53 protein-coding genes are annotated in these 45865 nt (G+C 65.3%); 42 read left to right on the forward strand and 11 right to left on the reverse strand.

Annotation, left to right across the window (positions count from 1 at the left end; all coding sequences use genetic code 11):
* The first annotated feature begins 387 nt into the window (after positions 1–387).
* The 28 genes from rpsJ to Q0P60_RS18955 all read left to right on the forward strand — a co-directional run bounded on the left by rpsJ (position 388) and on the right by Q0P60_RS18955 (position 15399).
* Positions 388–699: a 30S ribosomal protein S10 gene (gene rpsJ / locus Q0P60_RS18820; protein WP_005408208.1), complete on the forward strand. Its 312-nt coding sequence runs from the start codon at positions 388–390 to the stop codon at positions 697–699.
* A gap of 11 nt (positions 700–710) precedes the next feature.
* Positions 711–1361: a 50S ribosomal protein L3 gene (gene rplC, locus Q0P60_RS18825; RefSeq protein ID WP_004145336.1), complete on the forward strand. Its 651-nt coding sequence runs from the start codon at positions 711–713 to the stop codon at positions 1359–1361.
* A 12-nt stretch (positions 1362–1373) separates the two neighbouring features.
* Positions 1374–1979, forward strand: a complete 606-nt coding sequence (gene rplD, locus Q0P60_RS18830; RefSeq protein WP_005415412.1) for a 50S ribosomal protein L4 — start codon at positions 1374–1376, stop codon at positions 1977–1979.
* A complete protein-coding gene (gene rplW / locus Q0P60_RS18835) occupies positions 1976–2275 on the forward strand; it encodes a 50S ribosomal protein L23 (RefSeq protein ID WP_004145338.1) in 300 nt (99 codons plus the stop codon). The genes rplD and rplW overlap by 4 nt, the downstream gene beginning before the upstream one ends.
* 10 nt (positions 2276–2285) lie before the next feature.
* Positions 2286–3113, forward strand: coding sequence for a 50S ribosomal protein L2 (rplB, locus tag Q0P60_RS18840; protein ID WP_004145339.1), 828 nt, complete (start codon positions 2286–2288; stop codon positions 3111–3113).
* A gap of 6 nt (positions 3114–3119) precedes the next feature.
* Positions 3120–3389: a 30S ribosomal protein S19 gene (rpsS, locus tag Q0P60_RS18845; protein WP_004154485.1), complete on the forward strand. Its 270-nt coding sequence runs from the start codon at positions 3120–3122 to the stop codon at positions 3387–3389.
* A 12-nt stretch (positions 3390–3401) separates the two neighbouring features.
* Positions 3402–3737, forward strand: a complete 336-nt coding sequence (gene rplV / locus Q0P60_RS18850; protein ID WP_004145348.1) for a 50S ribosomal protein L22 — start codon at positions 3402–3404, stop codon at positions 3735–3737.
* Positions 3738–3755: 18 nt separating this feature from the next.
* Entirely contained in the window at positions 3756–4490 is a 735-nt protein-coding gene (rpsC, locus tag Q0P60_RS18855) for a 30S ribosomal protein S3 (protein WP_004145350.1), read from the forward strand.
* 5 nt (positions 4491–4495) lie between these two features.
* Positions 4496–4909, forward strand: a complete 414-nt coding sequence (rplP, locus tag Q0P60_RS18860) for a 50S ribosomal protein L16 (protein ID WP_004154486.1) — start codon at positions 4496–4498, stop codon at positions 4907–4909.
* A complete protein-coding gene (gene rpmC, locus Q0P60_RS18865) occupies positions 4909–5094 on the forward strand; it encodes a 50S ribosomal protein L29 (RefSeq protein WP_004154487.1) in 186 nt (61 codons plus the stop codon). Before rplP ends, rpmC begins: the two co-directional genes overlap by 1 nt.
* A gap of 11 nt (positions 5095–5105) precedes the next feature.
* Positions 5106–5375 (forward strand): 30S ribosomal protein S17, encoded by a 270-nt coding sequence (gene rpsQ / locus Q0P60_RS18870; RefSeq protein WP_053519744.1) that lies wholly within the window; start codon positions 5106–5108, stop codon positions 5373–5375.
* Positions 5376–5387: 12 nt separating this feature from the next.
* A complete protein-coding gene (gene rplN / locus Q0P60_RS18875; RefSeq protein ID WP_010483978.1) occupies positions 5388–5756 on the forward strand; it encodes a 50S ribosomal protein L14 in 369 nt (122 codons plus the stop codon).
* A 16-nt stretch (positions 5757–5772) separates the two neighbouring features.
* Positions 5773–6090, forward strand: a complete 318-nt coding sequence (gene rplX / locus Q0P60_RS18880) for a 50S ribosomal protein L24 (RefSeq protein ID WP_004154490.1) — start codon at positions 5773–5775, stop codon at positions 6088–6090.
* Positions 6091–6101: 11 nt separating this feature from the next.
* Complete coding sequence (rplE, locus tag Q0P60_RS18885) at positions 6102–6644, forward strand: 50S ribosomal protein L5 (protein WP_079220757.1); 543 nt, start codon at positions 6102–6104, stop codon at positions 6642–6644.
* Positions 6645–6662: 18 nt separating this feature from the next.
* Positions 6663–6968, forward strand: coding sequence for a 30S ribosomal protein S14 (gene rpsN / locus Q0P60_RS18890; RefSeq protein ID WP_294997052.1), 306 nt, complete (start codon positions 6663–6665; stop codon positions 6966–6968).
* A gap of 259 nt (positions 6969–7227) precedes the next feature.
* On the forward strand, positions 7228–7626 hold the full coding sequence (gene rpsH, locus Q0P60_RS18895) for a 30S ribosomal protein S8 (protein WP_294997054.1): 399 nt from the start codon (positions 7228–7230) through the stop codon (positions 7624–7626).
* A gap of 18 nt (positions 7627–7644) precedes the next feature.
* The gene (rplF, locus tag Q0P60_RS18900) at positions 7645–8169 is read left to right on the forward strand and encodes a 50S ribosomal protein L6 (RefSeq protein ID WP_294997056.1); all 525 of its coding nucleotides are present in this window, start codon (positions 7645–7647) and stop codon (positions 8167–8169) included.
* A gap of 26 nt (positions 8170–8195) precedes the next feature.
* Positions 8196–8555, forward strand: a complete 360-nt coding sequence (gene rplR / locus Q0P60_RS18905; RefSeq protein WP_024957318.1) for a 50S ribosomal protein L18 — start codon at positions 8196–8198, stop codon at positions 8553–8555.
* 161 nt (positions 8556–8716) lie between these two features.
* On the forward strand, positions 8717–9259 hold the full coding sequence (gene rpsE / locus Q0P60_RS18910; protein WP_004145411.1) for a 30S ribosomal protein S5: 543 nt from the start codon (positions 8717–8719) through the stop codon (positions 9257–9259).
* The gene (gene rpmD, locus Q0P60_RS18915; protein WP_004145412.1) at positions 9252–9443 is read left to right on the forward strand and encodes a 50S ribosomal protein L30; all 192 of its coding nucleotides are present in this window, start codon (positions 9252–9254) and stop codon (positions 9441–9443) included. The genes rpsE and rpmD overlap by 8 nt, the downstream gene beginning before the upstream one ends.
* Before the next feature lie 6 nt (positions 9444–9449).
* On the forward strand, positions 9450–9893 hold the full coding sequence (gene rplO, locus Q0P60_RS18920; protein WP_004154498.1) for a 50S ribosomal protein L15: 444 nt from the start codon (positions 9450–9452) through the stop codon (positions 9891–9893).
* Between the two features lie 7 nt (positions 9894–9900).
* Positions 9901–11268 carry a preprotein translocase subunit SecY gene (gene secY / locus Q0P60_RS18925; protein WP_005415420.1) on the forward strand — a complete coding sequence of 456 codons (1368 nt, stop codon included), beginning with the start codon at positions 9901–9903 and terminating at the stop codon, positions 11266–11268.
* 347 nt (positions 11269–11615) lie between these two features.
* The gene (gene rpsM, locus Q0P60_RS18930) at positions 11616–11972 is read left to right on the forward strand and encodes a 30S ribosomal protein S13 (protein WP_004154500.1); all 357 of its coding nucleotides are present in this window, start codon (positions 11616–11618) and stop codon (positions 11970–11972) included.
* 13 nt (positions 11973–11985) lie between these two features.
* Positions 11986–12375: a 30S ribosomal protein S11 gene (gene rpsK, locus Q0P60_RS18935; RefSeq protein WP_004145443.1), complete on the forward strand. Its 390-nt coding sequence runs from the start codon at positions 11986–11988 to the stop codon at positions 12373–12375.
* A gap of 15 nt (positions 12376–12390) precedes the next feature.
* Complete coding sequence (rpsD, locus tag Q0P60_RS18940) at positions 12391–13020, forward strand: 30S ribosomal protein S4 (protein WP_004145446.1); 630 nt, start codon at positions 12391–12393, stop codon at positions 13018–13020.
* Between the two features lie 55 nt (positions 13021–13075).
* The gene (gene rpoA / locus Q0P60_RS18945) at positions 13076–14074 is read left to right on the forward strand and encodes a DNA-directed RNA polymerase subunit alpha (protein ID WP_005408216.1); all 999 of its coding nucleotides are present in this window, start codon (positions 13076–13078) and stop codon (positions 14072–14074) included.
* A 194-nt stretch (positions 14075–14268) separates the two neighbouring features.
* Positions 14269–14652 (forward strand): 50S ribosomal protein L17, encoded by a 384-nt coding sequence (gene rplQ, locus Q0P60_RS18950; protein ID WP_005408217.1) that lies wholly within the window; start codon positions 14269–14271, stop codon positions 14650–14652.
* A gap of 240 nt (positions 14653–14892) precedes the next feature.
* Positions 14893–15399, forward strand: coding sequence for a disulfide bond formation protein B (locus tag Q0P60_RS18955; RefSeq protein WP_294997060.1), 507 nt, complete (start codon positions 14893–14895; stop codon positions 15397–15399).
* A gap of 55 nt (positions 15400–15454) precedes the next feature.
* Here Q0P60_RS18955 and Q0P60_RS18960 read toward each other — a convergent pair whose 3' ends face one another.
* Positions 15455–17581 carry a TonB-dependent receptor gene (locus tag Q0P60_RS18960; protein WP_294997062.1) on the reverse strand — a complete coding sequence of 709 codons (2127 nt, stop codon included), beginning with the start codon at positions 17579–17581 and terminating at the stop codon, positions 15455–15457.
* A 220-nt stretch (positions 17582–17801) separates the two neighbouring features.
* Here Q0P60_RS18960 and Q0P60_RS18965 point away from each other — a divergent pair, with 220 nt between their 5' ends.
* Positions 17802–19193, forward strand: a complete 1392-nt coding sequence (locus Q0P60_RS18965) for a 3-deoxy-7-phosphoheptulonate synthase class II (protein ID WP_294997063.1) — start codon at positions 17802–17804, stop codon at positions 19191–19193.
* A 624-nt stretch (positions 19194–19817) separates the two neighbouring features.
* Positions 19818–20957: a mechanosensitive ion channel family protein gene (locus Q0P60_RS18970; protein ID WP_294997065.1), complete on the forward strand. Its 1140-nt coding sequence runs from the start codon at positions 19818–19820 to the stop codon at positions 20955–20957.
* A 62-nt stretch (positions 20958–21019) separates the two neighbouring features.
* Here Q0P60_RS18970 and Q0P60_RS18975 read toward each other — a convergent pair whose 3' ends face one another.
* The 3 genes from Q0P60_RS18975 to typA are packed head-to-tail and all read right to left on the reverse strand — an operon-like array spanning position 21020 to position 25009.
* Complete coding sequence (locus Q0P60_RS18975; RefSeq protein ID WP_294997067.1) at positions 21020–22642, reverse strand: amidase; 1623 nt, start codon at positions 22640–22642, stop codon at positions 21020–21022.
* A gap of 41 nt (positions 22643–22683) precedes the next feature.
* The gene (locus Q0P60_RS18980; protein ID WP_005415426.1) at positions 22684–23151 is read right to left on the reverse strand and encodes a DUF2127 domain-containing protein; all 468 of its coding nucleotides are present in this window, start codon (positions 23149–23151) and stop codon (positions 22684–22686) included.
* Positions 23152–23161: 10 nt separating this feature from the next.
* A complete protein-coding gene (typA, locus tag Q0P60_RS18985) occupies positions 23162–25009 on the reverse strand; it encodes a translational GTPase TypA (protein ID WP_294997069.1) in 1848 nt (615 codons plus the stop codon).
* Between the two features lie 272 nt (positions 25010–25281).
* Between typA and Q0P60_RS18990 the strand changes: the two genes are divergently transcribed.
* From Q0P60_RS18990 to Q0P60_RS19000, 3 genes are all read left to right on the forward strand, one after another.
* Positions 25282–25773, forward strand: coding sequence for a peptidylprolyl isomerase (locus tag Q0P60_RS18990; RefSeq protein WP_053520333.1), 492 nt, complete (start codon positions 25282–25284; stop codon positions 25771–25773).
* A gap of 118 nt (positions 25774–25891) precedes the next feature.
* A complete protein-coding gene (locus Q0P60_RS18995; protein ID WP_004153634.1) occupies positions 25892–26878 on the forward strand; it encodes a malate dehydrogenase in 987 nt (328 codons plus the stop codon).
* Between the two features lie 123 nt (positions 26879–27001).
* Positions 27002–27616 carry an RluA family pseudouridine synthase gene (locus tag Q0P60_RS19000; RefSeq protein WP_294997072.1) on the forward strand — a complete coding sequence of 205 codons (615 nt, stop codon included), beginning with the start codon at positions 27002–27004 and terminating at the stop codon, positions 27614–27616.
* A gap of 159 nt (positions 27617–27775) precedes the next feature.
* Here the strand turns inward: Q0P60_RS19000 and Q0P60_RS19005 are convergent, their stop codons facing one another.
* On the reverse strand, positions 27776–29323 hold the full coding sequence (locus tag Q0P60_RS19005; protein WP_294997074.1) for an MFS transporter: 1548 nt from the start codon (positions 29321–29323) through the stop codon (positions 27776–27778).
* Positions 29324–29473: 150 nt separating this feature from the next.
* On the opposite strand from Q0P60_RS19005, the gene Q0P60_RS19010 reads away from it, so the two are divergent.
* The 4 genes from Q0P60_RS19010 to Q0P60_RS19025 all read left to right on the forward strand — a co-directional run bounded on the left by Q0P60_RS19010 (position 29474) and on the right by Q0P60_RS19025 (position 34394).
* Positions 29474–30379 carry a LysR family transcriptional regulator gene (locus tag Q0P60_RS19010; protein ID WP_294997076.1) on the forward strand — a complete coding sequence of 302 codons (906 nt, stop codon included), beginning with the start codon at positions 29474–29476 and terminating at the stop codon, positions 30377–30379.
* 222 nt (positions 30380–30601) lie between these two features.
* Positions 30602–32482, forward strand: coding sequence for a propionate--CoA ligase (gene prpE, locus Q0P60_RS19015; protein ID WP_294997078.1), 1881 nt, complete (start codon positions 30602–30604; stop codon positions 32480–32482).
* Positions 32483–32788: 306 nt separating this feature from the next.
* Positions 32789–33292, forward strand: coding sequence for a hypothetical protein (locus Q0P60_RS19020; protein WP_294997080.1), 504 nt, complete (start codon positions 32789–32791; stop codon positions 33290–33292).
* A gap of 46 nt (positions 33293–33338) precedes the next feature.
* Positions 33339–34394 (forward strand): suppressor of fused domain protein, encoded by a 1056-nt coding sequence (locus Q0P60_RS19025; RefSeq protein WP_294997082.1) that lies wholly within the window; start codon positions 33339–33341, stop codon positions 34392–34394.
* 48 nt (positions 34395–34442) lie between these two features.
* On the opposite strand, the gene Q0P60_RS19030 is transcribed toward Q0P60_RS19025, so the two are convergent.
* From Q0P60_RS19030 to Q0P60_RS19050, 5 genes are all read right to left on the reverse strand, one after another.
* Positions 34443–35054, reverse strand: a complete 612-nt coding sequence (locus Q0P60_RS19030) for a glutathione S-transferase N-terminal domain-containing protein (RefSeq protein ID WP_294997083.1) — start codon at positions 35052–35054, stop codon at positions 34443–34445.
* A gap of 84 nt (positions 35055–35138) precedes the next feature.
* Complete coding sequence (locus Q0P60_RS19035; RefSeq protein WP_004154513.1) at positions 35139–35597, reverse strand: cell wall hydrolase; 459 nt, start codon at positions 35595–35597, stop codon at positions 35139–35141.
* Positions 35598–35894: 297 nt separating this feature from the next.
* On the reverse strand, positions 35895–37925 hold the full coding sequence (locus Q0P60_RS19040) for an NADPH-dependent 2,4-dienoyl-CoA reductase (protein ID WP_294997086.1): 2031 nt from the start codon (positions 37923–37925) through the stop codon (positions 35895–35897).
* Positions 37926–38030: 105 nt separating this feature from the next.
* A complete protein-coding gene (locus Q0P60_RS19045; RefSeq protein ID WP_294997088.1) occupies positions 38031–38660 on the reverse strand; it encodes a hypothetical protein in 630 nt (209 codons plus the stop codon).
* Between the two features lie 186 nt (positions 38661–38846).
* On the reverse strand, positions 38847–39866 hold the full coding sequence (locus tag Q0P60_RS19050) for a zinc-binding alcohol dehydrogenase family protein (RefSeq protein ID WP_294997090.1): 1020 nt from the start codon (positions 39864–39866) through the stop codon (positions 38847–38849).
* A gap of 357 nt (positions 39867–40223) precedes the next feature.
* Here Q0P60_RS19050 and Q0P60_RS19055 point away from each other — a divergent pair, with 357 nt between their 5' ends.
* The 4 genes from Q0P60_RS19055 (at position 40224) to Q0P60_RS19070 (ending at position 43298) form a co-directional block, all read left to right on the forward strand.
* Complete coding sequence (locus tag Q0P60_RS19055; protein ID WP_294997091.1) at positions 40224–41324, forward strand: OmpA family protein; 1101 nt, start codon at positions 40224–40226, stop codon at positions 41322–41324.
* Positions 41325–41540: 216 nt separating this feature from the next.
* Positions 41541–42047 (forward strand): hypothetical protein, encoded by a 507-nt coding sequence (locus tag Q0P60_RS19060; protein ID WP_008267393.1) that lies wholly within the window; start codon positions 41541–41543, stop codon positions 42045–42047.
* A 20-nt stretch (positions 42048–42067) separates the two neighbouring features.
* A complete protein-coding gene (locus tag Q0P60_RS19065) occupies positions 42068–42877 on the forward strand; it encodes a pseudouridine synthase (RefSeq protein WP_294997094.1) in 810 nt (269 codons plus the stop codon).
* Positions 42878–42962: 85 nt separating this feature from the next.
* Positions 42963–43298, forward strand: a complete 336-nt coding sequence (locus Q0P60_RS19070; RefSeq protein WP_294997096.1) for a hypothetical protein — start codon at positions 42963–42965, stop codon at positions 43296–43298.
* A gap of 117 nt (positions 43299–43415) precedes the next feature.
* Here the strand turns inward: Q0P60_RS19070 and kbl are convergent, their stop codons facing one another.
* Positions 43416–44624, reverse strand: a complete 1209-nt coding sequence (gene kbl / locus Q0P60_RS19075; protein WP_294997098.1) for a glycine C-acetyltransferase — start codon at positions 44622–44624, stop codon at positions 43416–43418.
* Positions 44625–44821: 197 nt separating this feature from the next.
* Here kbl and Q0P60_RS19080 point away from each other — a divergent pair, with 197 nt between their 5' ends.
* On the forward strand, positions 44822–45514 hold the full coding sequence (locus Q0P60_RS19080; RefSeq protein WP_294997100.1) for a TorF family putative porin: 693 nt from the start codon (positions 44822–44824) through the stop codon (positions 45512–45514).
* The last annotated feature ends 351 nt before the right edge of the window (positions 45515–45865 follow it).

A 45865-nucleotide genomic window follows, 5' to 3' on the forward strand; every position in this document is an offset into this window, starting at 1 on the left:
CCGCGAAGGCGGCCGTACCGTCGGCGCCGGCGTGGTCTCGAAGATCATCGAGTAATCTGCTAGTATCTGCGCCCCGATGTTGCCTGGGTAGGGCATCGGGGCGTATCAAATGGGAAAGCAGGCACAGGATGTGCCTTGTGTTCCCCGGACCAGGAAGGGTCAATGCCATTCAGGCGGCGTCAACAGGCGACTGTTGACAGCTGCCTTGCGTGCCATTATGCTTCTACGTCTGGGCAGGCCGGGAAACTGGTCTGCCTACGTTTTTGAGGTCTACGGATTGACCTTGGCGGCCTGCAGGAGTGCGGGCCGTCCGTATTCAGGAATTTCATGGGACAAAGCAACCCAGAGGCTTTGTCTGTCGCTCTTTTAACGAAGGAACCTACCGCCATGGCGGACCAAAAGATCCGGATCCGGCTGAAAGCGTTCGATCATCGTCTGATCGACCGTTCGGCCAGCGAGATCGTTGAAACGGCAAAGCGGACCGGCGCGCAAGTGCGTGGCCCGATCCCGCTGCCGACCAAGATCGAGCGTTACACCGTTCTCGTCTCCCCGCACGTCGACAAGGACGCGCGTGACCAGTACGAGACCCGCACGCACAAGCGCGTGCTCGATATCGTTGACCCGAATGACAAGACCGTGGACGCGCTGATGAAGCTCGAACTGGCTGCCGGCGTCGACGTTCAGATCAAGCTGACCTGAGGACTACGACCATGACGAAGAAGTATTCGTTGGGCTTCGTGGGCCGCAAGGCTGGCATGAGCCGCGTGTTCACCGAAGATGGCCGTTCCATCCCGGTGACCCTGATCGAAGCAACCCCGAACCGCATCGCGCAGATCAAGACCGTCGAAACCGACGGCTACAGCGCCGTGCAGGTGACCGTCGGCGCGCGTCGCGCTGCCCTGGTCAACAAGCCGGAAGCCGGCCACTTCGCCAAGGCGAAGGTGGAAGCGGGTCGTGGCCTGTGGGAATTCCGCGTTGAAGACGCGCAGCTCGGCGATTTCGCCGTTGGCGGCGAAGTCAAGGCGGACATCTTCGAAGTCGGCCAGATCGTCGACGTCCAGGGTGTCACCAAGGGTAAGGGCTTCCAGGGCACCATCAAGCGCCACAACTTCCGTATGGGCGATGCAACCCACGGTAACTCGCTGTCGCATCGCGCGCCGGGTTCGCTGGGTCAGCGCCAGACCCCGGGTCGCGTTTTCCCGGGCAAGAAGATGTCGGGCCATATGGGCGCGGTGCAGCAGAGCACCCAGAACCTGGAAGTGGTCAAGGTCGACGTCGAGCGCGGTCTGATCGCGGTTCGCGGCGCCGTTCCGGGCGCGGCGGGTGGCGATGTGATCGTCCGTCCGGCGAGCAAGGCATAAGGAGAGATGACGATGGAACTCGTTATCACGGGTAGCAACAACAAGGTCTCGGTCTCCGAAGCCGTGTTCGGTCGCGATTTCAGCGAAGATCTGGTCCACCAGGTCGTCGTTGCTTACCGCAACGCCGGTCGCGCCGGCACCAAGGCACAGAAGACTCGCTCCGAAGTGGCTGGTACCACCAAGAAGTCGAAGAAGCAGAAGGGCGGCGGCGCGCGTCATGGCGCACTGACGGCTCCGATCTTCGTCGGCGGCGGTGTCACCTTCGCGGCCAAGCCGCGCAGCTTCGAGCAGAAGGTCAATCGTAAGCAGTACCGTGCCGCCATGTGCGCGATCCTGTCCGAGCTGAACCGTCAGGGCCGTCTGACCATCGTGGAGGCCTTCGATGTCGAAGCCACCAGCACGAAGGGTCTGATCGCCAAGCTGGCCGGCCTGGAAGTGGGCAAGCGCCCGCTGATCGTCACCGAAGAAGCGTCCGAGCACCTGTACCTGTCCGCCCGCAATCTGCCGTACGTGCAGGTGCGTGACGTCCAGGGCCTGGACCCGGTCTCGCTGGTGGGTGCCGACACGGTCGTCATCACCGCTGACGCGGTCAAGAAGGTCGAGGAGTGGCTGGCATGAACAGCAACGAAAAAATCTTCAGCGTGCTGCGTGCCCCGCGTGTCTCCGAAAAGACCGCGCGCCTGCAGGAACTCTCCAATCAGTATGTCTTCGAAGTTTCGAACGAAGCCACCAAGGCCGATGTAAAGGCCGCGGTTGAGCAGCTGTTCGACGTCAAGGTCGAAGCCGTCAACGTGGTCAACGTCAAGGGCAAGAACAAGTCCTTCCGTAACCGTGCTGGCCGCCGCGGCGATTGGCGCAAGGCGTACGTTCGCCTGGCCGACGGCCAGTCGATCGATGTAACGGCCAAGGCCTGAGGTACATCCCATGCCATTGATGAAATTCAAGCCCACCTCCCCCGGCCGCCGTTCGGCCGTGCGCGTGGTCACCCCCGACCTGCACAAGGGTGCTCCGCACGCCGCGCTGGTCGAGTCGCAGAGCCGCTCGGGTGGTCGTAACCACCATGGCCGCATCACCGTGCGTCACGTCGGTGGTGGTGCCAAGCAGCACTACCGCATCATCGACTTCAAGCGCAACAAGCTGGGCATCCCGGCGCGCGTGGAACGCATCGAATACGATCCGAACCGCACCGCCCACATCGCCCTGCTGTGCTACGTCGACGGTGAGCGTCGCTACATCATCGCCCCGAAGGGCCTGAAGGCTGGTGATCAGGTGATCGCTGGTTCGGACGCCCCGATCAAGGCTGGCAACACCCTGCCGCTGCGCAACATCCCGGTCGGAACCACCATCCACTGCATCGAACTGAAGCCGGGCAAGGGCGCTCAGATCGCTCGCGCCGCTGGTGCGGCCGTGCAGCTGGTGGCCCGTGAAGGCATCTACGCCACCCTGCGCCTGCGCTCGGGTGAAATGCGTAAGGTTCCGGTCGAGTGCTGCGCCACCATCGGCGAAGTCGGCAACGACGAGCACAGCCTGGAAAAGCTGGGCAAGGCCGGTGCCAAGCGCTGGCGCGGCGTCCGCCCGACCGTTCGTGGTGCTGCCATGAACCCGGTTGACCACCCGCACGGTGGTGGTGAGGCGAAGGCCGGCCAGGGTAACCCGCACCCGGTCACCCCGTGGGGTGTCCCGACCAAGGGTTACAAGACGCGCCATAACAAGCGCACTCAGCAGTTCATCGTCCGCGATCGTAGGGGCTAATCGACCATGGCACGTTCACTCAAGAAGGGCCCGTTCGTCGATCACCACCTCGTCAAGAAGGTGGAGGCCGCTGCGGGCAGCAAGAAGCCGATCAAGACCTGGTCGCGCCGTTCGATGATCCTGCCTGACATGGTAGGCGTCACCATTGCCGTGCATAACGGCAAGAACCACATCCCGGTTCTCGTCAACGAGAACATGGTCGGCCACAAGCTCGGCGAATTTGCCATCACCCGGACCTTCAAGGGTCACGGTGGTGACAAGAAGTCGGGCAAGTAAGGAGAGATGACAATGGAAGCGAAAGCCATCCTGCGCACTGCGCGCATCTCCCCGCAGAAGGCTCGTCTGGTCGCTGACCAGGTGCGCGGTCTGCCGGCCGAGCGTGCGGTCAACCTGCTGAAGTTTTCGGACAAGAAGGCTGCCCACCTGATCAAGAAGGTGGTGGAGTCGGCAATTGCCAACGCCGAGAACAACCAGGGCGCCGACGTCGACGAGCTGAAGGTTCAGACCATCATGGTTGATGAAGGTCCGACCCTGAAGCGTTTCATGGCGCGGGCGAAAGGCCGCGGTACCCGCATCCTCAAGCGCACCAGCCACATCACTGTGGTTGTGGGCGCCGCCAAGTAAGCGGATAAGGAAAAGACCATGGGTCATAAAGTTCATCCGATTGGTATCCGCCTCGGCATTTCCAAGGACTGGAACTCCAAGTGGTACGCCAACAAGGCCGAGTTCGCTGGTTACCTGGCAGCCGACCTGAAAGTGCGCGAAATGCTGCGCAAGAAGCTGGCTCAGGCCGGCATCAGCAAGATCCTGATCGAGCGTCCGGCCAAGACCGCTCGCGTGACGATCCACACCGCCCGTCCGGGCGTGGTGATCGGCAAGCGCGGTGAGGACATCGAGAAGCTGCGCAAGGAAGTGAGCGAGATGATGGGCGTCCCGGCGCACATCAACGTCACCGAAGTGCGCAAGCCGGAACTGGACGCGCAGCTCGTTGCCGAGTCGATCGCCCAGCAGCTGGAGCGTCGCATCATGTTCCGCCGCGCCATGAAGCGCTCGGTCGGCAACGCGATGCGCCTGGGTGCCCTGGGCATCAAGGTCAACGTTGGTGGCCGCCTCAACGGTGCTGAAATCGCCCGTTCGGAGTGGTACCGCGAAGGCCGCGTGCCGCTGCACACCCTGCGTGCCGACATCGACTATGGCTTCGCTGAAGCCAAGACGACCTACGGCATCATCGGCATCAAGGTCTGGATCTACAAGGGCGAGGTCTTTGATTTCTCCCAGGTTGGCCAGGAAAAGCAGGACGACACCCCGTCGCGCAACGATCGTCACGATCGCGGCGACCGCGGTGACCGTCAGCGCCCGGCCCGTGAAGCGAGGTAACGACAATGTTGCAACCCAAGCGAACCAAGTACCGCAAGGTGCACAAGGGCCGTAACGACGGCCTGAGCTGGAGCGCCAACGCTGTCAGCTTCGGCGAATACGGCCTGAAGGCCACCGCCCACGGTCAGCTGACCGCGCGTCAGATCGAAGCGGCTCGCCGCTCGATCAGCCGCTACGTCAAGCGCGGCGGCAAGATGTGGATCCGTGTGTTCCCCGACAAGCCCATCACCAAGAAGCCCATCGAAGTTCGAATGGGTTCGGGTAAGGGCAACGTGGAATACTGGGTGGCCCAGATCCAGCCCGGCCGCATGATCTATGAAATCGAGGGTGTTTCCGAGGAAGTGGCACGCGAGGCGTTCCGCCTGGCCGCCGCGAAGCTCTCGGTCACCACCACTTTCGTGACCCGGACGGTGCGCTGATGGATATCAAAACTCTCCGTGAAAAGTCGGCTGACGAACTCAAGGCCCACCTGATCGACCTGCGTAAGGAACAGTTCTCTGTCCGTATGCAGCAGGTCACCGGCCAGCTGCCGAAGACCCACGACATCCGCCGGGTCCGTCGCGAGATTGCTCGCGTCAAGACCCTGCTCGGCAGCACGAAGTAAGGATGGCCGCTATGAGCGACAATACTGAAAACAAGACGCTGCGCACGGTCGAAGGCCGTGTCGTCAGCAACAAGATGGACAAGACGGTTACCGTCCTGGTTGAGCGTCAGGTCAAGCACGCGCTGTACGGCAAGTACATCAAGCGCTCGACCAAGCTGCACGCCCACGATGCCGACAACGCCTGCAAGGAAGGCGATGTCGTCCGCGTGACCGAGATTGCTCCGATGTCCAAGACCAAGAACTGGCGCGTGGTGGAAGTCATCACGCGTGCGGCTGAATAAGGAGTCTGAATCATGATCCAGATGCAGAGCTACCTTGACGTCGCGGACAATTCGGGTGCCAAGCAGGTGATGTGCTTCAAGGTGCTGGGTGGTTCCAAGCGCCGTTACGCCGGCATCGGCGACATCATCAAGGTCACCGTGAAGGATGCAATTCCGCGCGGCAAGGTCAAGAAGGGTGAAGTGTATGACGCCGTCGTGGTGCGTACCCGCAAGGGTGTGCGTCGCGCCGATGGCTCGCTGATCCGCTTCGACGGCAACGCTGCCGTCCTGCTGAACAACAAGCAGGAGCCGATCGGTACCCGTATCTTCGGGCCGGTGACCCGTGAACTTCGTTCGGAGAAGTTCATGAAGATCGTCTCGCTCGCTCCCGAAGTGCTGTGAGCGACAGGAGATAATCATGGCTAACCGTATCAAGAAGGGCGACCAGGTTGTCGTCAACGCTGGCAAGGACAAGGGCAAGCAGGGCGAAGTCGTCCGCGTCGACGGCGACCGTGTGGTCGTCGCCAACGTGAACATCGTCAAGCGCCACACCAAGCCGAACCCGCAGGCAGGTGTTGCCGGCGGCGTGGTCGAGCGCGAAGCTTCGATCCATATCTCCAACGTGAATGTGCTGAACCCGGCTTCGGGCAAGGGCGAACGCGTTGGCTTCAAGGTGCTGGAGGATGGACGCAAACTGCGTGTGTTCCGCTCCAGCGGTGAGGCGCTCGACGCCTGAGGAATGAGAAGATGAGTTCCCGTCTCGAAAAGTTCTACAAGGAAGAAGTGGTGCCGGCGCTGATGAAGCAGTTCGGCTACACCAATCCGATGGAAGTGCCGAAGCTGGTCAAGGTCACCCTGAACATGGGTGTCGGCGAAGCGGCCACCAACAAGAAGATCCTGGAAAACGCCGTCGGCGACATGACCAAGATTTCCGGCCAGAAGCCGGTTGTCACCAAGTCGCGTGTGTCGGTTGCGTCGTTCAAGATCCGTGATGGTTGGCCGATCGGCTGCAAGACCACGCTGCGTCGCCACAAGATGTACGAGTTCCTGGACCGCCTGATCAACATCTCGCTGCCGCGCGTGCGCGACTTCCGTGGTGTTTCCGGTCGTTCCTTCGACGGTCGCGGCAACTTCAACATGGGTGTGAAGGAGCAGATCATCTTCCCGGAAATCGACTTCGACGCCGTCGACGCGATCCGCGGTATGGATATCGCCATCACCACCACTGCGAAGACCGACGCGGAAGCGAAGGCGCTGCTGGCAGCGTTCAAGTTCCCGTTCCGTAACTGATCCGTCGAGGAAACCGAAATGGCAAAGACCTCCATGGTCAACCGCGACATCAAGCGGGAAAAGCTGGCCAAGAAGTACGCTGAGAAGCGTGCTGCTCTGAAGAAGATCGTGTCCTCGGTGGATGCGAGCTACGAAGAGAAGATCGAAGCCGCTACCAAGCTGGCCAAGCTGCCGCGCGATTCGTCGCCGAGCCGCCAGCGCAACCGCTGCGAGCTGTCCGGCCGTCCGCGTGGCGTTTACAGCAAGTTCGGCCTCGGCCGCAACAAGCTGCGTGAAGCCACCATGCGTGGCGACGTCCCGGGCCTGCGCAAGGCCAGCTGGTAATCCCAGCCGGTCCTGCGATCAGGAGCCCTTCCGGGGGCTCCTGAACCGGGGAGGGCAGGCGTTCAGCTTTCCCTCTGCGAAAAAACCCGAAGAGCCCGGCGCAAGTCGGGCTCTTTTGGCGTATACTCCCGCGTCTTGCCCTGCGCAAACGGGGTAGTAGGAGTGGGCCCGTGGCCCGCTGCATCAAGGGACCTGGCCCGTTTCCAGGAGACAACAGATTTTCGCGAAAGCGGATATCGGTGCACTCAAAGGTACTCATATGAGCATGACTGATCCCATCGCCGACCTGCTGGTCCGCATCAAGAATGCGGCCGCGGTTGGCAAGCAGACGGTGAAAGCCCCGTCGTCCAAGATCAAGGTTGCGATCGCCCAGGTCCTGAAGGACGAGGGTTACATCACCGACCTGCGCGTGACCCCGCTGGAAAACAACAAGTCCGAGCTGGAAATCGTGCTGAAGTATTTCGAAGGCAAGCCGGTCATCGCGACCCTGAAGCGCTTCTCGCGTTCGGGCCTGCGCCAGTACCGCGGCAAGAGCGAGCTGCCGAAGGTCATGAACGGCCTGGGTATCTCCATCATTTCCACCTCCAAGGGCATCATGACTGATGCGCAGGCGCGCCAGCTGGGCGTCGGCGGCGAAGTCCTGTGCTTCGTGGCCTAAGGCGAAAGGAGTAGAACTATGTCCCGCGTAGCCAAGAAGCCGATCGACCTGGGTAAGGTTGAACTGAACGTCCAGTCGGACAGCGTCATCGCCAAGGGCCCGAAGGGCACCCTGTCGCTGGCCAAGCCGGCCGGTATTGCCATCAACGTCGACAACGGCGTTGCCACCCTGAGCGCCGAGAGCGCCGAGCTGGTCGCACTGACCGGTACCGTGCGTGCGATCCTGGCCAACATGGTCAAGGGCGTGTCCGAAGGCTTCGAGCGCAAGCTGGAGCTGGTCGGCGTGGGTTACCGCGCTGCCATGCAGGGCAAGGACCTGAGCCTGTCGCTGGGCTTCTCGCACCCGGTCGTGTTCGTGGCGCCGGAAGGCATCACCATCACCACCCCGACCCAGACCGAGATCCTGGTCCAGGGCGCTGACAAGCAGGTCGTCGGTGAAGTCGCCGCCAAGATCCGTGCGTTCCGCAAGCCGGAACCGTACAAGGGCAAGGGCGTGAAGTACTCCGACGAAGTCATCATCCGTAAGGAAGCCAAGAAGGCCTAATTAGGTCCTTCCGCTTTCAAGGGAAAATCAAAATGAACAAGAACATCGCCCGCCTGCGTCGCGCCAAGTCGACCCGCGCCCACATCCGTGAGCTCGGCGTCGCCCGCCTGTCGGTGCTGCGCACCGGCCAGCACCTGTACGCCCAGGTCTTCACCGCCGACGGTTCCAAGGTGCTGGCTGCTGCCAACACCACCCAGACCGACGTCATGGAAGGCCTGAAGAACGGCAAGAACGCCGATGCCGCTGCCAAGGTTGGCCGCATCGTCGCCGAGCGCGCCAAGGCCGCCGGCGTCGAGAAGGTTGCCTTCGATCGTTCGGGCTACCGCTACCACGGCCGCATCAAGGCCCTGGCAGAAGCCGCCCGCGAAGCCGGCCTGCAGTTCTAAGGGATAAGGGCAGGGGACCCTGGGTCTCCTGCCCGCCTGCTCGCCAGCCTGAGTGAGGCTGGACGGCGCCGCTCTTCTGCAGCGGCCCACCGGAACAATGCGTCACTCCACAACCATAAGCGGCCTCGAGCCGTACATACCCAAACTACCAAGGAATCAAAATGGCAGAAGAGCGTCAGCAGCGGGGTCGCGATCGCGACCGTAACCGCGAAGAGAAAGTCGACGACGGCATGATCGAAAAGCTGGTCGCGGTCAACCGCGTCAGCAAGACCGTCAAGGGTGGCCGCCAGTTCACCTTCACCGCCCTGACCGTGGTCGGCGACGGCGAAGGCAAGGTCGGTTTCGGCTATGGCAAGGCCCGCGAAGTGCCGGTCGCCATCCAGAAGTCGATGGAACAGGCTCGCAAGAACCTGGTCAGCGTTGACCTGAACAACGGCACCCTGTGGCACACCATCAAGGATGGTCACGGCGCAGCCCGCGTGTTCATGCAGCCGGCTTCGGAAGGTACTGGCGTCATCGCCGGCGGTGCCATGCGCGCCGTGCTGGAAGCCGTTGGCGTGAAGAACGTGCTGGCCAAGGCCACCGGTTCGCGCAACCCGATCAACCTGGTGCGTGCCACCGTGAAGGGCCTGTCTGCTGCGCAGTCGCCGGCTCGCATCGCGGCCAAGCGCGGCAAGAAGGTGGAGGAACTCAACCATGGCTAATGAGTCCAACAAGACTGTGAAGGTGCGCCTGGTGCGCGGCCTGCGTGGTGCTCAGTCGCGTCACCGCCTGTCGGTGCGTGCTCTGGGTCTGAACAAGCTCAACGATGTGCGTGAACTGAAGGACAGCCCGCAGGTTCGCGGCCTGATCAACACCGTTCACTACCTCGTCAAGGTTGAGGAGTAATCGATCATGACTCTGCGTCTCAATGAACTGAGCCCGGCACCGGGCGCCCGCACCGAGCGCACCCGCGTCGGTCGCGGTATCGGCTCGGGCCTGGGCAAGACTGCCGGCCGCGGCCACAAGGGTTCGTTCGCCCGTAAGGGTGGCGGCAAGATCAAGGCTGGCTTCGAAGGCGGCCAGACCCCCATGCAGCGTCGTCTGCCGAAGATCGGCTTCCGTTCGCCGATCGCCAAGGACACCGCTGAAGTGCTGCTGTACGCGCTGGACAAGCTGCCGGCCGGTGAGATCGACTTCGCCGCCCTGCGTGCTGCCAAGCTGGTGCCGAGCACTGCAAAGAAGGCCAAGGTCGTCGTCAAGGGCGAAGTGACCAAGGCGTTCACCCTGAAGGGTATTGCTGCCACGGCTGGTGCCAAGGCCGCGATCGAAGCTGCCGGCGGCAGCGTAACGGAGTAAGAAAATCATGGCGCAAGCTGGCATCGGTAACCTCGCGGGCGGAATGGGCAAGTTCACTGAACTTCGCCAACGTTTGCTGTTCGTCGTCGGGGCTTTGATCGTCTATCGCATCGGCTGCTACGTGCCGGTGCCGGGCGTCAATCCCGATGCCATGCTTGCCATGATGCAACAGCAGGGCGGCGGCATCGTGGACATGTTCAACATGTTCTCGGGCGGCGCCCTGCACCGTTTCAGCATCTTCGCGCTGAACGTGATGCCGTACATTTCGGCATCGATCGTGATGCAGCTGGCCGTGCACATCTTCCCCGCCCTGAAGGCGATGCAGAAGGAAGGTGAGTCCGGCCGCCGCAAGATCACCCAGTATTCGCGCATCGGCGCCGTGCTGCTGGCAGTGGTGCAGGGCGGTTCGATCGCGCTGGCCCTGCAGGGCCAGGTCTCGCCGTCGGGCGCTCCGGTCGTGTACGCGCCGGGCATGGGCTTCGTGCTCACCGCCGTGGTCGCGCTGACCGCCGGCACCATGTTCCTGATGTGGGTCGGTGAGCAGGTCACCGAGCGCGGCATCGGCAACGGCGTGTCGCTGATCATCTTCGCCGGTATCGTGGCCGGCCTGCCGGGTGCGGTCATCCACACCTTCGACGCCTACCGCGACGGTAACATCCAGTTCATCCAGCTGCTGCTGATCGCCATCGTCGTGCTCGCCTTCACCTTCTTCGTGGTGTTCGTCGAGCGTGGCCAGCGCCGGATCACGGTCAACTACGCGCGCCGCCAGGGCGGTCGCAACGCGTACATGAACCAGACCTCGTTCCTGCCGCTGAAGCTCAACATGGCCGGCGTCATCCCGGCGATCTTCGCCTCGAGCCTGCTGGCCTTCCCGGCTACCCTGGCCATGTGGTCCGGCCAGGCCGCGAACCAGAGCAGCTTCGGCCAGGTCCTGCAGAAGGTCGCCAACGCACTGGGCCCGGGCGAGCCGCTGCACATGATCGTGTTCGCTGCGCTGATCACCGGTTTCGCGTTCTTCTATACCGCGCTGGTGTTCAACTCGCAGGAAACCGCCGACAACCTGAAGAAGTCGGGCGCGCTGATTCCGGGCATCCGTCCGGGCAAGGCCACCGCCGACTACATCGACGGCGTGCTGACCCGCCTGACCGCAGCCGGTTCGGCGTACCTGGTGATCGTCTGCCTGCTGCCGGAACTGATGCGCACGCAGCTGAACGCCTCGTTCTACTTCGGCGGTACTTCGCTGCTGATCGTGGTGGTGGTGGTGATGGACTTCATCGCCCAGGTGCAGGCGCACCTGATGTCCCACCAGTACGAGAGCCTGTTGAAGAAGGCCAACCTGAAGGGCGGCAACCGCGGCGGCTTTGCCCGCGGCTGACAGGCCTGTTATACTTTCGTCTTCCTGACGTGATGGTCCCTCCGCTTCGCGGACTTCGGCCACACAAACGAAGGGCGGCCCCCGCAGCGGTTCCGGGTGGGGGTGTGGTGAGGTGGTCCCGCGCTGGAGTAGCGCGGGCGGCCCCGGGGGAAACCCCAGGTCCAACCCCATCCGGCGCCGGAGCCTGGGCACACTCCCCAGGCCGGGTTCATGAAACCAATGGTTTCACGGGCTTCCATGTAAACCGGAACCTTGTTAGTATCGCTAGTTCACTTTTTTGATCCATCCTGCCGGATTGGCGTGCCCGAGGCGCGCTGTCGGCCATCACTCAGCTGGAGAACCGCGTCATGGCGCGTATTGCAGGCGTCAACCTGCCAGCCCAGAAGCACGTCTGGGTCGGGTTGCAAAGCATTTACGGCATCGGCCGTACCCGTTCGAAGAAGGTCTGCGAAGTCGCAGGCGTTGCTTCGACCACCAAGATCCGCGATCTGTCGGAGCCGGAAATCGAGCGCCTGCGCGCCGAAGTCGGCAAGTACATCGTGGAAGGCGATCTGCGCCGTGAGATCGGCATCGCGATCAAGCGCCTGATGGACCTGGGCTGCTACCGCGGCCTGCGTCACCGTCGTGGCCTCCCGCTGCGTGGCCAGCGCACCCGTACCAACGCCCGCACCCGCAAGGGTCCGCGCAAGGCGATCAAGAAGTAAGGGACCCTGAGAAATGGCTAAGCCCGCTGCTAAGACCAAGAAGAAGATCAAGCGCGTCGTCACCGACGGCGTTGCCCACGTCCACGCTTCGTTCAACAACACCATCGTCACCATCACCGACCGCCAGGGCAACGCTCTGTCGTGGGCAACCTCCGGTGGCGCTGGCTTCCGCGGTTCGCGCAAGTCGACCCCGTTCGCTGCCCAGGTGGCTGCTGAAAAGGCCGGTCGTGCTGCGCTGGACTACGGCGTGAAGTCGCTGGAAGTCCGCATCAAGGGCCCGGGTCCGGGCCGTGAGTCGGCCGTGCGTTCGTTGAACAACGTCGGCTACAAGATCACCAACATCATCGACGTGACGCCCATCCCGCACAACGGGTGCCGTCCGCCGAAGAAGCGTCGCGTCTAAAGGGAGCGATAAGAAATGGCTCGTTATATCGGTCCTACCTGTAAGCTCGCCCGTCGCGAAGGCGCCGACCTGTCCCTGAAGAGCCCGGCGCGTGCGCTGGACTCCAAGTGCAAGCTGGAGCAGAAGCCCGGCCAGCACGGCGCCACTGCCCGCAAGGGCAAGCTGTCCGACTACGCCACCCAGCTGCGTGAAAAGCAGAAGGTCAAGCGTATCTACGGCCTGCTGGAGCGTCAGTTCCGCAACTACTACAAGAAGGCCTCGACCAAGAAGGGCAACACCGGCGAGAACCTGCTGCAGCTGCTGGAAACCCGCCTGGACAACGTCGTCTACCGCATGGGCTTCGCCGTGACCCGTCCGGCTGCCCGTCAGCTGGTGTCGCACCGCGGCGTCACCGTGAATGGCAAGTCGGTCAACCTGGCTTCGTACCAGGTCAAGGCTGGCGACGCCATCGCCCTGTCTGAAAAGGCTGCCAAGCAGCTGCGCGTCCAGGAAGCCCTGACCGTCGCCGCCCAGCATGACCTGAGCCCGTCGTGGGTTGAAGTGGATTCCGGCAAGTTCACCGGCATCTTCAAGGCTGTTCCGGATCGTTCGGATCTGCCTGCGGACATCAACGAAGCGCTGATCGTCGAGCTGTATTCGAAGTAATTCACATTGGAGAGCCCCCGGCGACGGCCGGGGGTTCACTAGGAGAACCCGCAACATGACGGTTACCGCCAACCAGGTTCTGCGTCCTCGCGGTCCGCAGATCGAACGCCTTACCGACACCCGTGCAAAGGTCGTTATCGAACCTTTGGAGCGGGGTTACGGGCATACGCTGGGCAACGCCCTGCGTCGCGTGCTGCTGTCGTCCATCCCGGGCTTCGCCATCACGGAAGTCGAAATCGACGGCGTGTTGCATGAGTACACCACGGTCGAAGGTCTGCAGGAGGACGTGCTCGAAGTCCTGCTGAACCTGAAGGACGTGGCCATCCGTATGCACTCCGGCGACAGCGCCACCCTGTCCCTGTCCAAGCAGGGCCCGGGCGTTGTCACCGCTGCCGACATCAAGGTCGACCACAATGTGGAGATCCTGAACGGCGACCATGTGATCTGCCACCTGACCAAGGACACGGCGATCAACATGCGTCTGAAGATCGAGCGTGGTTTCGGCTACCAGCCGGCTGCCGCGCGTCGTCGTCCGGACGAAGAAACCCGTGCCATCGGCCGCCTGGTCCTGGATGCCTCGTTCTCGCCGGTCCGCCGCGTCGCCTATGCCGTGGAAGCGGCTCGCGTCGAACAGCGCACCGACCTGGACAAGCTGGTCATCGATATCGAGACCAACGGCACCATCGATGCCGAGGAAGCCGTGCGCACCGCCGCCGACATCCTCAGCGATCAGCTGTCGGTGTTCGGTGACTTCACCCACCGCGACCGCGGTGCGGCCAAGCCGGCCAACAACGGCGTGGATCCGGTGCTGCTGCGCCCGATCGACGATCTGGAGCTGACCGTGCGTTCGGCCAACTGTCTGAAGGCTGAAAGCATCTACTACATCGGCGATCTGATCCAGAAGACCGAAGTGGAGCTGCTGAAGACCCCGAACCTGGGCAAGAAGTCGCTCACCGAAATCAAGGAAGTGCTGGCCCAGCGTGGCCTGTCGCTTGGCATGAAGCTGGAGAACTGGCCGCCGGCCGGCGTCGCCAGCCACGGCATGCTGGGCTGATAAAGCCCCCTGCTGTACCTGGAGGCTCCACCGGCAACGGTGGAGCCTTCAACCGGTTGTAAGGCCACGACGAACCCAAGGTTCGCGGGCGGGTCGTCCAGGATGGGCGGCCAGGACCATCCGCAGTCCGTGCAGCAACGCCAGGAAGGCGACAACGATCCACACAGCCTCACCATTAACCAAGGAATATCACCATGCGTCACCAGAAGTCTGGCCGTAAGTTCAGCCGCACCAGCGCCCACCGCGAAGCGATGTTCAAGAACATGGCTGCCTCGCTGTTCAAGCACGAGCTGATCAAGACCACCCTGCCGAAGGCCAAGGAACTGCGCCGCGTTGCCGAGCCGCTGATCACCCTGGCCAAGGTCGACTCCGTCGCCAACCGCCGCCTGGCCTTCGCCCGCCTGCGCGACAACGAAGCCGTGGGCAACCTGTTCACCATCCTGGGCCCGCGCTACGCGAACCGTCCGGGCGGCTACCTGCGCCTGCTGAAGTGCGGCTTCCGCGCCGGCGACAACGCGCCGATGGCCTACGTCGAGCTGGTTGACCGTCCGGTCGTGGCCGAGGAAGTGGCCGAGTAATCGGACCGCTCCAACGCGACACAGCGAAAGCCCGGCATCTGCCGGGCTTTTGCGTTTCCGGGGTCGGATCCCTTTCCGCAGGACAGGGCTCTGACCCCATGCAGGCAGTATCGCGGGTCAGAGCCCTTTGCGTGCGCAGAGGGATCTGACCCGCATTGTTCCGACAGGCGTCACCTGTGGCGGTTCGAATGGCGCGCACTCTCGGTTACGCTTGGCGCCTGATCCATTCGAGCGTTGACGATGAATCCACTGCGTTGGTCGTTCCGCGCCCAGTTCCTGCTGGGCTTCCTGATCTGCGCGGGCCTGCTCGGCTACGCCATCTTCCTGCAGTTGAAGATGGGCCTGGAACCGTGCCCGTTGTGCATCTTCCAGCGCCTGGCCTTCGCCGCGCTCGGCCTGCTGTTCCTGATCGGTGCGCTGCACGGGCCGTCCAACCGCCCGGGGCGTGCGACCTACGGCGTGCTGGCCTTCATTGCAGCGGCCGTGGGCGTCGGCATTGCCGCACGCCATGTCTACGTGCAGATGCTGCCGCCGGAGATGGGCGCGACCTGCGGCCCGCCGCTGAGCTTCCTGCGCGAGACCATGGGGCCGCTGGAGGTGTTCCGCACCGTGCTGACCGGCACCGGCAACTGCGGCAACATCGATTGGACCTTCCTCGGCCTGACCATGCCGATGTGGTCGGGCGTGTGGTTCGTTGTGCTGGCGCTGTGGGCGCTGGCGGTATCGCTGCGCCGGGTCAAGCGCTGAGAGCGAAACGGGGTCGGATCCCTTTGCATCGCAAAGGGATCCGACCCCTGTCTTCTCAGAAATCCTGCTGCAGGCTCAGGTAGGCGCCGCGGCGCGGTCCCCACTGCGGGGCGAATACGCCGACGCCGCCGCCATCGCGCAGCGGGTAGCTGCGGTCCAGGGCATTGATCAGCGCCAGCTGCACATGCAGCGGATGACCGCTGTCGGCATTGAAGTCATGCCCGGCGCTCAGGTTCATCTGCAGGTAGGACGGCAGCTCGCCGCCATTGGGCACGCCTTCGATGTCCGAACGCAGGCCGCTGCCGAACACGTAGTTGGCACCGATCCGGTTGTGGCCGGCGAAGGCATAGCTGAAGCCGCCGGATGAGGTCAGCTTCTGGTCGTGGTCGAGATGGATCCAATGGTCGGCCACGTAGGCCAGCGCATCAGGATCCAGGTTGTACTGGCCGGTGATGACCTGGGTGCCGATCGCCTTGTTGTACGCCGCGTTGAAGTAGGCGCTGAAGGGCCCGTTGCTGTAGTCGGCACTGAACTCCAGGCCACGGATGTGGCCGCGGCGATAGTTGAAGGTCGAGTAGATGTAGGCGGCGCCGAACTGGCCTTCATCCTGCAGCCGTGCGACGCGGCGGTCGTAGGCATCCAGGCCCAGGGTCAGGTGTTCGCCCAGCTGCTGGGAGACGCCGATGTCGTAGTAGTCGCTGCGCTCGGCCAGTGGCGTGTTGTTGCCACCACTGGGCTGCTGGTTGCTGGTGCCGTCATACAGGGCGATGTCGCTGCTGGCGATCAGCTCGCTGGCCGGTGGCGTGAAGTAGCGCGAGTAGCCCGCATGCACGGTGGTGCTTGCGCTGGCATTCCAGACCACGCCGAGGCGCGGACTGAGCTGGCCCTCGCTGCGGCCGAAGGCCTTGTAGCGGTCACCGCGCAGGCCGTAGTTCACGGTCCAGTCGTCGCCGATCTTCCATTCGTCCTGCACGTACAGCGCCAGCGTACTGGCGTGGAAGGCGCTGCGATCGGGGATCAGCAGTGGCGTGGTGCTGGACTGCTGGCCATTCCCATCGACCGGGAACACCCAGCTGTTGGTGCTGGCCCGTGCATTCTCATAGTTGCCGTACAGGCCATAGCGCAGTGTGTGGTCGCTGCCCAGCGGCGTGGAGAAGTCGGCCTGCAGCGTGTTGGCGCGGTTGCTGCGCTGTACCTGCGAGGCAACCCCGCTGAACACCAGGTCGCCCACCACGTCGGGGTTGAACGCCACATCGCTGTAGCGCTGCCCGGCCGACAGCTGGTAGGCGGTCGCGCCCAGCGTGCCCTGCAGTACCAGCATGCCGAAACGGGTGGTCTCGCGCTGGGTCTCATCCAGCTGGCTGGAGTCGAAAGTGGTGGTATCCAGATAGCCGAACTGCGGCGTCTGGCCCGGGTTGACCGGAATCTGGAAGCGGTTGTTGGCGAAGCCGGCGAACACGCTCAGGCGGGTGTTCTCGTTGACCAGGTAAGTGAGGTCGGCGAACGCCTTGCCCTGATGGGTATCGTCATGCAGCGGCCTGCGCGAGGCGGTGGGGTTTTCCAGGCCGACCTCGTTCTGGTCGTAGTTGCCGGTCAGGAACCAGCTCCAGCGTCCCTGGTTGCCCCACCACGAGGCATTCGGATTGACCTTGCCGAACGAGCCTGCGGTCAGCCCGGCACTGCCGCCGTTGCCAAGCTCGGCGCCGCTGCGGGTGGTGATGTCGACCACCGCCGCGGTGCGCTCGCCGAACTGCGCCGGCAGCGCACCGTCCATCAGGCGGATGCTCTTGATCGTGCGCGCGTCCAGGGTCTGGCCGAAGCCGGAGATCGATTCCGGCAGCAGCACGCCATTGATGCGGTACTGCAGGTTGGCGTGGTCGCCGCGCACATGCACGCCGCCATAGGAATCCTGGACCACGCCCGGGGCCTGCAGCAGCACCTGGCTGAGGGGCGCCGACGCACCCAGGGGCTGCTTCTGGATGTCCTCCGCGGTGATCTGGTACTGGCTGCTGCCGATGTCCGGCGACAGTGCATTGCGGGCCTGGTCGAGCTGGGCACTGACGGTGACCGTGTCCAGCTCCTTGACCGCTGGCCGGGCATCGTCGGCGGCCGCTGCAGAGGCGGGGAGGCTGGCCAGGGCCAGGGCGAGGGTGATGCCGGTAGCGAGGGGCGAGGGCTTCATCGTGGGAGAGGTGATGGCGAGGCGTGGAAGGGGCCGGTCCATGACATGCGAGTGTTACTCCGTAACAAATCATGCGCCTGTCCCAAGCGGCTGACCATGCTGGATCTGGCCGCTCGCGAGGGCCTTTCCCTGCCGTTCAGGCGGCTGCCCCGGCCCGGTTGGGCCTTTGCCTCGGCGGCCGGCTCTGCGACCATGACGGCCCCCCTCCCGGAAGTCTGCAATGAGCCTGTCCGCCGTTCCGCCCGTCCCCGATCCCGCTGCGACCACCGCTGGTGCCGCCTGGTCGCCGGAGAGCTGGCGTGGCAAGACCGCGCTGCAGATGCCGACCTATCCCGATCCGGTAGCGCTGGACGCGGCCCTGCACGAGCTCAAGCGGCTGCCACCGCTGGTCACCTCGTGGGAGATCCTGGCGCTGAAGCAGCAGTTGGCCGAGGCCCAGGAAGGCAAGCGCTTCCTGCTGCAGGGTGGCGACTGCGCGGAGAATTTCAGCGACTGCGAGTCGGGCACCATCTCCAACCGGTTGAAGGTGTTGCTGCAGATGAGCCTGGTGCTGGTCCACGGCCTGCGCCAGCCGGTGATCCGTGTCGGTCGTTTCGCCGGCCAGTACGCCAAGCCGCGCTCGGCCGATACCGAGACCCGCGACGGCGTGACCCTGCCCAGCTACCGCGGTGATGTGATCAACGCGCCGGCATTCACCGAGGCCGCGCGCCTGCCGGATCCGAAGCGGATGCTGCAGGCCCACGCGCATTCGGCGATGACGATGAACTTCGTGCGTGCGCTGATCGATGGTGGTTTCGCCGACCTTCACCACCCCGAATACTGGAACCTGGAATGGGTGCGGCATTCGCCGCTGGCCGCCGAGTACCAGAAGATGGTGGCGTCGATCGGCGATGCGGTGCATTTCATGGAGACCCTGGCCGGGGCCCGCGTGCACAACCTCAACCGCATCGATTTCTATACCTCGCACGAAGCGCTGCTGCTGCCCTATGAGCAGGCGCTGACCCGGCAGGTGCCGCGCCAGCAGGGGTGGTTGAACCTGAGCACGCATTACCCGTGGATCGGCATGCGCACCGCGGCACTCGATGGCGCGCACGTGGAATACCTGCGCGGCGTGCGCAACCCGATCGCGATCAAGGTCGGGCCGTCGGTGACGCCGGATCAGCTGCTGCGCCTGATCGACGTGCTCAACCCGCATGACGAACCGGGCCGGTTGAGCTTCATCCACCGCATGGGCGCGGCGCAGATCGCGGAGAAGCTGCCGCCGCTGCTGGATGCAGTCAAGCGCGATGGCCGCCGCGTGCTGTGGGTCTGCGATGCGATGCATGGCAATACCGAGAGCACCGCCAACGGCTTCAAGACGCGCCGCTTCGACAACGTCCGCGGCGAAGTGGAGATGTCGTTCGACCTGCATGCGGCCGCCGGCACGCGCCTGGGCGGCGTGCACCTGGAGCTGACCGGGGAGGATGTGACCGAATGCACCGGTGGCGCGCGCGAATTGACCGAGCGCGACCTGGAGCGTGCCTACCGCTCCACGGTGGATCCGCGATTGAACTACGAGCAGTCGCTGGAGATCGCGATGGCGATCGTGCGCAAGCAGGAGCAGGTTCGGTAAGGGGGTTGCGGCAGGGCTTGCAGCCCTGCACCTGCCGACGCAACGGCAACGGCCGAAGCAACGGCAACAGCATGCATTCCGTGGGATGGCGGGGTGCGGGGATGCCGCAAGTACGTCCCTGTAGGCTTGGCAGCCGCATCCATGCGGCTGACACCCCGCACTCCGACACCATCCCACCTCTGACAGATCTCCGCGGCTGTTGGTAGGTGTCGACCTTGGTCGACACGGTAGATCCACGCCATGCGTGGATGCTTTGGGATTCCAATTCGAAATATTCGATGCCGATGGAGATTCATCCACGCATGGCGTGGATCTACTGCAGATCGCAGAAATCTGTCGAAGGCGGGGTGGGGCCGGTTGCGGGGGCGTGAGCCGCATGGATGCGGCGACCGAGCTTACATGGACGTACTTGCAGCGCCCCCCGCAACCGGCCCCATCCCGCCATCCGACAGGAAACCCGCTTCTGCTTCGGCTGTTGAGGTTGCCGGCCAGCGGCCGGCACTACCGCAGGTGCAGGGCTGCCAGCCCTGCCGACCAACGCCCTTCTTACGAATGGCTGACGTGACACTCATGCGCCATGCGCGAGGCTGTCCGCTTGCTGTTCGAGTGGAGGAGGTGGCAGCGGTGCATTGGCAAAGCGCACAGGCGTATGTGTGGCCGTTGGGAGTGGCGCTGCTGTTGGGGGGCATCGGCGCATGGTTGATCCTGTGGATCCATCATCGGCTGAAAGGGCGTGATCGCCGTCGTGCGCGCATTGGTCGTGTGCTCGGCTTGCCGATGGCAAGCGCATGGCCGCTGCTGCTGTTGATCCCGGCATTGCAGGCCACGCCGCTGCAGGACCCGTTGCTGGGTCACCTGCAGCACGTGCTGCACATCGCGCTGACCGCCTGCTTCATCTGGTTGCTGGTGCGGGCGGTGGCGGCCGCTGAGCGCGCGATCCTGCGCAGCCATCCCATCGATGTCTCCGACAACCTGGAAGCGCGCCGCATCCAGACCCAGACGCGGGTGCTCAGCCGCGTGTTGATGGGCGGCATCATCGTGCTCGGCGCGTCGATGGTGTTGCTGACCTTCCCGATGGTGCAGAAGATCGGCACGGCCCTGCTCGCGTCGGCCGGCCTGATCGGGCTGGTGGCCGGTATCGCGGCCAAGCCGGTGTTCGGCAACCTGATCGCCGGCCTGCAGATCGCGGTGACGCAGCCGATCCGGCTGGATGACGTGGTGATCGTCGAGGGCGAGTGGGGCCGCATCGAGGAGATCGGCAGCAGCTATGTGGTGGTGCGCATCTGGGACGAGCGGCGGATGGTGGTGCCGCTGACCTGGTTCATCGAGAACCCGTTCCAGAACTGGACGCGGCGCAGCGCGGACCTGCTGGGTACGGCGTTCCTGTGGCTCGACTACCGCGCCCCGATCGCGGCGATCCGTGCCGAGCTGGAGCGGATCTGCCGCGGCCAAGCGCTGTGGGACGGCCGGGTCTGCGTGACCCAGGTGACCGAAACCAGCGAGCGTGCGATCCAGGTGCGCCTGCTGGTCAGTGCACGCAGCTCCGGCGATGCCTTCGACCTGCGTTGCCTGGTACGCGAACGCATGCTTGATTTCCTTGCACGCGAACATCCGCAGTCGCTGCCGCAGGTACGTGCGCGGCTGCAGCACGATGACGAGCTTGATATGCCGCGCGCGCCACGCGCGCGCGCCGCCGATGTGCGTTCGCCTGGCGCGGAGGACGGCGAGGCCGCGATCGTGCGGGAGGCGCCCCAGGACCGGTAGTGCCGGCCGCTGGCCGGCAACGCCGAATACCGGATCGCCGGCCAGCGGCCGGCACTACCGGATCAGGGTTCGCCGGCGTCGATCAGCGCATCGGTATCGAAGTGGGGTGGCCGTCGTGCGCGGGTGCGCTGCTCGTAGGCGTAGGCCATCTCGATCAGCTTCGGCTCGCTCCACGCGGTGCCCATGAACAGCAGGCCGACCGGCAGGCCGTCGATCTGCCCCATCGGCACGCTGAGGCTGGGATAGCCCGCCACCGCGGCGGCACTGTAGCTCTCGCCGGGGAAGTCGTCGCCTTCGCTGCGGATCGGCCACGCCACGCCGGTGGTCGGTGCGACCAGGGCATCGAGCTGGTGGGCGGCGAGGGCGGCATCGATGCCTTCCGGACCGGCCAGCCGGCGCGCATCGCTGCGGGCGCGGATGTAGGCCGGGTCGGCCAGGCCGGCAGTGGCATCGGCCTCCACCAGCAGCTCCTGGCCGAACAGGCCCAGCTCCTGCCGGGCATGCGCCTGGTTGAAGGCGATCAGGTCGGCCAGGCTGCGCAGCGGCGCGCGGTGGGTGCTGAAGTAGCGCTCCAGCCCGGCCTTGAATTCGTAGAGCAGCAGGGTGCGTTCGGCCTCGGCCCAGGCGCCCTGGTTGGGCAGCTCCACCGGCACCACGACGGCGCCGGCGCGGCGCAGTTCGGTGGCGGCCTGTGCGATCAGCGGCGGCATGCCGCGGTACTTCAGCAGGGGCGTCTGCAGCAGGCCGATGCGCTTGCCGCGCAGGCCCTGCGGGTCCAGCCGCGCGGTGTAGTCGTAGACCGCGCGGCCGGGCATGGTCGCGGTGGCCGGATCGGCATCGTCGCGGCCGGCGATCGCGGTGAGCACGACGGCGGCGTCGGCCACGCTGCGCGCCATCGGCCCGGCGGTGTCCTGGCTGAAGGAGATCGGGATGATGCCTTCGCGGCTGACCAGGCCAACGGTCGGCTTCAGGCCGACCACGCCATTGATCGCCGCCGGGCAGACGATGCTGCCGTCGGTTTCGGTGCCGATCGCCACGCTGGCCAGGTTGGCAGCCACCGCCACCGCGCTGCCGCTGCTGGAGCCGCACGGCGAATGGCTCAGGCGATAGGGATTGCGGGTCTGGCCGCCGCGCGCGCTCCAGCCGGAAATCGAATCATTGCCACGGAAGTTGGCCCACTCGCTCAGATTGGTCTTGCCCAGCACCACGGCGCCGGCTTCGCGCAGCCGCCGCACCAGGTAGGCGTCATCCGGGCGGAAACCCTGCAGCGCCAGCGAGCCGGCGCTGGTGGCCATCGGTGCGGCGTTGATGTTGTCCTTCAGCAGCAGTGGAATGCCATGCAGCGGTCCGCGCAGGCGTCCATCGCGGCGCTCGCGGTCGCGCTCGGCGGCCTCTTTCAGCGCATCGGGATTGAGTTCGATCACCGCGCGCAGGCGTGGCCCGGCGCGGTCCAGGCTGGCGATGCGCTGCAGGTAGGCCTGGGTCAGGGTGGTGCTGTCCAGCTCACCGGTGGTCATCCGCGCCTGCAGGTCGGCGATATCGGTTTCGGCGTACGGGAACGGCACGTTGCGGCTCACAGGTTCGGCCGCGTGCGCACTGGGCGTGGCCGGGCTGCAGCCAGCCGAAAGCAGCGCAGGCAGCGCGGCGAGCAGGCAGGTCAGCAGAGGCGGCAAGGACGGGCGCATGGGGCGGCTTGGTCGGCTCCAATCCCCAGTGTAGCCGGTGCTCAGCGGTGGCGCTTGCGCAGGTCGCGGGCGAGGACGTAGACCACGATCAGGTTGATCGCCAGGATCGTCCACGACGGCCAGCCGGGATGGCGGATGATCGCAAAGATGTCGAAGGGCAGGTACAGCGAGGCGGTCAGGCAGCCCAGCCAGGAGGCCCAGGCCTTGGCCCGCCACAGGCCCCAGGCTTCGACCAGGTGCAGCAGGCCGTAGCCGATCATCCCCGCCGCGGCCAGGTGCACCGCGTCGGGGCTGATCATGTGCAGCAGCGAGGGCAGGGTGCCATGGTCCGGATCCAGGCTGAAACGCCGGATCAGGACCATGATGCCGTGCCGCAGCGGCTGCGGTCCGAGTACTTCCAGCCCGGTGGCGGCCAACAGCGCCAGCATCGCCTTGCTCGCTTCGAGCAGGGCGATGACATGGAGGCCCGGATGCCGGTGCGGATCCGGGTTGTAGCCGCTCTGGTTCACGGGTGCTGGCTCAGCCGCCGCGCGAAGCCTTCTTGCGATCGCTTTCGGTCAGGAACTTCTTGCGCAGACGGATCTCCTTCGGGGTGATCTCGACCAGCTCGTCGTCTTCGATGAAGTCCAGGGCCTGTTCCAGCGAGTACTTGATCGCCGGGGTCAGCTGGATCGCATCGTCCTTGCCCGAAGCGCGCATGTTGGTCAGCGGCTTGGTCTTGATCGCGTTGACGGTCAGGTCGTTGTCCTTGGAGTGGATGCCGACCAGCTGGCCTTCATACACGTTGTCACCTTCAGCCGCGAACAGCTTGCCGCGTTCCTGCAGCGGGCCCAGCGAGTAGGCCGGAGTGGTGCCCGGAGCATTGGCGATCATCACGCCGTTGATGCGCTTGGCGATCGCGCCCTGTTCCTTCGGACCGTAGTGGTCGAACACGTGGAACAGCAGGCCCGAGCCCTGGGTCAGGGTCTTGAACTCGTTCTGGAAACCGATCAGGCCACGGGCCGGGATCTGGTATTCCAGGCGCACGCGACCCTTGCCGTCCGGCTCCATGTTCTTCAGCTGGCCCTTGCGGGTACCCAGCTTTTCCATCACGCCGCCCTGGTGGATTTCTTCGATGTCCACCACCAGCTGCTCGATCGGCTCCATCATCTGGCCGTCGATTTCCTTGATGATCACTTCCGGGCGCGACACGGCCAGCTCGTAGCCTTCGCGACGCATGTTCTCGATCAGCACCGACAGGTGCAGTTCGCCACGGCCGGAGACCAGGAACTTGTCGGCGTCTTCCAGCTGTTCGACCTTCAGCGCCACGTTGTGGACCTGCTCGCGGTCCAGGCGGTCCTTGATCTGGCGGCTGGTCAGGAACTTGCCACCGGACAGGTCCTTGTTGCCGGCGAACGGCGAGTTGTTGACCTGGAAGGTCATCGAGATGGTCGGCTCGTCGACGGTCAGGGCCGGCAGCGCTTCCGGGGTTTCCGGGTGGCACAGGGTGTCGGAGATGGTCAGTTCCGGAATGCCGGAGATGGCCACGATGTCGCCGGCTTCAGCGGTGTCCTGCTCGATGCGCTCCAGGCCCAGGAAGCCCAGCACCTGCGCGACCTTGCCGTTGCGCTTCTTGCCTTCACGGTCGATGACCGCGACCTGCATGTTCTTCTTCAGGGTGCCGCGCTGGATGCGGCCGATGCCGATCACGCCCACGAAGTTGTTGTAGTCCAGCTGGCTGATGCGCATCTGGAACGGGCCTTCCGGGTCCACTTCCGGGCGCGGCGCGTGCTGCATGATCGCTTCGTACAGGGCGGTCATGTCGCCGTCGCGCACGGTGTCTTCCAGGCCGGCATAGCCGTTCAGGGCCGAGGCGTAGACGATCGGGAAGTCCAGCTGCTCGTTGGTGGCGCCGAGCTTGTCGAACAGGTCGAAGACCTGGTCGATCACCCATTCCGGACGCGCGCCCGGACGGTCGATCTTGTTGACCACGACGATCGGCTTGAAGCCCATCGCGAAGGCCTTCTGGGTCACGAAGCGGGTCTGCGGCATCGGGCCGTCCATCGCGTCGACCAGGATCAGCACGGTGTCGACCATCGACAGCACGCGCTCGACCTCACCGCCGAAGTCGGCGTGGCCGGGGGTATCGACGATGTTGATCCGGTTCTTGATGCCGGTCTTCTTGTCTTCCCAGGTGATGGCGGTGTTCTTGGCCAGGATGGTGATGCCGCGTTCCTTTTCCTGGTCGTTGCTGTCCATCACGCGCTCGGCGAGGACGGTGCGCTCGGACAGGGTGCCGGACTGCTTCAGCAGCTGGTCGACCAGGGTGGTCTTGCCATGGTCGACGTGGGCGACGATGGCGATGTTGCGAAGATTTTCGATGGACATACGAAAGGGGGCCAGTCGGCGCCGGATTTGGAAAAAGAAGTCCAACATTATACGTCGAACTTGACGATTCGCGAAAAGCTGGATTTCACACCCGTCTCGGGGCCCATTCAGCTGGCGGTCCGGCGCTCCGCCCGGCGCCGCCCGGGCCCGGGGCAGGGCGACCCTTCTGCGGGCTGAAGCCGGGATCTGCGCCCATGGTCGAAGCCGCCGCCGCCACGAGGCAGGTGTAAACTAGGTGGCTAGACGCGTTCCCCTCTGCATCAAGGATATTCATGTCCCTCATCGCCACTTTCGACACCACCCAGGGCCCGATCAAGGTCGAGCTGTTCGCCGACAAGGCGCCGCTGACCGTGGCCAACTTCGTGAACCTGGTCAAGCACGGCTTCTATGACGGCCTGATCTTCCACCGCGTGATCGCCGACTTCATGATCCAGGGCGGTTGCCCGCAGGGTCGTGGCACCGGCGGCCCGGGCTACAAGTTCGAAGACGAGAAGAATGGCGTGAAGCACGAGGTCGGCTCGCTGTCGATGGCCAACGCCGGCCCGAACACCAACGGCAGCCAGTTCTTCATCACCCACATCAAGACCGACTGGCTGGACGGCCGCCACACCGTCTTCGGCAAGGTCCTGGAAGGCCAGGCCATCGTCGATTCGGTCAAGCAGGGTGACGTGATCCATTCGATCACCCTGGAAGGCGACGTCGACGCCGCGCTGGCCGCACAGGCCGACCGCGTCGCCGAGTGGAACAAGATCCTCGCCGCCTGATCCCCCTTCGAAACGGCCACCCACGGGTGGCCGTTTCCCTGTTCCCCGCCGCCCGCCCGGCCTGCGTGGCCATGCCCGCGGCGTCCCATCAAACGCTTGCAAGCAAGAGGAAACCCCCATGAAAGCACCCGTTCGTGTTGCCGTGACCGGCGCCGCCGGCCAGATCGGTTATGCCCTGCTGTTCCGCATCGCCTCCGGCGAAATGCTGGGCAAGGACCAGCCGGTCATCCTGCAGCTGCTGGAACTGCCGGTCGACAAGGCCCAGGCCGCCCTGAAGGGCGTGATGATGGAACTGGAAGACTGCGCCTTCCCGCTGCTGGCCGGCATGGTCGGCACCGACGACGCCGAAGTGGCGTTCAAGGATGCCGACATCGCCCTGCTGGTTGGCGCGCGTCCGCGCGGCCCGGGCATGGAGCGCAAGGATCTGCTGCTGGAAAACGCCAAGATCTTCACCGCCCAGGGCGCGGCGCTGAACAAGGTCGCCAGTCGTGACGTGAAGGTGCTGGTGGTCGGCAACCCGGCCAACACCAATGCCTACATCGCCATGAAGTCGGCCCCGGACCTGAAGCCGGAGAACTTCACCGCCATGCTGCGCCTGGACCACAACCGTGCGCTGAGCCAGCTGTCGACCAAGCTCGGCAAGCCGGTCGGCGGCATGGAGAAGCTGGTCGTGTGGGGCAACCACAGCCCGACCATGTACCCGGACTACCGTTTCGCCACCGCCGATGGCGCGTCGATCGCCGATGCGATCAACGACCAGGAGTGGAACGCCAACACCTTCATCCCGACCGTCGGCAAGCGCGGCGCGGCGATCATCGAAGCCCGCGGCTCGTCGTCGGCTGCTTCGGCCGCCAACGCAGCGATCGACCACGTGCGTGACTGGGTGCTGGGCAGCAACGGCAAGTGGGTCACCATGGGCGTGCCGTCCGACGGCTCCTACGGCATTCCGGAAGGCGTGATCTTCGGCTTCGCGGTGACCACCGAGAACGGCAAGTACACCCTGGTCAAGGATCTGCCGATCGACGACTTCAGCCAGAAGTACATCGACAAGACCCTGGCCGAGCTGGAAGAAGAGCGCGCCGGCGTCGCCCACCTGCTGGGCTGATGCAGGCGGTACCGGCCCTGTCCGGTACATCTTGCATCGAGGTAGGTACCGACCGTTGGTCGGTACGTCTTGGACGGGGAAGCTTCGGCTTCCCCGTTTTCGTATGGCATTGCGCGGAACCCCATGATCCATCTGCACTACATCGACGACGCGCTGCTGCTGGCCGAGAAGCCTGCCGGCCTGCTGTCCGTGCCTGGCCGCAGCGCCGAGAACCAGGACTGCGTGGTTGCTCGCCTGCAGGTGCTGTATCCGGATGCGTTGACCGTGCACCGGCTGGACCAGGTCACCTCGGGCCTGCTGCTGCATGCGCGCGGCAAGGCAATGCAGGCGGCACTGTCGATGCAGTTCGAGCAGCGCCAGGTTGGCAAGCGCTACGAAGCGATCGTGGAGGGGCTGCTTGAAGGCGACGCCGGTGAAGTGGACCTGCCGTTGATCGTGGACTGGCCGAACCGGCCAAAGCAGATGATCGATCATGAACGTGGCAAGCCGGCGCTGACCCGCTGGCGCGTGCTCGCCCGCGATACGCAGGCGCAGCGCACGCGGGTGGCGCTGGAACCGGTCACCGGCCGCAGCCACCAGTTGCGCCTGCACATGGCCAGCCTCGACCATCCCATCGTCGGTGACGTGCTGTATGGCGCCGCGCCGGCGCCACGCGTGCATCTGCATGCATGCAGCCTGCGGTTCACCCATCCGTTGACCGGAGAAGCGCGCGCGTTCGAGTCCGCCCCTCCGTTCTAGAGAGCACCTGAGTACAGTTGAAACACGCCAAGGAGGAGTCCTTTCCACGGGGCTCCTCCTTGCGCCGGCGGCCTATGTCCAACCAAAGCGACTACGGTGACATCTGGACGCTGGAGAGCCCCGCTACTGAAAGCTGGGTGCGTCGAATCCCCAGGTAGCTCACAGCACTTTCGATTCGCTGGTGGACGATGCCATGGAGTGGCGACTGCCCCGAAACGTAAGCGCGCTGACAACGGCCAAGACACAGGCACATGCGCCCGAATAAGCCATGACAAGTCGATAGCCGAAGAGCAGCGACTGCTGCGCCACTTCACTGGACACCACCTGGCCAATGGCAGCCAATTCATCCGGCCGCGAAGTTCCTGCAGACAAGCCCTCCGCAAGCGATCGCAGATGCGAAGGGTCGCTCCCGGGCAGGTTCATCTCAAGTGCGTAATAAGTGCCTTTCACCAGGATCAATCCCACCACGGCAATGTTGATGGCGAGGCTGATGAATCTGGCGCTGGTATCCATACCGGATGCCATGCCGGCGCGATCGCTGGTTACGGAGCTGGTCGTTGTATTGGTGATGGGAGTATTGATCACCCCCAGGCCTGAGCCAGCAAGCACGCAGCCTGGCAGCAGGGTCAGCCAGTTCGCGTTGTCCGCGCCTGCGCCGATCGTCATCATGAGCATTCCGCCGCCCATGACAAACATCCCGATCGGGATCACGCGCTCGGGTCCGAAGCGCACTGCGAGACGCTCGCCGCAGGGGGGCAGCAGCAGCGACGGCAATGTGTATGCCAGGACGGACAGACCCGTCGCGATGCTTGAGTAGCCAAGCGCGTGCTGGAAGAACAATGGCAGATACACCATCAGCGGCCAGAAACTGAAGTTCATGCCCATCGAGCCCAGCAGTGCGCCCGAGAAGCGCCGGTTGCCAAAGATGGAAAAATCGAACATCGGGTCCGGCACCCTGCGCTCGACCGTGATGAATGCCGCCAGGCTGACGACGGCAACCAGAGCGGACGCCACGGAAGAGGCGCTTTCAAGGCCTGCGGGAATGCCCTGGGTGATATACCAGGTGAAGGAAAAGACGGCCAATGACAGCGAGACGATCCCTGCAACGTCCAGCTTCCCGCGGCTTGGGGCTCGCGATTCGCGGATTCCCAGAACGGCGAGAACCGTCGCGCCCACTGCCAAGGGCGCATGCACCAGGAACACCCAGCTCCAGCTGCTGATGAAGATGACGCCTGCACCAATGACGGGTCCGAAACCCAGCCCTATGCCGAAGACCACGCCCCAGATGCCAAATGCCTTGGCTCGCTGTGCGGAGTTACTGAATTGATGGGAAAGCACTGTAAAAACGCAGACCAGCATTGCGCCTCCCGCCGCACCCTGCAGCGATCGAGCCACGATCAGCGCCGTTCCACTTCGTGCAAGGCCGCAGGCCAAGGACGTGATGCCGAACAGCAACAGGCTGATCACGAAGATGCGCCGGCGACCGTAGCGATCCGCCAGTGCGCCAGCCGCCATCAGCACTGTCGTGCAGGTGAGGGTGTAGGCATTCATGATCCACTGCAGGCCGCTGAAGCTGCTGCCAAGCTCTGCCTCCAGTATCGGCAGGATGACCGGCACGCTCGAGATTTCCAGCCCGAACATCAGCGAAGCCAAGCACGCCGCCGAAAGTGCAAGGCGGTCTCGAGCAGCAGGGGAAAGGGAAGTCATGGGTGTCCTCAGGCAAGTCCGGGATCTGGCGCGCCGCCGGCTCGAATGAAGCCGCGCGTTTCGAGTGAGGTGCCATCTTGGAGGTGATTGCATGATGATAAAAATGATTTGATTTAATAGAATTGATCACACCTCATCATGGGTTGCCCGGTGTTCTTTGACCCCAACCTGCTGCGCGCCTTTGTTGCCGTCGTAGAGACAGGTGGCTTTACCAAGGCGGGTGAACGCATGAACCTCAGCCAATCCGCCATCAGCCACCAGATCCGGAAGCTGGAAGAGCAGGCAGGCAGCGCCTTGCTGAAGCGGACCACCAGACGCGTGACACTCACCGATGACGGCGAGGACTTCCTGCGTCATGCGGAGCAGATCCTTGCTGCCCAGAGCCTGCTCGTTCGTCGATTCCAGAAGGCCCCGATTACCGGGGCCGTGCGCCTTGGCGTGCCGGAGACCTATGCCGGCGACCGGTTGACCGCAATGCTGTCGCGCTTCTCCCGCAGATTTCCCGCGGTGCGGCTGGATGTAGCCGTGCAGTCCTACGGGGTGCTGAACGAACAGATACACGCGGGAACACTCGATCTGGCGGTGAACCTGTTCCTGCAGGAGGACGTTGAGTGGCCGGTTCTCAGACGGACACGTTTCGTCTGGGCCACCGGTTCGAGGTTCGAGCATGAGCCGGAAAAGGCATTGCCACTGGCGCTCGCGCCCAGCCCGTGCATACATCGGCACGTATGCATCGAAGCACTTGTTGAAGCCGGCCTGGAGTGGCAGGTCACTTTTACCTCGGCGAGCCAGCAGGGCTTACGATCAGCTGCAAAGTCCGGGCTCGCGATCACAGTCGCCCTTCAGGATGACATCCAGGATGGCCTGATGGTTGCGGGCAATGGATTGGGACTTCCTGCGCTCCCCGCTGCGAGTTTCCGGCTGATGCGTAGTGGGGCTGTGCGGACGCCTGCGATCGAGGCGCTGGAGGCGCAGTTGCTTCATGCTGGCGATGTGGAGAATCCGATCGGCGCACTCGCCGCAGTGGCTCAGCCCCGATGCGTGGGGACACCGTAAGCCCATCCATGAGGCTTGGTCGCGGCATCCATGCCGCTCCCCCCCGCAAACCCAACGCGCCCCGCCGTCCGGCAGGAAGCCAGCTTCTGCTGTTGCTCTGGCCTCTGCAGATGCAGGGCGGTAGCCCTGCATGGGAAACCCACCCCCTACCAAGGTAGGGCGGCCCACGCGGCAGCGCCGGACTATCCTCGAACCCATGACTTTGTCTGGGAGGGCTGCGTCATGAACTACGATGAAACCTACCGTCGCTCGATCGACGAGCCGGAGGCCTTCTGGGGCGAGGAAGCCAAGCGCATCCATTGGCACAAGCCGCCGCAGCAGGTACTCGACTACAGCAACCCGCCGTTCCGGCGCTGGTTCGTCGGCGGTGAAACCAATCTCTGCTACAACGCGGTCGATCGCCACCTGGCCGAGCGTGCCGACCAGCTCGCGCTGGTCGTCATCTCCACCGAAACCAACAGCACCCGCGAAATCACCTATCGCCAGCTGTATCGCGAAGTGAACGATTTCGCCGCGGTGCTCAAGCATCTCGGCGTCGGTCATGGCGACCGCGTGGTGATCTACATGCCGAACATGGCCGAAGCCGTGTTCGCGATGCTGGCCTGCGCGCGTATCGGCGCCGTGCATTCGGTGGTGTTCGGCGGCTTCGCCGCACACAACCTGGCGCTGCGCATCGATGACGCCAGGCCGAAGCTGCTGATTGCCGCCGATGCCGGTATGCGTGGCGGCAAGCTGATTCCGTACAAGCCGATGGTCGATGCCGCCTGTGCCGAAGCTGCTGCACCGCCGCCACACGTGCTGATCGTGTCGCGCGGGCTGGACGCGGCGCAACCGCGGGTGGCAGGGCGCGATGTGGAGTACGCCGATCTGCGTGCGCAGATCGGTGAAGTCGATGTGCCGGTGCAGTGGCTGGAAGCGAGCGAGCCGAGCTACCTGCTGTACACCTCCGGCACCACCGGCAAGCCGAAGGGCGTGCAGCGCGATGTCGGTGGCTACGCAGTGGCCATGGCCCAGTCGATGGAGACCGTGTTCGACTGCAGGCCGGGGCAGGTGATGTTCTCCACCTCCGACGTCGGCTGGGCCGTGGGCCACTCGTACAACGTCTATGGCCCGTTGATCGGTGGTTGCACGTCGCTGCTGTACGAAGGCCTGCCGACCAACCCGGATCCGGGCATCTGGTGGGCGCTGTGCGAGCAGTACAACGTGCGCACGATGTTCTCGTCACCCACGGCCATCCGCGTGCTGAAGAAGCACGACGCGGACTTCATCCATCGCCACGACCTGCGCGCGCTGAAGTACCTGTTCCTGGCCGGCGAGCCGCTGGACGAACCCACCGCGCACTGGATCAGTGAAGCGCTCGGCAAGCCGATCATCGACAACTACTGGCAGACCGAAACCGGCTGGCCGGCGCTGACCCTGCTGCCCGGCCTGGAGATGAAGCCGGTGCGCTTCGGTTCGCCGGGCTTCCCCAATCTCGGCTACCGGATGAAGGTGATCGACGAGAACACCGGTGAGGAAGTGGCGCCGGGGCAGAAGGGCGTGCTGGTGGTCTCGCCGCCGTTGCCGCCGGGCTGCATGAGCACGGTGTGGAATGACGACAGCCGTTTCCTGCAGAGCTATTTCAGCCACTTCAAGGAACTGCTGTACAGCTCGCTGGACTGGGCGATCCGCGATGATGATGGCTACACCTTCATCCTTGGGCGAACCGATGATGTCATCAACGTGGCCGGGCATCGGCTGGGCACGCGCGAGATCGAAGAGGCCATTTCCAGCCACCCGCGTGTGGCCGAGGCGGCGGTGATCGGCGTCAAGGACGAACTGAAGGGCCAGGTGCCGCTGGTGTTCGTCACCCTCAAGCAGGGCCTGGACGGCGAAGACCCGGCGCCGGTGGTGGCGGAGATGATGGCCACGGTGACCGCCTCGCTCGGCGCGGTTGCGCGCCCGGCCCACGTGCACGTGGTCAACGCATTGCCGAAGACCCGTTCCGGCAAGTTGCTGCGGCGTTCGTTGCAGGCGCTGGCCGAGCAGCGCGACCCGGGTGACCTGTCGACATTGGATGACCCCAGTGCGCTGGAGGAGATCCGCCGGGCGCTGGGGCGCTGACCCTCCCTGTAGAGCCGAGCCGATGCTCGGCTGTGCGCACCCGTCAGGAGCAGCCGAGCGCAGGCTCGGCGCTACCAGGCCGGCCGATGCCTGTAGAGCCGAGCCGATGCTCGGCTGTGCGCACCCGCCTGGAGCAGCCGAGCACGGGCTCGGCGCTACAAAGCTGGCCGATGCGCTAAGCTCGGCCTGTCATCGACCTGCAACACGTGGCGTGCGCCGGGGAATGCGCATGCCGCCGGGGATGGCGAACAGGGGAGCGCGCCCGCGTGGGCACGCCGGCATGGCGCATCAAGGGAGGGGGATGCAATGGCATTGCTGCACGCCAAGACGGCGGCTGGCCGTCAGGAGATCGAAGACCGTGGCCGGCGCCTGCCGGCGGCACTGCGTTCGATCCTGTTGATGGTCGATGGCCATCGTGATGACACCGAACTGCGAAGCCTTCTGGAAGGCCTGCGCGCGCCGTCCGATGCACTGGAGCAGCTGGCGGCACAGGGCCTGATCGAAGTGATCGGTGGCCAGGCCGAGGCGGCACCGGCACGCGGCATCAGTACCGGGCGCGAACAGGATCCGGCGCTGTACCAGCAGTTGTACGACGCGATGAGCGAGGCGGTGCGTCGCCATCTCGGTCTGAAGGGCTACTTCATGCAGTTGAAGATCGAACGCTGCAGCGATGCGCTGGCACTGGAGCGTCTGTGCCCGGAACTGCTGGCCGCGGTAGGCAAGGCGCGCAGTCCGGCACTGGCACAGCGCTGGTGGCAGGAAACCCGGGCCGCACTGGCGGACGGCGCTGGCGAGGTCGTACAGGCCTGAGCCAGCGCGTAAAGTGATCGGTTCACTTCCCCACAAGGAGTCCCGCGTGCAGGACGACCACGACGACACCGATACCCCTGGCTGGGACGCGATCAACGCAGCGTTGGCGCCGCTTTACCCCGGCCAGGAGCCGCGCCACTACGGCACCGCGCTGCCGTACACGCTGGGCGGCCAGGACCCGCTGGATGGCATCAGCGTGTACTGGGCGGATCTGCCGGTGCCGCACTGGCACTACATCACCTACGGCTTTTCCGAGCTGTATGCCAAGGAGAGCACTGATGCCGATGCCAGTGGCTACGGGTTCGAGCTGACCTTCCGCCTGGCGGCCAGCGCCGGCGAGGAGGCACAGGGCACTCCGCCGGTGTGGCCGATGAACCTGCTGCAGAACCTGGCGCGCTACGTGTTCGGCAGTGGCAACGTGTTCGAGGACGGCCACCATCTCAATGCCAACGGCCCGATCGCGCTGGAGACCGGCACCCGCTTGTGCCACCTGGCCTTCATCGCCGATCCGCAGCTGCCGGCGCGCGATACCGCCAATGGCCATCTGCAGTTCCTGCAACTGGTCGGCCTGGCCGATGAGGAAATGGAGGCGGTCAAGCGCTGGTCCACGCGCGGCGTGCTGCAGGCACTGCAACCGGCGATGCCGCTGTGGATCAGCGACCTGCAGCGCGGCAACCTGCTGGATGACCCGGCGTTGGCCGAACAGGTGCGGGCCGGTAGCGAGCGCGAGGGCTCCAGCACCGGCATGCTGTTCATCGAGACCCTGGACTGGCGCCAGGAGGTAGGCGTGACCACGCTGGTGCTCGGTGCAGGCCAGGTCGCCAGCGTGTGCGAGCTGCTGCCATTGCGCCTGCGCCACGGCAGGTCGCTGGAGTTGGTCAGCCGTGAGCGGCAGTGGGAATTCATCCCGGTCGGGACCGCTGAAGCGGCGGCGGTGTCGGCGGACAGCGTGCGCTGGCCACTGGACGAGGCCGGGCTGCAGGCGCTGGCGGGCGTGCGCGCCGAGCGCGGGATCTACCCGCTGACGGCGGCATTGCGGATCGAAGTGGTCCCGACCTACCTGCGCGATGCCAAGGGCGCGGTGATCCGCGAGATCGGCTGACGAGGCCGGAGCCGTTCGCGGGGCGAACGGCTCCAGCCCGGTTGCTGGTCAGGCCAGGCCTTCGGCCTTCAGTACGGCCTGCACGCCGGCATCGGCGTCCATGCGCGCCTTGTACGCGGCCAGGTTGTCCAGGCCGGACAGATCGACCTTGGTGCCGGCGGCCCAGCGCAGGGTGATGTAGAAGTACGGGTCGGCGAAGCTGCGGAAACCGGCCAGCCACGGCTTGTCGGCCAGCTGCTTGTCAGCGGTCTCGAACAGGCCACGCAGGCGCTTGTGCGCGGCGGCGCGGATCGCGTCGTACTGGCCCTCGTCGGCGATGAACTTGCCCGGCGCGAACAGCGGCGAGAAGGCCGGATGCACATCGGAATTGACGAAAGCCAGCCAGCGGGTGGCTTCGGCGCGTTGGCGCGGGCTGCCATCGCCGCCGAGGCCGGCCTGCGGATAGCTGTCGGCGATGTAGCCCATGATCGCGGCGTTCTGCAGCAGCACGAAGTCGCCGTCGACCAGTGCGGGTACCGCGCCGGCCGGATTGATCTTGAGGAATTCCGGGCCCTTCAGGGTGTCCTTGTTCAGCAGTTCAACCTCGAACGGCTGGCCGGTCCACTGCAGGGCGATGTGGTCGGCGGTGGAACAGGCACCGGGCTTGCTGTACAGCTTCATGGGAACTCCAGGTGATGCGGGCGGGAAGCGCCCACTATCCCAGAGCCTGGCGGCGGGCGGCAACGCTGCCGCCAGCACGGATCGTTACGACTGCCGTGGCTTGAGGTTCTGCACCTTATAGAAGGTGTGATCGCCAATGGTGGCCACCTGGTAGGCATTGCGCCAGTTCGGGCTGGCGATGGACAGCGCGGCGAAGTGGCTGGCGCCCGGCACGATCTCGCGGCGTTCGCCGGCCGGCAGCGCCCAGTTGCGCTCGGCGTCGAAGGCCACGTTCATCGCCTCGCTCCAGGCCGCGTCGTTGCCCAGCTGGGTGCCGGGCGAGACGATGGTCGGCGCGAACTGCTTGCGCGCGGTGACCACCTGGCACATGGAGTCGCCCCACAGGCCACTGTCGAGGCGGCGCAGGGCGACCTCGGCGACGGCCTGTTGGCCGCGCAGGGTCTGGTCGCGGGCTTCCAGATAAACGGTGGTGCTCAAACACAATGAATCAGCGGCCGGCTGCGGCAACAACTGCGACAGCCAGAGAATCCAGGCCAGTTTCATATAACTCCTTGCTCCGTGTGGGCCGCACCCTCCGGTTCCGGCCGCGGGGGCGACAGGAGGCGGGGTACGACTTGGCGTCATGGGGAGGCGGCCATCGGGGCCGCCCCGTGGGCGGCCCCAAAAGAAACGATCAGTACCGATCGAGGGGGCCGCGCCGGCTCACCGGAAACTGGCTGGTGAGCGGAAGATGGCGCAAGGTAGGGGGGTATAGCCGAACGCATCGTGAACCGTCCGGCTTGACATTCAGGTTGCGCAGGGGTGACGGAAATCACATTCCGCCCCCCATTCAGGCGCTCATCAGAGCGCGGCGGCGACCCGGCTGCCCTGGTCGATGGCCCGTTTCGCATCCAGTTCGGCGGCGACATCGGCACCGCCGATCAGCTGTGCGCTGATGCCGGCCGCCTGCAGTTCGGCCTGCAGCGTGCGGTTCGGTTCCTGGCCAGCGCAGATCACCACGTGGTCGACCGGCAGCAGCTGCTCGCTGCCTTCGACGCGGATGCGCAGCCCTTCGTCGTCCACGCCCAGGTACTCGACGCCGCCGAGCATGCGCACGCCCTTGGCCTTCAGTGTGGCGCGATGGATCCAGCCGGTGGTCTTGCCCAGTCGCGCGCCGGGCTTGCCCGGGCTGCGCTGCAGCAGCCACAGGCGCCGCGGCGACGGCTCGGCGGTGGCCTTGGCCAGCGAGCCGCGGGCCTCGAAGGTCGCGTCCACTCCCCATTCGGCCATCCAGCGCTGCGGGTCCAGCGAGGGCGACTCGCCGGCATGGCTGAGGAATTCGCCGACATCGAAGCCGATGCCGCCGGCGCCGATGATCGCCGCATTGGCGCCGACCTCGACCCGGCCCAGCAGCACATCCAGATAGCTGACCACCTTGGCGTGGCCGGCGCCCGGGAAGTCGACCTTGCGCGGGGTGATGCCGGTCGCCAGCACCACCTCGTCGAAGCCGGCCAGGTGGGCAGCATCGGCACGGGTGCCCAGCCGCAGCTGCACGCCGGTCTCCTGCAACCTGTGGCGGAAGTAGCGCAGGGTCTCGTGGAACTCTTCCTTGCCGGGGATGCGCTTGGCCACATTGAACTGGCCGCCGATCTCGTCGTTGGCGTCGAACAGGGTGACCTGGTGGCCGCGCTGGGCGGCAACGGTGGCACAGGCCAGGCCGGCAGGACCTGCGCCGACCACCGCGATCTTCTTCGGCGCCGGGGTGGGGTGATAGACCAGTTCGGTCTCGTGCGCGGCGCGCGGATTGACCAGGCAGCTGGCCAGCTTGTTCTCGAACACATGGTCCAGGCAGGCCTGGTTGCAGGCGATGCAGGTGTTGATCGCCTCGGCGCGGCCAGCACGCGCCTTGTTCGGCCACTGCGGGTCGGCCAGCAGCGGGCGCGCCAGCGACACCATGTCGGCGCCGCCACCGGCCAGGATGCGTTCGGCAACGTCCGGCATGTTGATGCGGTTGGTCGCCACCAGCGGCAGCCGCACGTGCGGCTTGAGCTTGGCCGTGACCGCGGCGAACGCAGCGCGCGGCACCGACGTGGCAATGGTCGGGATGCGCGCTTCATGCCAGCCGATGCCGGAATTGATGATCGTTGCGCCCGCCGCTTCGATGGCTTGTGCCTGTTGCACGATCTCTTCCCAGTTGCTGCCGTCCTCCACCAGATCCACCAGCGACAGGCGGTAGATGATGATGAAGTCCGGGCCGCAGGCCTCGCGGATGCGGCGCACGATCTCCACCGCGAAGCGCATGCGCTGTTGGGCATCGCCGCCCCAGCGGTCGCTGCGCGTGTTGGTGCGCGGGGCGATGAACTCGTTGATGAGGTAGCCCTCCGAGCCCATCACTTCCACGCCGTCGTAGCCGGCCTCGCGGGCCAGCCTGGCGCTTCGCGCATAGTCGGCGATGTGGCGCTCGACGCCGCTGGCCGACAGCGCGCGCGGGGTGAACGGGTTGATCGGGGCCTTCAGCTTCGACGGTGCCACCGACAGCGGGTGGTAGGCGTAGCGGCCGGCGTGCAGCAGCTGCAGGCAGATCTTCGCGCCGTGCTGGTGCGCGGCGGCGGTGAGCTGGCGGTGCGGGCGGACTTCCCAGGGCCAGGACAACTTGCCGCCGAACGGCTTCAGCCAGCCCACCACGTTCGGCGCGAAGCCACCGGTGACGATCAGGCCGACGCCGCCTTCAGCGCGTTCGGCGAAGTAGGCGGCCAGCCGCGGGAAGTCGCGTGCGCGATCTTCCAGGCCGGTGTGCATCGAACCCATCAGCACGCGGTTGCGCAGCTGGGTGAAGCCCAGGTCCAGCGGGGCAAACAGGTGGGGATAGGCGCTTTCGTTGGCTGGCGACATGGTCGATACGCTTGCGTACGGAAGCGCGAAGCGTGCCGCGAAACGGCGGCCGGGGCAAGGCCTGCCGGGTGGGAGGTGGCGACCGCCGGCCGGGATCCGGCCAGTTCAGGGCGATTGCGGTTGCCGGCCCGCCGCCGCCACGACTGGGGCACGGCCGATCCCGAACCAGCCCAGCGTCACTCCGCACAGCGGACCGATCAGCAGGGCGAAGGCCAGGGTGCCGAAGCCGACGTTGCCACCCAGCCACCAGCCCAGCAGCAGCACGCTGCCTTCGATCAGGCTGCGTACCTTCCAGATCGGCCAGCCGGTCCGCGCGTGCAGGCCGGTCATCAGGCCGTCGCGCGGGCCGGGGCCGAGCCGCGCGCCGATGTACAGGCCGGTGGCGAGGGCGACCAGCAGCATGCCGACGCAGAACATCGCCAGCTGCCAGCCCAGGCCGACTGCCGGCGGCAGCAGCCACAGGCCGAACTGCGCGGACGGGCCGATCAGCATCACGTTGAGCACGGTGCCGACGCCCGGCTTCTGCCGCAGTGGCCACCACAGCAGCAGCACCAGCGCACCGATCACGTTGGTGGCCAGGCCGAAGGACAGCGGCGTCTGCGCGGCGATGCCCTGCGACAGCACGTCCCAGGGAGCCACCCCGATCGCTGCGCGGATCATCAGCGAGGCGCCGAAGCCGTACAGGAACAGGCCGATGATCAATTGCAGCAGGCGCAGGGGCAGGGCGGTAGGCATGGCGGGCTCGGGGGGAGGGGGATCTGTTTCCACCGTAAACCCGATTTCTTTGGTTCCATAGATACAGATGCCGGGCAATCCACCGGCACAGGTGGATCTGATCGGTAGCGCCTGGCCCGGGTTCGGCTGGCGGCGCCCTGGGGGAACCCAGCCGAGCATCCGCTCGGCTCTACAGGCAGGGTCTGCTCAGTCGTCCCAGCCGGCCAGCGCCAGCTTGCCGAGCGTGCGTCCGCTGGCCAGGCGCTGATGGGCGGTGTCCAGATTGACCGCATTGATCGTGCCCAGCAGCTCGCTGAGGGTGCCACGCAGCTGGCCGGCGTCGATCATGCTGGCCGCGCGGCTGAGGATGCGGTGCTGTTCGATTCGGTCGGCGCTGGCGAAGCGCGAGCGCGCGAACATGAACTCCCAGTGGATGCCGATGCACTTGGCCTTGTAGGGATCGCCGATGCGCAGCGCGCCACGCGGCTCGACGATCAGGCCGACATGGCCCTGCGGCGCCAGCAGCTGGCCCAGTTCATCCCAGTACTGGTCGGTGTCGGCGAGGTTGAGGGCGACCTGCACCGCGTCGATGTCCAGCGCCTGCAGCTGCGGCAGCAGCGCCTGCCGGTGGTCGATCACATGCTGGGCGCCCATCTGCCGGCACCAGTCGGCCGAGGCGTCACGGGATGCGGTGGCAATCACCTCGAACCCGGCGTGCCGCGCCAGCTGGATGGCCATCGAACCGACGCCGCCCGCACCGCCGATCACCAGCAGTCGCTGGCCGACATGGCGACGGTCATCCAGCTGCAATGGCATGCGCTGGAACAGCAGTTCCCAGGCGGTGAGCGTGGTCAGCGGCAGCGCCGCGGCCTCGGCGAAGTCGAGCGTGGTCGGCTTGCGCGCGACCAGGCGTTCGTCTACCCACTGGTACTGCGCGTTGCAGCCCGGGCGGGTGACATCGCCGGCGTAATAGACCTCGTCACCCGAGGCGAACAGGCTGGCCTCCTCGCCGATCGCCTCGACCACCCCGGACGCGTCCCAGCCAAGCACGCGGGGGGCGTCAAGCGTGGCCGGATCGGTGGCCGCGCGCTGCTTGCCATCGACGGGATTGACCGAGACCGCCTCGACCCGGATCAGCAGATCGCGGCCGCGTGGAGGCAGCGGTGGAGGCAGGTGCAGATCGCACAGGGCAGGGGCGGATTCACGACTCAGGGCGACGGCTTTCATCTCGGCTCCGGCTGGGTTCGTAACCCCATCATAAGGTTCCTCACCTTTCCGCAAACGCGCTGAACCGCGTGAAGCAGGGTGTTGCGCAGTATGTCGCTTTTCCCACTTAAACCCCGTCAAACCCTTGCAGTGCGTGGGTCTTGCGGATTTTCATCATCCTGTATAGGGTTTCAACGTCGGACCGGTGGAGGGTCGGGCACAACACTTCACATGTTACGGGACTGTTAACATGACCTTCACCCGCCTGAGCATAATGTTCGCGGCGGTGGCGTGCTGAATCGGCTGTCGAACATCGACGCAGTAGTGCTGGCCCATGCCTCTACCGGTTTCATACCCCCGAAATAGGAGCTGTACTCAATGAACAAGAAGATCCTTACTGCCGCGCTGCTGGGTGGTCTGGCTTTCGCCCAGGCTGCGTCGGCGCAGGAGTTTGACGACCGCTGGTACCTGACCGGTTCGGCCGGCTTCAACTTCCAGGACAGCGACCGTCTGACCAATGACGCTCCGTTCGTCACCCTGGGCCTGGGCAAGTTCATCAGCCCGAACTGGTCGCTGGACGGTGAGCTGAACTACCAGAACCCGAACTTCGACGCGAACAAGGACCAGAACTGGTCGCAGTACGGCGTCTCGCTGGACCTGCGTCGCCACTTCATCAAGGAAGGCCGCGGCTGGAACCCGTACATCCTGGGTGGCCTGGGCTACCAGAAGTCGGAAGAAACCTACTCGTTCGACGTCAATGGCCCGCGCAAGCGTAAGGACGGCAACGTTGCCGCCAAGGTCGGCGTTGGTCTGCAGACCACCTTCGAGAAGCGCGTTGCCGTGCGCGCCGAAGTCGCCTACCGCGCTGACTTCGACGACCAGAGCGTGAACCCGAAGCGTGCTGGCCACGATGAAAGCTGGTTCGGCGATGTGCTGGCTTCGGTCGGCGTCGTGATCCCGCTGGGCCCGGCTCCGGTCGCGGCTGCTCCGGCTCCGGCTCCGGTTGCCCCGAGCTGCGCCGACCTGGACGACGACGGTGACGGCGTCAACAACTGCGACGACAAGTGCCCGAACTCGCAGCCGGGTCAGACCATCGGTCCGGACGGTTGCCCGGTGCCGGTCTCCATCGACCTGAAGGGCGTCAACTTCGACTTCGACAAGTCGAACCTGCGTCCGGACGCCGTGGCGATCCTGAGCGAAGCCACCGAGATCCTGAAGCGTTACCCGGATCTGCGCGTTGAAGTTGCCGGTCACACCGACTCGAAGGGTACCGACGCTTACAACCAGAAGCTGTCGGAGCGTCGCGCCACTGCCGTGTACAACTACCTGACCAAGAACGGCGTTGACGCCGGTCGCCTGGTCGGCCCGATCGGCTACGGTGAGAGCCGTCCGATTGCTCCGAACACCAACCCGGATGGTTCGGACAACCCGGAAGGTCGCGCCAAGAACCGTCGTACCGAGCTGAACGTCCAGAACTAAGTTCTGACGCTCTGCCCGCAAGACACAGCAGGACCCGGCTTCGGCCGGGTCTTGTTGTTTCTGCGGCCCGGAAACCGGAATTGCCGCGCAGGGTAACCGTTCGTCGGCTTTTTATTCGTAAAACCAATGAGTTGGCGTATTCATTGAAAGTGGCGCTTGAAAGCTGTCGCGGCATTGCTAAACTCGCCGCGTCACTTCCTTTCCTGGATGCCCCTCATGCTGCGCTCCGCATCGGCCGCCGTCCTGGCGCTGGCCCTGGTTCCCGCCGCCCACGCTGCGGTCGATTGCTCGGTCAACACCAGCGCTTCGCCGCTGCCGTTGCCGGCCACGACCATCGCGCCGGTGGCCGACGAGCTGTACATCCGTGGCAACCAGCTGGGCATGCCGGCCGGCGTGCTGAGCGGCAACTACGATCCCTCGCAGTCGCTGGACCAGGTGCTGCAGCGACTGCGCATCGACGGTTGCCAGAACATTGCCAAGGCCATTCCGAGTGCACCGGCGGTGAAGCCGAATGATCCGGCGGCCTACAAGCCGCAGACCGAATTCGACAACACGCCCTGGCGCTTCGACATGAGCCAGAACGGCAAGCGCATGACCGCTGAAGAATTCGACGCCTGGATGAAGGCGCGCGGCGTGCGCGTGGTCAAGGCCCGTCCGGCTCCGGCGGCAACCCCGGCCGCAGCCGAAGCACCGGCTGAGACCAAGCCGGTCGACAAGAAGTAATCGCCGCGGGGAGCAGAGGCTTGCGCACGCGCCGCCCACCTGCCGCCCCCGCCGCCCGCTCCCACGCACCGCGTGGGCGTGCGAATCCTGCTGCCGCCCCCACCGGTGTCCGTCATGGCCTGGCGCGGGTGCTGTCCAAGGCCGGCGTCTGCTCGCGCAGCGAGGCCGCGCGCTGGATCGCCGAAGGCCGGGTAAGTGTCTCCGGCCGCATCGTGCGCGACCCGGAGTTCCCGATCGGCCAGCCGGCGCCGCCGATCGAGGTCGATGGCCAGCCGATGGGCGCGCCGCAGCGCCTGTACCTGATGCTCAACAAGCCGCGCGGCGTGGTGACCACCGCGCAGGACGAGCGCGGCCGCGACACCGTGTACCGCTGCTTTGATGGCGCCGGCCTGCCGTGGATCGCGCCGGTCGGGCGCCTGGACAAGGCCAGCGAAGGGCTGTTGTTGTTCAGTAACGATCCGCAATGGGCGGCGCACCTGACCGACCCGCAGACCGGCCCGGACAAGACCTACCACGTGCAGGTCGACCGCCTGCCCGATGACGCCACGCTGGCGGCGCTGCAGGCCGGTGTGGAGGACGAGGGCGAGTTCCTGGTCGCCCAGGCCGTGCGCGTGCTGCGCAGCGGCGACAAGACCGCGTGGCTGGAGGTGGTCCTCGACGAGGGCCGCAACCGCCATATCCGCCGCCTGCTGGCGGCCTTCGACCTGCAGGTACTGCGCCTGGTCCGGGTCGCGATCGGTGGGCTGCTGCTCGGCGATCTCGGCAAGGGCCAGTGGCGGGTGCTGGAGGTCAGCGACCAGCAGCGGCTGGGGGCCGCTGCTGCGGGCTGATCATCGCCCGCGGCCGGCGCTTGCCGGCCACCGTTCCAGGCGTAGGGGGCGCCTGGTTGTTGAATTTCCCGAACGGAGCCTGCCCATGTACCACCCGACCCTCAACCAAACCCTGCGCTGTGCAGGCCTGCTGCTGCCGATGCTGCTGCTGACCGCCTGTGGCGGCCACAAGAAGGTGGCCAAGGCGGAGACCCCGGCCGAAACCCCGGTGGTGGAAGTGAAGACCCCGGAACTGGATGGCCGTGGCAGCTATCGCTTCCTGATGAGCGACGGCGACAAGAAGATGACTGCCGACCAGTTCGATGCCTGGATGAAGGCCAACGGCATCCGCGTGGCCAAGGGCAACGGCCAGGACGCCGCCGCCAAGCCGGTGGTGGTGGCCAGCAAGGACGAGCCGAAGGGCAAGAAGAAAAAGAAGTAACCGATGCGGGTGCCGACCCGGCTCGGCGCGCTGGACAGGTAGATGCCGACCTTGGTCGGCACGCCTTGGCGGGGTCAGAGCCCTTTCCGCGGGAAAGGGATCCGACCCCGTATGTGATCAGCCCTTGATCACGCCCAGCTCGACACCGATGCGGGTGAAGGCGTCGATAGCGCGGTCCAGCTGCTCGCGGGTGTGCGCGGCGCTGATCTGGGTGCGGATGCGGGCCTGGCCCTTGGGCACCACCGGGAAGAAGAAGCCGATCGCGTAGATGCCTTCTTCCAGCAGGCGCTCGGCGAACTTCTGCGCCAGCGGCGCGTCGTACAGCATCACCGGGCTGATCGGATGCACGCCCGGCTTCACGTCGAAACCGGCAGCGACCATCTTCTCGCGGAAGTGGCGGGTGTTCTCCACCAGGGTGCTGCGCAGGTCATCGGCGGCGGCCAGCATCTCGAACGCCTTGATGCCGGCGGCAACCACGTGCGGCGGCAGCGAATTGGAGAACAGGTACGGACGCGAACGCTGGCGCAGCAGCTCGATCACTTCGGCGCTGGCGCAGGTGAAGCCACCCAGTGCACCGCCCATGGCCTTGCCCAGGGTGCCGGTGATGATGTCGATCCTGTCCAGCACGCCCTTGACCTCGGCCGAACCGCGACCGGTGGCACCGAGGAAGCCGGTGGCGTGGCATTCGTCGATGTGGACCAGCGCGTTGTACTTCTTCGCCAGTGCGGTGATCTCGTCCAGCGGGGCGATGAAGCCATCCATCGAGAACACGCCATCGGTGGTGATCAGCTTGGTCTTGCAGCCAGCGGCATCGGCTGCCTGCAGCTGCGCTTCCAGGTCGGCCATGTCGCAGTTGGCGTAACGGAAGCGCTTGGCCTTGCACAGGCGCACGCCGTCGATGATCGAGGCATGGTTCAGCGCATCGGAAATGATCGCGTCGTTCTCGCCGAGCAACGGCTCGAACAGGCCGCCGTTGGCATCGAAGCAGGCGGCGTACAGGATGGTGTCCTGCTTGCCGAAGAAGTCGGCAATCTGCTTCTCCAGCTGCTTGTGCAGGTCCTGGGTGCCGCAGATGAAGCGCACCGAGGCCATGCCGAAGCCGTGGGTATCCAGCGCATCCTTGGCGGCCTGGATCAGGTCCGGGTGATCGGCCAGGCCCAGGTAGTTGTTGGCACAGAAGTTCAGCACCTTGCGGCCGTCGTCGAGGGTGATCTCGGCCGACTGCGGGCTGGTGATGATCCGCTCGGACTTGAACAGGCCCTGGGCGCGGATGGCGTCCAGTTCCTCGGCGTAGTGGCGGGTCAGGGCGGAGGAGGCGTCGGTCATGGCGTGGGCACGGCTCAGCACGGGGAAACCGCTGATTCTACCGGGCAACGCGCGGCATCGGCCGGGCTGGACCGGGCACCGCCACGGCGGGCACATGTTGCAATGCAGTAACAAATGGTTAAATATTCGTGAACCGTGCCTGTCTGGCACCGGCTTCACCGCTGCCCCTTCCCGCCCCCGCCACCCCGGAGACGCCCATGAAGCACGCCCGTGCCTGCCTCGCCATTGCCGCCGCCCTGACCCTCGCGCCGTTTGCCGCCAGCGCCCAGGACAACGAATCGCCGTACAGCTGGAACGTCACTGCGGTGTCGGATTACCTGTTCCGCGGCGTGTCGCAGACTGACGAGAAGCCGACCCTGCAGGCGGGCTTCACCTACACCTCGCCGGTCGGCCTGTACGCCGGTGTCTGGGGTTCGGGCGTGGACTTCGGCCCGGGCGATCCGAACGTCGAGGTCGACTACCAGATCGGCTACGGCCTGGACGTCAGCCGCCGCGTCAACTTCGACGTGCTGCTGAACCGCTATACCTACATCGGTGCCAGCCACCAGAACTACAACGAGCTGGTCACCACCACCACGCTGGACGACACCTACAAGCTGACCGTGGCCTACACCAACGACCAGTGGAACAGCGGCACCGACGGCTGGTACTACGGCGTCGGCGGCAACTGGGGCCTGCCGCAGGAGGTCACGCTCAGCGCCAATGTCGGCCGCAGCAGCTTCGAGAAGGGCCTGGCCAAGGACTACACCGACTGGAACGTGGGCGTCAGCCGCCAGTTCGGCCTGTTCAATGTCGGCCTGGGCTACTACGGCACCGACGGTAATGGCCGTGACAACTCCGGCAAGCTGGCCCACAGCCGCGTGCTGCTGACCGTGGCCATCGGCAAGTAACGCCGCAGGCGTTACCGGTAGTGCCGGCCGCTGGCCGGCAACAGCTGGAAGGCAACGAAAAAGGTGCCCATCGGGCGCCTTTTTCATTCCGCATCATTCCTGATCCAGGCTGGGGGAGAGCCCCCTTGTTGTTCAAGGGGGCGCGCCAGCGGCGCGGGGACAAGGAGACATGCGCGGACTGATTCACCATGGCGAAGCCACGGTGAATCAGATCCAGCTGATTCCGCAGCGCTCCTGATCCAGGCTGGGGGAGAGCCCCCTTGTTGTTCAAGGGGGCGCGCCAGCGGCGCGGGGATAAGGAGACATGCGCGGACTGATTCACCATGGCGAAGCCACGGTGAATCAGATCCA

It is taken from the genome of uncultured Stenotrophomonas sp. (genome assembly GCF_945952405.1).
Lineage (GTDB): Bacteria > Pseudomonadota > Gammaproteobacteria > Xanthomonadales > Xanthomonadaceae > Stenotrophomonas.

What these genes read in the sequence shown, in the direction of transcription:
- rplC (WP_004145336.1), top strand. Translation starts at nt 711, where the DNA reads ATGACGAAGAAGTATTCGTTGGGCTTCGTGGGCCGCAAGGCTGGCATG.
- rplE (WP_079220757.1), top strand. Translation starts at nt 6,102, where the DNA reads ATGAGTTCCCGTCTCGAAAAGTTCTACAAGGAAGAAGTGGTGCCGGCG.
- rplX (WP_004154490.1), top strand. Translation starts at nt 5,773, where the DNA reads ATGGCTAACCGTATCAAGAAGGGCGACCAGGTTGTCGTCAACGCTGGC.
- rpsE (WP_004145411.1), top strand. Translation starts at nt 8,717, where the DNA reads ATGGCAGAAGAGCGTCAGCAGCGGGGTCGCGATCGCGACCGTAACCGC.
- Q0P60_RS18960 (WP_294997062.1), bottom strand. Translation starts at nt 17,581, where the DNA reads ATGAAGCCCTCGCCCCTCGCTACCGGCATCACCCTCGCCCTGGCCCTG.
- typA (WP_294997069.1), bottom strand. Translation starts at nt 25,009, where the DNA reads ATGTCCATCGAAAATCTTCGCAACATCGCCATCGTCGCCCACGTCGAC.
- rpsD (WP_004145446.1), top strand. Translation starts at nt 12,391, where the DNA reads ATGGCTCGTTATATCGGTCCTACCTGTAAGCTCGCCCGTCGCGAAGGC.
- rpmD (WP_004145412.1), top strand. Translation starts at nt 9,252, where the DNA reads ATGGCTAATGAGTCCAACAAGACTGTGAAGGTGCGCCTGGTGCGCGGC.
- rpmC (WP_004154487.1), top strand. Translation starts at nt 4,909, where the DNA reads ATGGATATCAAAACTCTCCGTGAAAAGTCGGCTGACGAACTCAAGGCC.
- prpE (WP_294997078.1), top strand. Translation starts at nt 30,602, where the DNA reads ATGAACTACGATGAAACCTACCGTCGCTCGATCGACGAGCCGGAGGCC.
- kbl (WP_294997098.1), bottom strand. Translation starts at nt 44,624, where the DNA reads ATGACCGACGCCTCCTCCGCCCTGACCCGCCACTACGCCGAGGAACTG.
- Q0P60_RS19050 (WP_294997090.1), bottom strand. Translation starts at nt 39,866, where the DNA reads ATGAAAGCCGTCGCCCTGAGTCGTGAATCCGCCCCTGCCCTGTGCGAT.
- Q0P60_RS18995 (WP_004153634.1), top strand. Translation starts at nt 25,892, where the DNA reads ATGAAAGCACCCGTTCGTGTTGCCGTGACCGGCGCCGCCGGCCAGATC.
- rpsN (WP_294997052.1), top strand. Translation starts at nt 6,663, where the DNA reads ATGGCAAAGACCTCCATGGTCAACCGCGACATCAAGCGGGAAAAGCTG.
- Q0P60_RS19055 (WP_294997091.1), top strand. Translation starts at nt 40,224, where the DNA reads ATGAACAAGAAGATCCTTACTGCCGCGCTGCTGGGTGGTCTGGCTTTC.
- Q0P60_RS18965 (WP_294997063.1), top strand. Translation starts at nt 17,802, where the DNA reads ATGAGCCTGTCCGCCGTTCCGCCCGTCCCCGATCCCGCTGCGACCACC.
- Q0P60_RS19040 (WP_294997086.1), bottom strand. Translation starts at nt 37,925, where the DNA reads ATGTCGCCAGCCAACGAAAGCGCCTATCCCCACCTGTTTGCCCCGCTG.
- rpsC (WP_004145350.1), top strand. Translation starts at nt 3,756, where the DNA reads ATGGGTCATAAAGTTCATCCGATTGGTATCCGCCTCGGCATTTCCAAG.
- rpsH (WP_294997054.1), top strand. Translation starts at nt 7,228, where the DNA reads ATGAGCATGACTGATCCCATCGCCGACCTGCTGGTCCGCATCAAGAAT.
- rpsJ (WP_005408208.1), top strand. Translation starts at nt 388, where the DNA reads ATGGCGGACCAAAAGATCCGGATCCGGCTGAAAGCGTTCGATCATCGT.
- Q0P60_RS18975 (WP_294997067.1), bottom strand. Translation starts at nt 22,642, where the DNA reads ATGCGCCCGTCCTTGCCGCCTCTGCTGACCTGCCTGCTCGCCGCGCTG.
- rplW (WP_004145338.1), top strand. Translation starts at nt 1,976, where the DNA reads ATGAACAGCAACGAAAAAATCTTCAGCGTGCTGCGTGCCCCGCGTGTC.
- rplV (WP_004145348.1), top strand. Translation starts at nt 3,402, where the DNA reads ATGGAAGCGAAAGCCATCCTGCGCACTGCGCGCATCTCCCCGCAGAAG.
- Q0P60_RS19070 (WP_294997096.1), top strand. Translation starts at nt 42,963, where the DNA reads ATGTACCACCCGACCCTCAACCAAACCCTGCGCTGTGCAGGCCTGCTG.
- rplQ (WP_005408217.1), top strand. Translation starts at nt 14,269, where the DNA reads ATGCGTCACCAGAAGTCTGGCCGTAAGTTCAGCCGCACCAGCGCCCAC.
- Q0P60_RS18955 (WP_294997060.1), top strand. Translation starts at nt 14,893, where the DNA reads ATGAATCCACTGCGTTGGTCGTTCCGCGCCCAGTTCCTGCTGGGCTTC.
- Q0P60_RS19080 (WP_294997100.1), top strand. Translation starts at nt 44,822, where the DNA reads ATGAAGCACGCCCGTGCCTGCCTCGCCATTGCCGCCGCCCTGACCCTC.
- rpsM (WP_004154500.1), top strand. Translation starts at nt 11,616, where the DNA reads ATGGCGCGTATTGCAGGCGTCAACCTGCCAGCCCAGAAGCACGTCTGG.
- Q0P60_RS19060 (WP_008267393.1), top strand. Translation starts at nt 41,541, where the DNA reads ATGCTGCGCTCCGCATCGGCCGCCGTCCTGGCGCTGGCCCTGGTTCCC.
- Q0P60_RS19045 (WP_294997088.1), bottom strand. Translation starts at nt 38,660, where the DNA reads ATGCCTACCGCCCTGCCCCTGCGCCTGCTGCAATTGATCATCGGCCTG.
- rplP (WP_004154486.1), top strand. Translation starts at nt 4,496, where the DNA reads ATGTTGCAACCCAAGCGAACCAAGTACCGCAAGGTGCACAAGGGCCGT.
- rplN (WP_010483978.1), top strand. Translation starts at nt 5,388, where the DNA reads ATGATCCAGATGCAGAGCTACCTTGACGTCGCGGACAATTCGGGTGCC.
- rplD (WP_005415412.1), top strand. Translation starts at nt 1,374, where the DNA reads ATGGAACTCGTTATCACGGGTAGCAACAACAAGGTCTCGGTCTCCGAA.
- Q0P60_RS19035 (WP_004154513.1), bottom strand. Translation starts at nt 35,597, where the DNA reads ATGAAACTGGCCTGGATTCTCTGGCTGTCGCAGTTGTTGCCGCAGCCG.
- rpsQ (WP_053519744.1), top strand. Translation starts at nt 5,106, where the DNA reads ATGAGCGACAATACTGAAAACAAGACGCTGCGCACGGTCGAAGGCCGT.
- Q0P60_RS19030 (WP_294997083.1), bottom strand. Translation starts at nt 35,054, where the DNA reads ATGAAGCTGTACAGCAAGCCCGGTGCCTGTTCCACCGCCGACCACATC.
- Q0P60_RS19005 (WP_294997074.1), bottom strand. Translation starts at nt 29,323, where the DNA reads ATGACTTCCCTTTCCCCTGCTGCTCGAGACCGCCTTGCACTTTCGGCG.
- secY (WP_005415420.1), top strand. Translation starts at nt 9,901, where the DNA reads ATGGCGCAAGCTGGCATCGGTAACCTCGCGGGCGGAATGGGCAAGTTC.
- Q0P60_RS19000 (WP_294997072.1), top strand. Translation starts at nt 27,002, where the DNA reads ATGATCCATCTGCACTACATCGACGACGCGCTGCTGCTGGCCGAGAAG.
- rpsK (WP_004145443.1), top strand. Translation starts at nt 11,986, where the DNA reads ATGGCTAAGCCCGCTGCTAAGACCAAGAAGAAGATCAAGCGCGTCGTC.
- Q0P60_RS19020 (WP_294997080.1), top strand. Translation starts at nt 32,789, where the DNA reads ATGGCATTGCTGCACGCCAAGACGGCGGCTGGCCGTCAGGAGATCGAA.
- rplO (WP_004154498.1), top strand. Translation starts at nt 9,450, where the DNA reads ATGACTCTGCGTCTCAATGAACTGAGCCCGGCACCGGGCGCCCGCACC.
- rplB (WP_004145339.1), top strand. Translation starts at nt 2,286, where the DNA reads ATGCCATTGATGAAATTCAAGCCCACCTCCCCCGGCCGCCGTTCGGCC.
- rpsS (WP_004154485.1), top strand. Translation starts at nt 3,120, where the DNA reads ATGGCACGTTCACTCAAGAAGGGCCCGTTCGTCGATCACCACCTCGTC.
- rplF (WP_294997056.1), top strand. Translation starts at nt 7,645, where the DNA reads ATGTCCCGCGTAGCCAAGAAGCCGATCGACCTGGGTAAGGTTGAACTG.
- rpoA (WP_005408216.1), top strand. Translation starts at nt 13,076, where the DNA reads ATGACGGTTACCGCCAACCAGGTTCTGCGTCCTCGCGGTCCGCAGATC.
- Q0P60_RS18990 (WP_053520333.1), top strand. Translation starts at nt 25,282, where the DNA reads ATGTCCCTCATCGCCACTTTCGACACCACCCAGGGCCCGATCAAGGTC.